The following is a 57,671-nucleotide window of genomic DNA, read 5'->3' as shown; positions in this document are numbered from 1 at the left end:
TCGCTGCCTCGCGAATCATCCGAGCAGCCGACCGAAGCGAAAGCGAAGACACCGCTCAGGCGTTCAGAAGAACGCCTCCATCCAGGCGAGGAAACATTCGCGCTTCCTCGTCGGCACACGCCGGAACGCCGTCAGCAGGCGTTCCTCGGTGAAATCCACGGCGAACGAGGCGGGCTCGATCGCCGGGATGTCTCCGCCTGCGGCAGCCACGGCTCCTCGTCCCGTGGCGAGCCATTCGAAGGACACGCCGCAGGTCACGGCGATCTCGGCGAGATGCGAGACCGTCGGCGAGGACCCGTCCGGCGATTCCCACTGCGCCACCGCACTCGGCCCCACGCCCGTGGCGCGCGCGAGAGACGCCTGCGTGACGCCGGCGATGCGCCGCGCGTGCTTGATGCGAATGGGAAGCGGGCCGGCGAACGCTCGATCGCTCGCGCGGCGCTTGCGTGCAGTGGCAGTCATTGTCGGTCCCCTCGGCGACAACAGAAAGGCTGAGTCTTCAGCGAAGCTGTTCGCATCTTCTCACTATCGCTGCGCGGCTCAAACTCCGGGCTGTTTTCGATCATGGCGCGGGATCGGACATGAGCGATTCTGAGTACGCGACGGATGGCCGCGGCGAATGAGTTTGGGTAGTTTCGGAATCCAAGGGCAATCGATCGCATCGCTCGTGCCCAGGGGCAACATCCGAGCGGCAGGCACCGCCGCGAATGGAGAGGGAAGGGGAGGGACGCGAACGGGAGGGGCGTCGTCGCGACAACGTCCGGAATGCCGGACCGCCGCCGGAACGCGCCTTCTCGCGCAGGCGAGCGAGAAACCCGCACGTCCATCCGATATCGATTTCACCGTGCGCCGCAGATGCAGCCACGAGGCCCGGCCTCGCGGTCACGGCTCGTCGCGCTCCGTCGAAACGACAGGGGCGCATTGCGTCGAAGGAGGAACGACCATGCGTGAGATTGACGATGCGATTCTTCATCCGATCATCTACGTTCGCGGATACGCGATGACGGCGGGCGAAAAGGACCAGACCGCCGCGGATCCGTTCTGCGGATTCAATGTCGGCTCGACGGTGTATCGGGCCGTCGCCGACCGCGCCAAGGCGGCTCAGCGCTTCTATTTCGAATCGCCCCTGGTCCGCCTGATGACGGACTTCGGCTACAGCCACGCGTATCAGCGCGGGCTGGACATCCTCAGCCCCGAAAGCGACGGCGTGCTGCCACGCAAGTGCATCGTCATCCATCGCTTCTACGACGAGACGGCGCCGCTATTCGGCGGCGAGCAGGAGGCTTCGCTTGAGAACTTCGCGAAGGGTCTGTCGGACCTGATCCTGAAAATCAGGGAGCGGGTCTGCGCCGATCCGAAGAACGGCATCACCAAACGCCAGTTCCGCTGCTACCTCGTCGCCCATTCCATGGGCGGTCTGGTCTGCCGGGCGCTTCTGCAGAATCGACGCTACGGCGACCCAGCCGCACGCAGCGCCGTCGCCAAGTTCTTCACCTACGCCACGCCGCACAACGGCATCGACATGGCCGGCATCAATGTGCCGTCCTGGCTCAGCCCGTTCGAGATGAACACGTTCAATCGCAAGAACCTGGCGAATGATCTCGATCTCGACGCGCAATTCCAGAAGCGCGGCCGCGTGGACTGGTTGCTCAAGGACGCAGGGCTGCCGATCGAGAATGTCTTCTGCATGGTGGGAACCAATCGCAACGACTACGACGTCGCGGCCGGACTCTCGCGCGCATTCGCGGGACACGGAAGCGACGGACTGGTCAGGGTCGAGAACGCCTGCGTGTGCCAGCTGGACACGGACAGTGACGAACAGACCCAGGCCGCCACGGCCTACGCCTACCGGTCCCACTCGGGACCGTTCGGCATCGTCAACAGCGAGGAGTCGTACCAGAACCTCACGCGCTTCCTCTTCGGAGACGTCCGCATCGACGTCTGGGTCGAAGTCGAGCAGGTGACCCTGCCTGCCGCGATCGACGGGCAGCGGGAAGTGGAAGCCCTGTATCAGTTCGAGGTGCTCGCCTCCCCGCGAGGAAAGCCGTGGTATCTGACGCGGCGGGTCGCCGAGGAGGATTCGGTGGCGTGTCGAACCCATACCGAACTCACCTCGCCCGGGCCGTCGCCTGCCGGCGATGATCGCCACCAGGTATATCTGTCCACCGTCTTCCTCGCCAAAAGCGAACGCGTGGACCCCAGCCGGGCTTCTCTGGCTTACAGCCTGACACTCGGCGTACGCGTGCCGGACTACGCAGTGAAGGGCAGCCTTTGGTTGAAGGAACACTACGAAGGGACCTATCTCTTCCGCGACACGATCATCGTGGAAATCTCCCCTCCCGCCGACGACGCGGGAAATTGGGTCGTGAAGTACGGATGGCAGAGCAAATCGCCCTCGGCCGCCAGCGAACCGCTCGCAGAAGGACAGCTGGGCGACGACACCAGGCTGAAAGTGCCGTTCGACAGCCGGCTCACACCGGGCATGCGCGGCAGTCTCGTTTTCCGCGTGCGTGCGTGGAACAAGCCGTAGAGCTGCCGCGCAGGAAGTAGGGAGCGCCCGATGCAACGCCGGGCTCGAAGAATCGCATCTCTCGAAGGAAGCGCCATGGATCTTTCCCGCCGATGGTTTTGGTTGGGGCTTCTCGCTTCTCTGGGCACGGCGGCCGCTGCATCCGCCCCACCCACAGCGGCAACGCCGGAGAACTGGAATCTCAGTCGCCTGCAAGACAACCATTGCGACAACGCGGACAACGCCACCATCTGGGTTGCCTGCAATTCCCTGTTCACGAGAAAGCTGCTGAATGAGATTTCGCGTAGCTCGTCCACGTTGGCCGACACGGCCGCCGCTCTGAAGACCGACGCGAACCGGAATCACCAGGAGAGCTTGCGGCGTGCCGATGAGACCGCCGATCAATTGAAGACGCTGATCGGAAAACTGGACAAGGCACCTTCGGACGTGACGCCTGCCTTGTCGAGAATCGCCAGGGAAATAGCACAATCCCGGCAGGCCTACGAGAAAGCGCTCGCTGCTTGCACAGGGCAGGGAACGTGCGGAGTCGACGCAACCGTCATTCGCGAACGGCTGGACGAGCTGACGCGAAAGGTCGACCAGATCCGGACCGAAGGGTTGAGCGCAGCCCAGCGCTCCCAGGCCATGGAGGATTCCGCGAAAAAACAGGCGGCTGACGCTAAGTCACCACCCATCAAGGCACCATCGCGGCAACTCGACCCGAAGGCTGCCGTTACCGACTACTACCCGGACGCGAGCTTCGACGCCGTGCTGATCGCGGTTCCCGATCCTCGCGTACCGCGGCATCGCAGAAGCTACGAATATTCGCTGGAGGCAATCATTTCCGGCATGTCGATCGCGGGATTCGACATCGACCGATACTACTTTCCGTGGCAGGAATACGCCAAGCTCGACGCGATCGCCGATTCTGCCAGCGATTGCACGTGTCGGTCGGCGGACTGCTCGGGCGAGTGTTTCGGGTTGATCACCTTCCGACGCGACACCTGGCGCGATGCTCCGAAGGAAGCGACACGAAAGGAGGCGATTCGTCTCGCCTATCTGGTTCCCGAAACGACGACCTATGGAATACCCAAGGACATCCTGCAGTCGATTCGGGAGCATCGGAAAGCTCGCGCTTCCTCGCCTCCTTCGGTCTGGCACCCTCGATGCGGTGACGCGCAGCGAGCCGACGAGCGCATGTTGATCGTGGGGCCGTCGTACTCCGGCTCGGTGAATTCCTGGAGCAATGCTCTTTCGCGGGATGCGTCGTCGACGCATTCGGTGCCTGCCACGGTGTGCTTTCTATCTTACGCAGCAACGGCGACGTCCAACGAGCGCGTCCAGGCGCCTGGATGGCAGGTCTCGTATCAGCCGTTGGCCAGGACCGACGAAGAGAAGATAGGTACCTTGTTCTCACTGCTGGACCTGCAGAACTTCGCCGTCGACGATCTGGCGTTCGTCTACGAGGAATCCACCTACGGCGTCGGCATCAGGAGAGAGGCGCAAGCAGGCTGCAAGCCGAGAAACCGGAAGGAGTCCTGTGAGAACATGCGATTCGTGCCGTTCCTTTCCAATCTCTCGGAGATCCGCGCACGCCGGGCCGCGATGTCCAATCACGCGTCTCCCGGGCCGCTTGGAATTGCAGCGCGCTCGAGCAGCCTGCTTCCGCTCGACGATTCGGTCGAGAACGGCTCCGAGTACCCGACCAGTCGGCAGTCGCCCCTGAGTTCGGCTGCCGCCGAACTGACCCTGGGCCGGCTGTTCCGCACGTTGAACGCCTCCGGCCGACGAAATCCTCCGCGCATGATCGCCATTGCGGCGACCGACGTCCGCGACCGTCTCTACCTCGTTCAGCAGTTGCGGCGCCAGGTACCCTCCGCCTTGCTGGTCGACCTGGAGGCCGATACGTTGTTGTCGCATCCGGATTTCGTCAGCGCGACCCGCGGAATGCTGCAGCTGCAGTCCGCATCGCTTCAGACCGGTAGCGGCGACGAGATCGTGGCGTTCCAGACGGACGATCAACACTTGTTGCGCGATGCGATTTGCACGCTCCAGCCGCGGCGCTCTTCGAACGAATGCTCCGCCCGCGAAAAGAACGAGCTCGATCGAGGGGCGAGCGAAGCCGAGCCTGTTCAGGCCGCCATCGTCGGACGGGACTGGTTGCAGCCCTTCAACTATTCGCGCACGCCCAATCCCCTTCGCGTTTCGGTCGCCTGGATTCGCGAACGAGCACATGTGACGACGGCGATCGTCCTCGTGCTGTGCTGGTTCGGATTGCTCTGGGCGGGCAGGAATGCCGAATCGGTGTCGCGTCGGATGCTGGGCCATCTCGGAACGGCGCTCTGCGTCGCGGCCATCGCCGTGCTCATTCCCGCCTCGCTGGTCGGCGTATTCGTCGTCGGAAAGGCGATGACGCAGATCGGCTCCACGAGCCATCCTCTCGACGCCTGCCTGGCACTCGGCCTGGTCGCCCTGGCTTGGGGCACGCGGCGGTGGGTTCGATTCGAACCTGCCGAGGCGGATCTGCCGCGCCGTCTTCAGTTCGCCGCGGCGGTCACGGAATCGTGGAGCATCCGCCTGGCGTTCACGGGCATTCTGCTGGCGCTGTTTGGCATGGCGTTCGCGTTGCCGCCGCTGGTGATGTCGATGTGGGCGCCGCTCGACGGCAACCAGATGCTGGACCTGAGCATCGTGACCGGCGTGGCGGTCGCGCCGCCGTTTCTCGGCGCGCTGACGTTGTGCGCGATCGCTCTCATGATCCTCTCGACCGTGGTCGGCCGGCGCGCCCAGGCCCAACGCATCTGGTCGGCCTGGGAAACGCGAATCGGTGTGCCGAGCGTGCACTCGGCGAACAGTTCCACGGCGCCTTTCGTCGCCGTGGTATGCCTCGGCGCGCTGCTGTTCGTGATGCTCAAGTCGTATCCGCTCGCGGCGAACGCCTGGGCTCCGATGTACGACGGGGCCTACTACTTGTCGGTAATCGCCGCCACGATCGTCTCTTCCGCGTGTCTGACGATGTGCGTCTCCATGTTCGAGACGATCGTGCGCTCGCTCAAGTACGTTCGATGGTATGCGACCTGGCAGATGCCCAAGCAACCGCCCGGCGCGACGGAAGCGGCGCCATCCGAAGCGGCGGGTGCATCTTCGAAGACCAAGCCGCCACCCGGCCCATTCGAACGAAAGTGGTCCGCTTTCGAGCCCGCGCTCGTTCCTTTCGCCATCACTCCGATACTGTGCCTGCCAGCTGCCTGGGAACAAGTCCACGGCGCGCCGAAGACGCCTGACGGAAGCGACGGACGAGAACATCCCGACATCGACACGTTCGACAATCGCGCGTCGTTGGCGCGCCTGTTCTCGCGCTGGATCTGGAACATCCGCAGCCTGGCGTTGCTGATCTTCCTCAACTGCTTCGGAATCGTGCTCCTCATCTACTCCTATCCCGTCCCGAGCCGCGATCTGCTGCTCCTGATCACGATGGGGATCATGGTCGCGACGTCGCTGTTCTGCGTGATGGCGGCGATCTATTTCGAGCGCGACAGCATTCTCAGCCGCATCCTCTGCGATCGCGCCGGCGGGATCCAATGGTCCTGGACCTTCGTGATCACCCTGGTGCTTCCGTTCCTCCTTCTGGCGATCATGATCCTGATCGCGGAAGTCCCCGGAGTGCGCGAGTGGACCGGCAGCTACCTGGCTCCCGTGCTCAAGTTGCTCGGCTTCAATGCGGGATGAGTTCGGGGATTTTCATCCGTTCGCCCGCCGCTCGAGGAATCGAGCGCTTCATGAGTGAAAAAGCGATCCGGCCGCGGCACGCGACCGGATCGCCTCGATGACGTTCGACCGATCCGTCAGCGCGCCGCCTCGAATCCGTCGGCGAAGATCGTGTCGTTACCGGCTGCGGTCACGGTCAGCGAGACCGGCACCCGCGCCAGCGGCTCCACGCGATCGTTGCTGAACACGCACAGGTTGGCCTGGTACGTTCCCGGCGTCAGGCCGCGCGCGTCCAGGTCGACGGCGACCTGCGCCTGCGCTGATGGCGGCGTCGTGCCGGCCGTCTGCTGCACGCGCAGCCACGGCACCTGCGCAGGCACGGCGCAGTCGCCACCGGGCACCGCGATGCTGAGGCCGTCGATGCGGGTCGGTTCGCCGTCGATCGACAGGCCCGGGCCGAGCAGCGCCGCGGTACCGGTGACGAGGTTCACCGTGTACAGCCGGCTGCCGTTGGCGAAGTAGAGGACGCCGGTGGATTCGTCGAAGTCCGCGCTGAAGTTCGCGCCTTCGACCGCGACGCCGAGCGGGCCGACGATGGCGGCCGCGCCGGTCGTCTTGTCGATCGCCACCAGGGCGTTGTTGAAGTCGTCGATGCCGTACATCGCCCCGTCCGGCGCCACCGCCAGCGCGCGGATGCAGACGGCCGTCGCGGCCTGGATCGGGCCGACGCGGCGCAGCTGCGCCGTCTCCAGGTCGACGGTGTACAGGTCGGAGGCCACGGTGGAGGTGCAGTTGCCGACGTCGGCCGCGGCGGTCGCGAACATGGTGTCGGTGCGGCTGTCCCAGGCCATCGCCGTCCAGCGCATGTAGGGCGGCTGGTGCGAGTTCACCGGCAGGATGTCCGCGATGACGGTGGGTATCAGACTGACCGTGTCCGACCACGACAATCCGAAATCGCCGCCGACGCCGCCGATCTCGTAGACACGCGTGAAATCGTTGCCGGCGAAGGCGGCAATGAGGAAATCGCCCGACTGCATCGGCACGCCCACGCCTTGCACCACGCGATCCGGGCGGCTGGCGTCGAAGGTGATCGCTCCCATGCTGAAGCCGTTCCAGTGGTTGCGCGCGTTGGCGTAGGCGGGCACGTCGAAGACCGAGTTCGGCGTGCTTCCGTTCGTCGCCGGGCGGTTGGCCGTCGGCCGGTAGGCGTGCTCGCTCGAACGCTCCAGTTCCGGCAACCACGGAACCAAGTCGACCGGCGGGAAATGCGCCTGTGCCTGCGCTTCCTTCAGCGACCAGGCCAGGTCGATCTCGCCGGTGTTGCCGATGAGCAGCGAAGCATGCGCCTGCTCGCCGCTGCCGGCGCGCGCCTGGATCGCCGCCGGCGCCAGAGCCAGCCGCGGCGCGCCGACCTCGACCAGCACGTTGTTCCAGGCTTGGCGCGGAACGTCGACCGGCGTCCAGGTGATCACCTGGCCGTCGCCGAGAATCGCGCTGTCGTAGGAGTACTCCTGGTACAGCGGGTTGTCGGAGATCGGCGTGAAGCCGATCAGTCCCACCGTGGCCGACCCGCCGAAATCCGGACTCGGATCGGCGGCGACGTCGAACGCCAGGTCCTGGTAGACGTAGTGGATGCGGCCGGTGCCTTCCTCCAGCACCACCTGGAAGGTGATGCCGCCGGCCGGGCTCGGCGTGTAGGCATGGTCCTTGTCGCTCCACTGCACGATCAGGCGGCGGTGCGGAGCTTCGCCGAGCGTGGCGAAGTAGATCGCGCCGTTGCCGCCGAGCAGATCCCAGTACGCCGCCAGGCTGTTGTAGCCGTAGTACGGAAAGCTCATCCCCGCCACCGCGGCCATCGGGTCGTTGTCGCCCACCAGCGGCGGCGGCACGACGTTCGATTGCGGGCAGCCGTCCGGATCGTCGGCCGTGCGCAGCGACAAGGTTCCGCTGTTGTTGATGCACAGGACGCTGCCGTCGCCTTCCTGGAAGTACTGGCCGTAGAAGCTGATCGGGAAGGGCAGTTCGCTCAGGCGATGCACGCCGAGGGCGCCCAGGCTCAGCTCCGCGCCGATCGTGCTGATGTCGGTGAACGTGACGCTCGCGTCCGAGCCCTGCTCGTAGCCCGGCAACGACGCGGTGGCGTTCCAGGTGAAGCGCGGCACCTGGTCCTCCGTGCCGGCCGCCGCGACGTGGTGGTAGCGGAAGCTGCCGCCGGGCGGCACCGGCTGCTGCAGCAGATTGAACAGCCGATCCCAGCCGTAGTACTCGTACTGGAACGGCGCGTAGGTCAGCATCGTCAGCGTGTGGTAGTTGAGCGTCACGTCGCTGTGGTTGACCATCGTGAAGCAGTAGTTGACCGGCTCGCCCGGCGTCACCGTGATGTTCGTCGCCGTGCCGCAGGCCGGCGGCGGGTCGGTGCTCACCGTCACGCGCAGTTCGATGCCGCCTTGTTCGCGCGATTCGTTGGTCAACGCGAAGCGGGTCTGGAGGCCGTGCGCGGTGGCCGTCACCACGTAGCTGCCGGCGGTGCCGTTGGCACGCGCGGCGATCGCCGCCACGCCGTCGACGTCGGTCACGGCGCTGGCCTGCGCCAGAATCGCGCCGGCTCCGGAAGCGGGCGCGGCGAAGCTCACCTCGACACCGCTCACCGGCCGTCCGTCCGCATCGCTCACGCGCACCGACAGCGGCGTCACGAAGCCGGTGTCGATCGCCGTGCTCTGCGGCGTACCGCCGCTGGGCGTCAGCGCCGCCGGCTGGTGGAAGCGCGCGATCACCGCGCAGTCGGCGAGGATGTGCCCGGTGGTGTAGGTGGTTCCGGCGAGGGCGCCGCCGCAGCCTTCGACGCCGGCGAGGTAGTAGCCGGCGTCGGGCGTCAGCTCGAAACTCGTCGTCTGCGCGAACAGCACCGACTGCGGCGCCGCCGGAACGATGGCGCCGTGAGCGCCGGCGGCGGGAAGCACCGTGTAGGTGATCGTCTCCAGCAGGAACTCGACGGTGATCGCGCAATGCCCGCCGACCGGAGCGGTGGTGTAGACCAGTCCGTCGAGCGAACCGCCGCAGCCGGTCACCGCGCCGATGACGTAACCCGGATCGGGCACGATGGTGAAGCGCACCTGCTCGCCGGGAGTGGCCTCCTGCGGCGTGTTCGGCGTGATCGTTCCGTTCGCGCCGGCCAGCGGCGTGACCACGAAGGCGTCGACGTCGACGCGGCCGTCGCTCTTCAGGCGGGCGATGCCGCGGCGCGGGAAGCTGCCGATCTGGCTGAAGTAGCCGGCGACGACGATCTTGCCGTCGCTCTGCAGGGCGATGTCCTTGACCCAGGTGTTGGGCCGCGCGTTGAAGAAGCTGTCGTCGAGCGCGCCGTTCGCCTGCAGTCGCGCGAAGTTCGGCCGCGCCACGCCGTCGACGGTACCGAAGCCGCCGCCGATCAGGATGTGGCCGTCGGGTTGCACGAGAATGGCCCTGACGCCGCCGTAGCCGCCGTCGATGCGCGCCACGAACGCGGGATCGCGGGTGCCGTTGGGCAGCATGCGCACGAGCTGCGAGTCGACCGGCGAGCCGTCGCCGAAGTCGATGCGCGCGAACGCGCCGACCAGATAGCTGCCGTCGTCCAGCCGGCGCAGCGCAGTGACGTCGTTGATCGTGTCGCTGGCCGGCAGCATCGCCTGCAGCGATCCGTCGGCGTTCAGGCGGCCGAGATAGCCGCCGATCGACGAGCCGCCGCCGATCAGGATGCGGCCGTCCGGCTCGAGCACCATCGCGGCGACGAGGATGTCGTCTTCGACGCCGAAGTCCACGTTGAAGCCGGTGTCGCGCGTGCCGTCGGAACGCAGGCGCACCAGGTTGACCGGCGAACCTCCCGCGACCAGCTGCCGTCCGGCGGCGAGGATGCGGCCGTCGGGCTGCACGACGATCTTCTCGACCAGGGCGTCGGGCCCCAGCGCGGCGACGAACGCCGTGTCGCGCGAGCCGTCGGCGTTGTTGCGGATCAGGCCTTCTTCGCCGCCGATCAGGATTTTTCCGTCCGGCTGATCGGCCACCGCGTAGACCACCGAGCCGCCGGTGTTGCCGGCCTCGTACAGGCCGGTGCCGTCGGCGAAGTTCGCCTCGGCAGCGCCGTCCGACGGACTCAGCCGGGCGAACTTGAGCCGGTCCAATCCGCCGATGCGCGTGAACCAGCCGCCCGCCACGATGCGGCCGTCCGGCTGGATGTCGATCGATTCGACGTTGGCGTTGGGCGCGGGATCGAACACCACGTTGGCTTCGGGCACGAAGCTGGCCGACACCGTGCAGTCGCCGTAGACCCAGCCGGTGAGATAGACGTTGCCGCTGCGCAAACCCTCGCCGCAACCGGACACGGAGGCCAGCGCGTTGCCGGCGTCGGGCGTGAAGCTGAAGCTGACCTTGCCGCCTTCGCCGACCGATTGCGTCGTCGCCGGGGTGGCGCTGCCGCCGTCGCTGAGACGCAGCGCGACCGACAGCGGCGCCGAGGTGCCGTTGTCGAGGCGGCCGTCCGGATGCAGGCGGGCGAGATGATGGCGCGTGAGGCCGTTGATCTCGTCGAAGTGCGCGCCGAGAGCGAGCTTGCCGTCGGCTTGCAGCGCCACGGCGTAGACCGGTAGCGCATTCATCTCGGGGATCATGAAGCCCGCGTCGAGCGTGCCGTCCGGGTTCAACCGCGCCATGCCGCGATGGGGGACGCCGGCGACCGACGTGAGCGATCCGACGATCGCGATCCTGCCGCTGCCGTCGCGGACGATCGACTGGACTTCGCCCCTGACGTAGGGCACGAAGCTAGTGTCGACGCTGCCGTCCGCGTTGATGCGCACCAGGACGCCGCGATCGACACCGCCGAACTGGAGACCGTAGCCGCCGCCGGCGAGGATCTTTCCGTCGGGCTGGAGTTCCAGCGCGGAAACGCTCGAACCCGACGGCGCCACCGGCAGGGGCTGGGCGGTATCGGCCTGACCGTCGGGCAGCAGACGCAGCAGCGTGCCGTAGCCGGCGACCACGATGCGTCCGTCCGGCTGCACCGCGAGGTCGTAGATGAAATCCGTGCCGGCGGCGAGGCTGCCGGCGTCGAAGCTGGCGTCCAGCGTGCCGTTCGCGTTCAGGCGCGCCAGATTGACGCGCGGCTGGCCGCCCATCGTGGCGAACTTGCCGCCGATCAGGATCCTGCCGTCCGGCTGCACCGCGATCGCCTGGATCGTCGGCGTGCCGCTGCTGGCCGCGTCGACGAAACCGCTGTCGACGCTGCCGTCGGCGTTGATCCGCAGCAAGCCGCCGTTGCCCTGGGCGCCCATGCCGCCGATGAGCGCCTTGCCGTCGGGCTGCACCGCGATGGCGAGGACGTTGCGCGGCGTCGACGCGTTGTGGAACGCGGTGTCGACCGCGCCGTTGGGCAGCACGCGCGCGTAGTGGTTGCGCGGCTGTCCGCCGACGGCGGTGAACATGCCGGAGATCAGCAGGCCGCCGTCCGGGAACGCCTCGACTTCGTACACGTAGCTGTTGGCGTCCGGATTGAACGCCTGCGCGACGCCCGTGCCGGCCAGAACCAGGCAGGCGGTCGACAGCAGCGCGGCGGCCGTCCTCGACCAGAAACCCGCGCGCCGACGCCCGGCGGCGGATCGGCCACGAGAGAGGGGTGACGCCCGCCCGCCGCGGTCGCCGCTCCCTCGCGGGAGCGCCGGCACGGCGTCGTTGTTGTGGGTGCAATCGTTCATTCGGATTTCCAAGGAGGAGGTTGCTGGCGCTGCCACCGGGGCTTCGTGACACGGCCCCGGACCTGGTGCCATCCGCGTCGGATGTACCGGACGGACTGTGCAAAACCTTTACGGGTCAGGCACGTGACGGACATGACAGGCGATGACAGGCGGTGACGGAGGGTGCTCGGCACTGCTCGAACGCTGACCCGCACTGCCCGATGCGCGAGCGCCGCCGGCATCGCGGCGGAGCAGGGTGGGGAAGGCGTGTGTCAGCCGGGCGACAACGCGGCCGCCACGGCCGACGGCGAGCGCGCTCGTCCCATTGCGGACACGAAGGCTCAGCCGACCACGGGCTGCACGGCGAGCCGCGCGGGAACGACCCGCTCGCCGGCGAGTTCCCGGGCCCGGCCGAGCGACGAGCGCCAGGCGTCCAGGCTGCCGAGCGCATGGAAGACCTTGACGCGGATCAATGCCGATTCGTAGTCGTCGTTCGCCCAGACCGCCACGCGTCCGGCCAGCTCGGCGGCCTTGTCGCGCCGCTGGTGAGCCAGCAGCCAGTCGACGTACGACTGCGCCACCATCGCCACCAGCACCGGCAGCCCGACGTCCTCGGCCTTCGCCAGCGCCCGGTCGAACGCCGACTGCACCGCGTCGAGTTCGGCTTTCTGCTGCGCCGCCCACTCGGCCCTGGCCAGCAGGAAGACCGCGGAGACGCCGTCGCCGTCCTGCGGCAGCCAGCTTTCGATCCGCTCCGGCTCGGCATGCCCCTGGGCGATCAGCGCGCGCTGGCGCAGCAGCACCAGATACGCGTAGCGATCGAACGACGGAGCCCTCGGCCACGACTCCAACGCGGCGTCCACCGACGCGACGGTCTTTTCCGGCTGGCCCAGGCGCGAGGCGAGTTCCGCCTGCATGTCGTGGAGGTAGCGCCGCGTGCCGGGGCGCAGGTCGTGGAACCGGCGCTGCGCCTCGTCGATGACCTCGCCGGCTTCGCGGTAGCGCCCGACGCTCATCAGCACCCGCGCCTGGCGGTTGAACACGACCAGGCTGAGGCCGGGATCGCCGATCCGCTCGCGCGACTGCCATTGGCGTTCGGCGAGCGGCAACACGTCCGCCCAGCGCAGCAGGTCGGAATAGACGTCGATCAGGATGCTGCGCAAGGTGACCACGCGTTCCACCACCCCGAACGCCTCGTAGCGCTCGATCGCGGCGTTCAGGTGCGGCAGCGCCAGCTCCAGGCGATGGCGGACGATCTGCAACTGCCCGAAGCCGGTTTCGATGTGCGCCACGCGCAGGCGGTCGCCCGACTGCTCGGCCAGCAGGTAGGCGCGGCCGTAGTCGGCCAGCGCGCCGTCCGGATCTTCCAGCGCGACACGGGTCAGGCCGCGCCGGGTCAACGCGTCGCACAGGTCCAGCGGCGCGGCGCCGGTGTCCAGCGCCGTGACGGCGGCATTGAAATCGGTGATCGCCTTGCTGAAATCGGAGCGCCGGAAGTTCAGGTTGCCGCGCAGGATCAGCGCCCGGCCGCGATGGACGTCGTTCGGCGCCAGCGACGGATCGGCCAGCAGCTTCTCGACCGCTTCGGCCGCCTGGTCGTAGTGCCCGGCGCGAAAGTCCAGCTCCGCCAGGCGAAAGCGCAGCTCCGGCGCGAACGGAGGCGCGTCGGGAATCGCATGCAGGATGCTGCGCGCCAGATCCAGCTCGTTGGCCAGCGACGCCGCCTGCGCCTGTTGCAGGCGCTCGCGCGTCGCGTCGGTGTCGGCGGCGGGGTTCTCCTCGTGCGGCGGCTCGTGCCCCGTCGCCGCCAGCAGCAGGTCGGCCGCCGCGCGGGCCGTCTTGATGGCGTCCGCGCCGCGCGCCTCGACGCGGCGCTCGACGCCGCCGGTGTTCGCCGCGGCCAGCTCGATCGACCACACGCCCTCCGCGCGGGTCGCCTTGCCTTGCACGATCAGGTCGCCGCCCAGCACGTTGCGTATGCGCGCGTAGTTGGCCGCGTCGACCGACAGGTCGGCGCCGTGCAGCGCGGTGACCACGGTCTTGCTCGGCGAGACCCGCAGGCCCGCCACGCGCAGGCGCTCGGCGACCAGGTCCATCGCGCCCAGCTCCAGCCAGGCGGATTCGGAAGGTGCCTCGACCACGAACGGCAGCACGATGACGGCGTTGTCCGCGGTCGGCGTTCCTTTGGCCGGCGCAGGCGTCGGCGTTGCGTTGTCGAAGTGACGTCCGACCGCCCAGACGCCCACGACGGCGACCAGCAACGCGAGCGCGGCATACTGCCAGCGCCACTTCGCGCGCACGGCACGGCCGGCAGGGTTTTTGGACGGACGCGACTCGACAGGCGCTTCCGACGGAGCCGGCGATGGCGTCGGCACGGCAGCCGGCGCCGGTTTGGCCGTGGCGTCCTCGACCGTCTTCGTCTCGCGGGCGTCCACTTCGCTGATCCAGCGATAGCCGAAGCCCGGCACGGTGCGGATCAGGCGCTGCGTCTGGGCGTTGTCGTCCAGCGCGCGCCGGGCGCGCGCGATGATCTGATTGAGATGCCCGTCGGTGACTTCGACGCGGCCCCACACCGCCGCCACCAACTCGTCGCGGCCGACGGCCCGGTCGCGATGCTCGATCAGGTAGGCGATGCTGTCGAAGATGTAGCGATTGACGGACAGCAACGCGTCGCCGCACCAGAGTTCGCGCTCGGCAACCTTGACGCGAAACCCTTCGAATGAGTACTCCAGCGCAGCCACCGACGTCAGCAACCCCCACCGCGACGGAGCCATAGTAGCTTTTGCCATCCGCAACGGGCAGGGGCTTGCCCCGCGGCTTCCCGACGTGCTCGGTGCGGGCCCGATCGCCTCGACCCGGCTCCGCGTTCGGCGCTGGACGGGAAACCCTCGCGCCGCGCGCCGGGTCGGGGTGAATTAAGCCGGCGGGTCGCAGCATGGCCTCTCCGATTCACCGGAGATCGCCATGAAACGTTTCACGACCATCCTCGCTTCCGCCGCGGCCGCGCTCGTGTGTTCGCTCGCCCTGGCCCGGAACGATACGCCGCCGACGTCGCCGCCCGTCGACGAACAGCAGGCACAGGCCGAAAGGAACATGGAAGAACAGATGATGAAGCATCCGACGCGGCCGACCAGCACCTTCGACCAGCTCGACGTCGATCACCACGGCTATCTGACAGCGGCGGACAGGAAGAAGGACCCCTGGCTGGCGAAGCACTTCCAGCGCTGCGACACCGACGGCGACGGCCGGCTGACCCGGATGGAATTCGACGCCTGCACGAAGACCGAGTAGGGCGGCGTCCGCCAGCCCCTCGTGACGGGGCAAGAATGTGGTCGAAGGATGTGGTCTAGGGATGTTTGTTTGGAGGTGTGCGAGCGAGCGCCGCGCGGCGCTCACAGCCGGTTCGCGTCCGCCCGCTCGCGCACCTCGGCGAAGGTCCAGTCGTGGACGATGCGGCCGTCCTCCCAGATCGTCACCATCGCGTCGTCGTAACCCATCGGCCGGCGCACGTCCGCCACCGAGTCGGCCTCCGCCGGCACCAGCTCGGTGCGGTAGCCGCCGTACTCGCGATGGCGCAGCAAGGTCATGCGGCCGCGCTTGCTCTGCTTGCCCTTGTCGGTGACCGGGTCCTTGTACACGTCGATCCAGCGACCGTCGATGCGCGCGGCCGAGCACTTCAGCGCGAACTTCTGCGTGTCGCGGTCGAGCCGCTGCAGCAGCGCGCCGCCCATGCCGAAGGTGACGTTGTCGGTGGCGTAGCCGGCGCTGGTGACGCGTTCGAGGATCGCGCGGAGGCTGTTCGGATCGACGCCGTCGCCCTGGATCACGCGCACGTGGCGGAGCAGCTTGTAGCCCTTCGCGTTGACGGTGTGGCCGAACGCCTCGTCGAGCAGTTCCAGGCACTGGTGCACGACGGCGACCGGATCGCCCGAATCCGGACGGATCACGATCGTCGCGCCCGAATCGACGACTTCCTGCTTCAGCGTCTTGCCCCAGTGCTCGCGGATCGCGTGGAAGATGTCGTAGCTGTCCGACACCACCGCGACGATCGCGCCGGGCCTGGCGAACTGCCGCAGCATGTTGCGGTAGGCGAGCACCTCGTTCTCGCGGCCCCAGCTGGTGATCGTGCTGTGCTCGGCGGCGGGAATGGAGAACGCCGCCATCGGCTCGTGGTAGTGCGCCTTGGCCAGCTGCAGCGCGGAGACGGTGTCGGTGCCGCGGAAGTTGACCAGGTGCGCGGCGCCGCCGATCGCCGCCGATTCCACGCTGGACACGCCGCGCGAGCCGAAGTCGTGCAGCTTGAACGGCAGCTGTCCTTCCGGGTCGTCGCTGGTGCGCTCGAGGAAGCGGCGGATGGTCTGCTTGGCGTGCCAGCTGATCGTCGCGACGGTGACCGGATACCAGATGCGCAGCAGCATCGTCTCGAGGTACGACGGCAGCCAGAACGCCTGCGGATCGGTCGACTCGATCGTCATCAGCACGTTGTGCGTCGGCACCACCGAGCCCTCGGGCACCGCGCGGATGCGGATCGGCAGCAGGCCGCCGTGGCGGTCGACGATGTGGCGCCAGCCGTTCTCGTTGAACGGCTCGCCGTGCGCGGCGAAGAGGTCGCGCGCCTCGTCGACGTCGGCATGCGTGACCGGCTTGGCGAGGTATTCCTTCAGGATCGCCTGCAGCCCGAAGAACACGGTGCGGTCGTAGGTGCCGCCGCGCGACTCCACGTAGAAGAAGGTCGCGTCGGTACCGGGCGGGTATTGCAGCCAGTGGCTGACCTTGTAGCTGTCGGTGTTGAGCAGCAGGTTGTCGAGACACTTCATGGCGAAACTCCTTCGGCCGATCGTGCCTGCCGACGGCCGGCGTTGTCGAGCGAGGCGGGGCAGGCGGCGACACGCATCGACATTCGCGCCGCGCGCGCCAGCGCCGATGCTGGCACGCCAGTTGCTGCACACGCAGCGAAATCGCGAACGCCCGAACCTTCACCGCGTGCGCGTTCGTCACCGGCAATTGGCCGCGACGGCGACGCACGATCGACGTCGATATCGACGAGGAGTCCGCACGTGCAACGCAAACGACTGCGCTTCGAAGACGACTTCCGCGTCGCATTCGCCAACGGGCGCGCGCAGGCCGCGGAAATGACCCTCGCCGTCGGCGGCCGCGAAGGCGGGCCGGACAACCGCCACGTCGGCGCGGACCAGTGGCTGTTCGTCGTCTCCGGCTGCGGCCGCGCGCGCGTCGGCGGCCGGACGGTGCGCCTGACCGAAGGCGTGCTGCTGCTGATCGAAAAGGGCGAGCGGCACGAGATCCGCAACACCGGCGACGAGCCGCTGCGCACGCTCAACCTGTACGTGCCGCCGGCCTACGACGCGAGCGGCGAGCCGCTGCCGCGCGGCCGCTCGAATCGGGCGTGAGCGCTTCGCGATGCCGGCGCGACACGAGATCCGCATCGGCATCTCCGGCTGGCGCTACGCGCCGTGGCGCGGCGTGTTCTACCCGCCGGGGCTGGTGCAGCGGCGCGAACTCGAGTTCGCCGCGACGCGGTTCGACTCGATCGAGGTCAACGGCTCGTTCTACGGGCTGCTGCGCCCGGAATACTACGCACGCTGGTACGCGCAGACGCCGGACGATTTCGTCTTCAGCCTCAAGGCGCCGCGCCTGATCACGCACCTGCATCGCCTGCGCGACATCGAAGAACCGCTCGGCCGCTTCTTCGCCTCGGGCGTGCTCGGCCTCGGCGAAAAACTCGGCCCGCTGCTGTGGCAGTTCCCGCCGCGCATGGCCTACGACGAAACGCGCTGGAAGGACTTCCTGTCGATGCTGCCGAAGGACACCGACGCCGCGCGCGACTGCGCCCGGCGCATCGGCGCCGACGTCGATTCGACACCGCCGCGCCGCCGGCTCCGCCACGCGGTGGAAATCCGTCATCCGAGCTTTCGCGACGAAGGCTTCATCGCGCTGCTGCGCCGCCACCGCGTCGCGCTGGTGGTCGCGGACACCGCCGGGCGCTGGCCGTACCTCGAGGACGTGACCGCCGATTTCCTCTACCTGCGCCTGCACGGCGACCAGGAACTGTACGTCAGCGGCTACACCGACGCGGCGCTGCACCGCTGGGCCGCGCGCATCGAACGCTGGGCCGGCGGCGGCGAACCCGACGACGCGGTGCGCGTCTCGGCGAAGCCGGCCGCGCCTGCTCGGCGGCGCGCGGTCTACGGCTACTTCGACAACGACGTCAAGGTGCGCGCGCCGTTCGACGCGCTGCGCCTGCGCGCGCTGCTCGGGCTGGACGCGCGAACCTGACGCGGCGACGGGGAAGAAAGTACCTGGCCCAGTGATTTTTTTCATTCCGCCGCGCGCTCGTGAACGCGTACGGCCGTGCTGGCACGACTCGTGATTGGCACGACTCGCCCTCAACGCAGAAGGAGTCCGCCATGTCGCTGTCCTGGATCGTCCTCGTCGTCATCGTCCTGCTCCTGCTGGGCGCGTTGCCGTCATGGCCGTACAGCCGCGCCTGGGGCTACTACCCGAGCGGCATCCTCGGTGCGATCCTGGTGATCGTGCTGGTCCTGGCCCTGCTCGGACGCATCTGAGCGTCCGCGGGTTCCGGTCCGGCGCACGTCAGGCCGGCTTCAGGCGAGGAGTCGCATCGTCTGCGGGCCGCCGGCCGGTTCCCGGCGGGATCGAACGGGAGAGCACCATGGCGCGAGCGATCTGGAGCGGGACTCTTTCCTTCGGGCTGCTGCAGATTCCGGTGAAGCTGATGTCCGCCGAGCGCCGCACGGATCTGCATTTCCGCATGCTCGACAGCCGCGACAACGCGCCGATCCGCTACGAACGCGTCAACAGCGAGACCGGCGACGAGGTGCCCTGGAAGGACATCGTCAAGGCCTTCGAATACCGCAAGGGCAACTACGTCGTGATCGAGGAGGAGGACCTGCGCGCCGCCGCGCCGCAGAGCCACGAGTCGGTCGACGTCGAAGCCTTCGTCGACGCCGGTTCCATCAGCCCGCGCCATTTCGAAAAACCCTACGTGCTGGTGCCGGGAACGAAGGCGCAGAAAGGCTACGTCCTGCTGCGCGAGACCCTGGCCAAGGCCGGCAAGATCGGCATCGCGCGCGTCGTTGTGCGCACGCGCGAATACCTCGCCGCCGTCATCCCCGAAGGCGACGCCTTGGTGCTGATGCTGGTGCGCTACGCGCAGGAGCTGATCGACCTGGACGACTTCGAGCTGCCGAAAGGCCCCGCGGCCGACTATCGCGTCACGCGCAAGGAACTGGAGATGGCGCGCCAGCTGGTCGACTCGATGGCCGGCAAGTGGGATCCGGCCGACTACCAGGACGAGTTCCGCACGCGCCTGCACGAAGTCATCGAGAAGCGCATGCGCAGCGGCAAGACCGTCACGCCGCCGGAAACGGAAGAGGCTGCGGAAGAGGCGACCAACGTCGTCGATTTCATGAAGCTCTTGAAGAAGAGCCTGGAATCCAAGCGCCCGCGCGAATCCCGCCCGGCGAAGAAGACCAAGTCCAAGCCGGCGGCGAAGAAGGCCGCTCCGCGGCGCCGCCGCTCGGCGTGACGCCTGGTCATGAGCCTGCGCGAGTACGCCCGCAAGCGCCGCTTCGACGAAACGCCGGAACCGGCGGCGCCGCGCAAGCGGGCGAAGCGGGCGGGCGGTGAGCCGATCTTCGTCGTGCAGCTGCACCACGCGCGCGCACGGCACTACGACTTCCGCCTCGAGGTCGACGGCACGCTGAAGAGCTGGGCGGTGCCGAAGGGACCGTCGCTGCGTCCCGGCGAAAAGCGCCTGGCGGTCGAGGTCGAGGATCATCCGCTGCCGTACGCGAACTTCGAGGGCGACATCCCGCAAGGCCACTACGGCGCCGGCCACGTGGCGATCTTCGATCGCGGCACCTGGCGCGCCGAAGGCCGCGCGCGCGACGCGCTCGCCGCCGGCCACCTCGACTTCGCGCTGGACGGCGAACGCCTGCGCGGCCGCTGGACGCTGGTCCGCACGCGCCGGCAAGGCCGGCAGCAGCAATGGCTGCTGTTCAAGCGCAACGACGAGGAAGCGCGCGACGCCGAAGCCGACGACCTGCTCGACGAAGCGCCCGCAACACCGGCGAAGCGACCCGCGCGGCGCCGCGCTGCGGGCAAGACGGCGAACGAGACCGCGAGCCGCTGGCACGACAAGGCGGCCGCGCTGCCCGGTGCGCGTCGCCACGCGTTGCCGGCCGGCTTCGCGCCGCAGCTGTGTTCGCAGCAGCCGACGGCGCCGCGCGGCGAGAACTGGCTGCACGAGAGCAAGTGGGACGGCTACCGCCTGCTCGCCGACCTCGACGGCGGCAAGGTCCGGCTGCGCTCGCGCAACGACCTCGACTGGACCGACGAGCTGCCCGAGATCGCCTCCGCGATCGAGGCGCTGCCGGTCGCCAGCGCGCGGCTGGACGGCGAGATGGTCGCGCTCGACCGCAACGGCCGCAGCGATTTCTCGGCACTACAGCAAGCACGCAAGAGCGGCGCGACCCAGCGCCTGCGCTATCAGCTGTTCGACCTGCCGGCGCTGGAAGGCGTCGACCTCACGCGCGTCGCGCTGATCGAACGCAAGGAACTGCTCGAAGCCCTGCTGAAGACCAGCCGCCGCCGCACGCTCGGCTACAGCAGCCACGTACTCGGCCACGGCCGGGAAGTGTTCGAAGCGGCGCGGCGCCAGGGTCTCGAAGGCATCGTCAGCAAGCGCATCGACGCGCCCTACGTGCAGGCGCGCTCGTCGACCTGGGTCAAGGTCAAGCACGCCAACACGGACGAATTCGTCGTCGTCGGCTACACCGCGCCGAAAGGATCGCGCAGCGGCTTCGGCGCCTTGCTGATGGCCGCACGCGAGGGCCGCCGCCTGCGCTACGTCGGCCGCGTCGGCACCGGCTTCGACGACGAGACGCTGCGCTCGCTGCTGCGCCGGCTCCAGCCGCTGCGTCGCCGCGCCGCGACGATCGAGCTGCCGGCGCACGTGCCGCTGCGTGACACCGCCGTGCAGTGGGTGGAGCCCACGCTGGTCGCGGAAGTCGAATTCCGCGGCTGGGCGAAGGAAGGACTGCTGCGCCAGGCCAGCTTCCTGCGCCTGCGCGAGGACAAGTCGGTGGAGGATCTGGACATGAGCGAGAAGCGCACGACGAAACCGGCGCGCGGCAAGCGAAGCACGGCGACCGGCGAAGTGACGATCACGCATCCGGAACGGGTGGTCTATGCGGACGCCGGCTACGTCAAGCAGGACGTCGCCGACTACTACCGCGCCGTCGCCGCGCGCCTGCTGCCGGAAATCGCCGGACGCCCGCTGTCGATCCTGCGCTGCCCGGACGGCGCGGGCGGAACGTGCTTCTTCCAGAAGCACCACGCCGGCACGCTCGGCGCGCACGTGCGCTCCGTGCGCCTGCGCGAGAAGAGCGGCGGCAGCGACCACTATCTCTACGTCGAGGACGAGGCCGGCCTGCTCGAACTGGTGCAGATGAACGTGCTCGAATTCCATCCCTGGGGCTCGCGCATCGACGATCCGGATCGGCCCGACCGGCTCGTCTTCGACCTCGATCCCGATCCGGGCATCGGCTGGCCCGCGCTGGTCGCCGCCGCGCGCGACGTGCGCCGCCAACTCACCGCGTCGGGGCTGGAGAGCTTCGTGCGCCTGTCGGGCGGCAAGGGCGTCCACGTGGTGGTGCCGATCGCGCGCGGCCCGCGCTGGGAGGAGGCCAAGGCGTTCTGCGAAGCGTTCGCCGACGCGATGGCGACGCGCGCGCCGCAGACCTACGTGGCGACGGCCAGCAAGGCCAAGCGCCGCGACCGCATCTTCATCGACTGGCTGCGCAATGCGCGCGGCGCGACCAGCGTGGCGAGCTGGTCGCTGCGCGCGCGTGCCGGCGCACCGGTGGCGATGCCGCTGCGCTGGCCGGCGCTGGCCGCCGCGAAGGGACCGGCCGCCTACGATCTGGAGGCCGCGAAGCGGCGCGCGCGTACCCTGCGCGAGGACCCGTGGGGCGATCTCGACGCGCTCGCGCAGACCCTGCCCACGCTCGACTGATCGGCGCGGGAGGATCGTCGAGCACCAGGACGCTCACTCGGGCGGATCGCGCAGCTTCATCAAGTCGCGCCGGAACCGCCGCAGCTCGTCCTCGCCGCCGCTGCCGGAACGCGCGCGCAACACGTACGACGGATGCACCGTCGCCAGCGCCCACTGCCCGACGTCCAGTGCGATCCATCGGCCGCGCTCCTGCATCAGCTTGAATCCGCGACCGAGCACGATCTTCGCGGCGAGGCTGCCGAGGCAGACGACATACCGCGGACGAACACGCGCCAGCTCGGCGTCGAGCCATTGCAGGCATGCCGCCACCTGCGCCGCGTCGGCGCGCTTGTGCAGCCGCCGCTTGCCGCGCAGTTCGAACTTGAAATGCTTGACCACGTTGGTGACGTAGACGTCGCGGCGATCGATGCCGACCTCGGCCAGCACCTCGTCGAGCAGATGCCCGGCCGGACCGACGAACGGCCGGCCTTCGCGGTCCTCCTTGTCGCCCGCCTGCTCGCCGATGAAGAACATCCGCGCGTCCGGCGGACCTTCGCCGAACACGGTCTGGGTCGCATCGCGCCAGAGGTCGCAGGAGCGGCACGTGCGCGCCGATTTCTTCAGCGCCGCGAGGGAAGGGGGTTTCGGCGGGGGCGGCATGGCGATTCGCGTGCCCAGGCACAGGAGAGAGCGGGAGTTCGTTTCACGCGCGCACGCACGAGGCGGAAAGTTTTTCCGCCCGTGCTTCGCGCACGGCACGCGCGCCGGACACCCGCCGCGCCTGCGGATCCACCGGCTCGGGCGGAGTCGCATCGGCTACAGTGTCGGCATCGTTCTTCGGAGATCATCATTCATGGCAATGGCATCGGCCAGTCGGAATCCGCACCTGCCGCGCTTCCGCAGCGGTGTGCCGGGACTCGACGCGATTCTGGGCGGGGGATTGCTGCAGGGAGCGGTGTACATCGTGCAGGGCGTGCCGGGCACCGGCAAGACGATCCTGGCGCACCAGGTGTGTTTCGAGCACATCCGCGACGGCGGGCGCGTGCTCTACGTGACGGTGCTGTCGGAGAACCACGCGCGCATGATGCGCAACATGCAGTCGCTGTCGTTCTACGACGAAAGCGAAGTGCCCTCGGCGCTGTACTACGTCAGCGCCTACCAGACGCTCGACCAGGAAGGCCTGAAGGGCCTGACGATGATGATCCGGCGCGAAGTCGAGCGTCTCGGCACGCACCTGCTGATCTTCGACGGCCTCACCGCCGCCGAGCAGATGACCGCCTCGAACACCCAGCTCAAGCAGTTCGTGCACGACCTGCAGTCGATCTCCACCGTGATGGACTGCTCGATGCTGCTGTTGACCAGCGCCGAGGACGCGGTCGTGCTGCCGGAGCAGACGATGGTCGAAGGCGTCATCGAGCTCACGCGGCGCGTGCCGGCGGCGCAGTCGCTGCGCTACGTCGAGGTGAAGAAGTTCCGCGGCTCGGACTACCTCGACGGCCGCCACGCGATGCAGATCACCGACGAGGGCGTCGTCGTGCATCCGCGCATCGAGGCGATCTACGGCGAAGCGCGCGAAGCCGAGACGGAATGGAGCGGCCGCCTCTCCAGCGGCATCGACTCGCTCGACCGCCTCATCGGCGGCGGCTGGCCGGCGGCGACCACCACGCTCGCGCTCGGCCCGTCGGGTTGCGGCAAGACCACGCTGGGACTGCATTTCCTCTCGCGCAGCTCGAGCGAGGAGCCCGGACTGTACTTCGGCTTCTACGAGATGCCGCGGCGGCTCCTGCAGAAGGCCAGGGCGTTCGCGCTCGGCATCGACGAGCTGTACGCCGACGGCCGCCTGCTGATCAGCTGGGAGGCGCCGACCGAACGCATCCTCGACCGCCTCGGCAACCGGCTGATCGACCTGGTGCGCGAGCGCGGCATCCGCCGCCTGTTCGTCGACGGCATCGACGGCTTCCGCCTCGGCACGCCCGATCCGGCGCGCCTGAGCCGCTTCTTCGCGGCATTGACCAACGAGCTTCGCGCGCTCGGCTGCACCTCGATGTTCGCGATGGAACAACCGGAGCTGTTCGCGGCGAAGGCGCAGGCCTCGATCGACGGCTTCTCGATGGTGGCCGAGAACATGCTGCTGCTGCGCTACGTCGAGATCGACGCCTCGCTGCGCCGCCTGCTGGCGGTGCTGAAGGTGCGCGACAGCGCGTTCGACGCGAATCTGCAGGAGCTCTCGATCACGCCGACCGGGCTGGAGATCGCACCCACGTTCGGGCGCGCCGAAGGACTGCTGGAAGGCCAGGCCCGCCGCAACATCATTTCCGTCTCGCGTACCGACGGCGGCCGCCCCGACGACGGCCAGCGGAGCTGACTGGGTGCACAAGATCCTGCTAGTCGACGACGAGTACGGTATCCAGGCCATCCTCGACACCTTGTTGTCGGATGCCGGATACCGAACCGTTCTCGCCGGAAACGGCAAGCAGGCGGTCGAACTGTTCAGGACCGAGCGCCCCGACCTGGTGCTGATGGACTGGATGATGCCGATCATGGACGGCCCCACCGCCGCGCGCCTCATGCAGGCGCAACGCCCGGAGGTACCGTTGATCATCATGAGCGGCGCGCATCCGCAAGCGCTGCGCGAGGAATACGACGGCTTCACCGCCTTCATCGCCAAGCCGTTCCGCGCCGCGACGGTGCTGGAGGCGATCGACCGCGCCTTGCGCGGTTGAGCCGGCGTCGGCCGTGCGCCGCATCCGCGTCGGCACGCGTGCGTAAGCTCGACAGCGCGCGCGGAATTTTTTCCCGCGTGTCGCGGCATTCGACGATCTCCGCGCGCAACCGCGCGTTTGGCATGCGACCTGCACCGTCGGCCTGCGCCGACAGGAGGCCGCCCATGTCCCATCGTTTCGAGCGCGATCCCGCGCAGCTTCTCGACAGTCCCTACGTCGACTTCGATCGCGTCTTCGGCACCAGCCGGAAACCCGCACGGCACGATCGCGACGCTCGCTCGCCGGCGCGCAGCGGCAATCGCCCGCGAACGCAGAAGACGGCGGACGACACCGGTCGCATCTCCTACGGCACCGTGCATTACGACGGCCTGGCGTACCTGGTCCTGCCCGACGGCGACTCCGGCCTCGACCTGCCGCGGCTGTGCCGGGCGGCGGCGGAGCGCAGCGGACTGACGCGCTACGGCGCTCCCGGACTACCGACCTCGTACGTGGCGCTGGATCCGTCCAGCGCGCTGGCGGAGGTGTGCTTCCACGTCCTCAACGACTGCTGCCGCGGCGCCGAGCCGATTCGCTGCGCCGTGTACCAGCTGCGCGTGCGCGGACGCTTCGCCGACCTGCACGGCCGCGAGCGGCGCCACCCCGAGCTGATCGCCGACGACTACCGCGTCACCCAGCGCCTGGGACATCGCGTGCGCGCGACGAGGAGCCTGCACGGGCTGCTGTACCCGTCCGCGCGCAGCAACGGATTCTGCCTGGCCGCGTTCTCCGACCACGTGTTCTGCTCGTCGCGCTTCGTCGACTTCGTCTCGCTGCGCGTGCAATCGGACCGCGCCGTGCGGCTGTGCGCGACCGGCAGCGTGCATTGGCGCCTGCTCAATCGCGACGAACTGCGCCGCACCGCCTGAGCGCGCTTACGCCGCCGAGTACAGCGCGAGGAGGAACGGCCATTCGCGATCGCGCCATCCCTGCACGCAGCGGAATCCGGCCGCGCCGGCGAGGTCGTCGACTTCCTCCACGTGGTACTTGTGGCTGCTTTCGGTGTGGATGGTCTCGCCGGCGGCGAAGGACACCGACAGGTCTAGGCGCGCGAAGCGGACGCGCTGCGCGCAGGTCGATTCGACGTGCATCTCGACGTCGCGCGTGCGCGGATCGAATCGCGCGCGGTGGCGGAAACGCGAGAGATCGAAATCCGCGCCGAGCTCGCGGTTCATGCGCACGAGCAGATTCAGATTGAACGCCGCGGTCACGCCGAGCGGATCCGCGTACGCCGGCAGCAGCTGCTGCGCCGGCTTGTCCAGATCGGCGCCGAGCAGCAGCGCGTCGCCCGGCCGCAGGCCGCGCCGCACGCAGCGCAGCCAGCGCAGCGCTTCGACCGCAGCGAAATTGCCCAGCGAGCCGCCGAGGAACAGCACCAGAAAGCGCTCTCCCGCGCCGCGCGCGGCGACGGCGCGCTCGAATCCCGGCAGGTAGTCGGCCTCGACGAATCGCGCCGACAATCCGTCGAGATCGCGCAGCGTCGAGCGGCTGGCTGCAAGCGCACCGGCGGACACGTCGATCGCGACGTACGCGAGCCGGCGCCGGCGCAGCAGCGCTTCGAGCACCAGCCGCGTCTTGGTGGCGCTGCCGCTGCCGAACTCGACGATCGTGTCCGCCGCGCAGAGCGCCGCGACGTCGTCGGCGCAGCGCTCCAGCACGCGCCGCTCGGCGCGCCAGACGCCGTATTCGGGCAGGCACGTGATCGCCTCGAACAAGCTCGAGCCGAGCGCGTCGTACAGATACGACGGCGGCAGCGATTTTTGTCCAGGGCCAGCGAGTCCCGCACGCACGTCCGCTGCGAAGCGTTCGAGGGCGACATGTTGTGCCGATGCGGCTTCGAGGCAGCAGGCGTTCATCCATTCCTCGCGCAGCGAAAGCCGGCGTGCACGTGCGGGTAGTGCGGCTGGAACCAGTTGCGGAACGAGCGCCGCAGCAGGCAGGCCGCAGTGAACGGCGCGCCGCCCTTGAGCACGTAGTGGCGGCCGTCGAAGAAATCCGCCGAGTAGCCCGCGTAGAACGCGAACGGTTCGAATCCCGGCAGCGGCGCGAACGGTGTCGCCGTCCATTCCCAGCCGTTGCCGAGCAGGCCTTCGACACCGAACGCGCTGGCGCCGTCGGGATGCGCGTCGACCGCGTGCGGGCGCTCGTCGTGGAAATCGAAGTTGCCGTGGCGCGCCGCCGGTGCCTCGGTGCCCCACGGATACGCGCGTTCGGCGCCTTGCGGCGTGCCGTAGGCGGCGCGGTGCCACTGCGCTTCGGTCGGCAGCCCCGCACCGGCCCAGCGTGCGTAGGCGGCGGCTTCGGCGTGGCTGACGTAGACCGGCCAGTCGAGCGGCAGCGGCAGTCGTTCCGACACGCTGCTCACGCACCAGCGGTCCGCCGCGCGCTCCCAGAACGGCGGGTGCGCGACGTCGTGCTCGATGCGCCAGCGCCAGTCGGCCGGCGACCAGTGCGCCGGGTCCTCGTAGCCGCCGGCGTCGACGAAGCGCCGGAATTCGCCGTTGCTGACCATGCGTCGCGCGATCTGGAATTGCTCGACCTCGACCGGCTGCTCGCCGTATTCGTTGTCCCAGCCGAACGTGCGCCAGTCGTCGCGGCGTCGGCCGAGAGTCGCGGTTCCGGCCGGGATGCGCACGAACTCCGCCGCGAGTTCGCGCGCCGGCAGTCCGCGGCGAAGCGGTCGGCGCGCACGCGAGCGATGCAGCAGATACGCCAGCGTCTCCGCGTGCATCAGGCGGTGTTCGATCGCCGCGTCGAGCACGAAGGCGAGCGGAGCCGCGCCGCCGCCCATGCGCTCGCTCGCCAGCACGCGCGGCAGCGAAGTGTCGAGCCGGCGACGCGTGGAGGCGATGTAGTCGTCGATCTCGCGCACGTCGGGCCACGCGGCCGGCGCCTCCTCGGGCAGCGCGCCGTCGAGCGGGTCGATGCCGGAGGCGAACAGCGTGTCGAACGCATGCGAGCGAGGCTCGTCCAGCGCCGCGGCGAGGAGATTCCGGTCGAACGCGTCGAGATGGCCGAGGTAGAAGACGAAGCGGTGCCGCTCGGCGATCGGCCGCTCGTACAGGCGATCGGGCCGGACGCGGTCGAGCAGGGCATCGGTGAGCCGCCGCGCGTGCTCGAGCCGCGCCAGCGCGGGGCAGGGCGGAGCGGCAGCGGCAGCGGCGCGGGCGAATGCGGGCGGGCGGGTCATCGTCGGCGCGGCATGCACGGCACGATCGAGCGCCGCGCCGGCCGCCTCGCGGCGCATCGGCGCGGCGTTCCCGATCGGCGGATTACAAGGTGCGGTCGAATTCGCGCACCTGCCGCTCGGCTTCGTCCTTGGCGATGCCGTAGCGCTCCTGGATCTTGCCGACGAGGTATTCGCTGTTGCCGTCGGCGACGCTCAGGTCGTCGTCGGTCAGCTTGCCCCATTTCTCCTTCAGGCTGCCCATCAGCTGCTTCCACTGGCCTTGAATGCGATCCTTGTTCATTGCGGGCGGCCTCCGTCCATGTCCTTGTGAACGGTCAATGCCGAGGCGTCGACGCTCTTCACGCCCTTGATCTGCTGGGCCGCCGCGACGGCGTTCTTGATCGCCGTCTGGTCCGGCTGCGTGCCGCTGAGCATGACCACGCCGTTCACGGTCTTGACGCTGATGTCCATGCTCTTGACGCCGTCCGTCGTGGCGAGCTGCGACTTCACCTTGGTCGTGATCCAGGTGTCGCTCACCGGCTGATCGGACTTCTGGTCGTCGGCGTGTTCGTCGGCGGCGAGCGCGACGACCGGCGCGGCGGCAGCGGCGATCGTGAGCAGACCGCAGAACGCGAACGATGCCGCGAAGCGGTGGGTGGTCTTCATGGGTGGCCTCCTGTGGATGTCGGAACGACGGTCCGGGCAATGCAGAAAGCGCACCAACGTCGGCAGCCGGGCAAACCCATGCGCGCGACCGCGGCGGCAGCGAAACTTTTGCGCACGCCGCGAGAAAATTACGCGCCGCTCAGCGAAGGAACCGCTCCTTCGGCAACCGGCTCGAAACCGCGCGTGAACGGTGTGCACCCGGCGCCGGCAGGCGCTCGTAGCGATAGCGGTTGCGAATCCGGCGATTCATGTAGCGACCGATCGAGTCGGCGCGCAGCAGCGCGCGATGCACCGGCGGCGGCACTTGGAAGTAGCGGTAGAGTCCGCCGTTGCGGAACAGCACTTCCAGCATGCGTTCGCCGGCGGCGTAGCCGATCTCGGCGATGCTGGAGGAAGCGACGCGCTGCCGTTTCATCGTCGTCTCCCGGATGCGCGCACCTTTTTCACGGGCGCCGTATTCATGCGGTTCCTGCACGTTCGAGGCCATCGCCGCGCGCCGGCGCATGCTGGCATGCCTGTTGCGAAGTCGTCGTCGACACCGCCATTCACGACGACGCATGCGCACGATCCCGCCCACCCGACCGTCTCGCCGTCCGGACAGGAGCCGGCGCGCCGGCGCGGACGGAGCCGGCGCGCCATGAACTTCCTGCAGTGGACGCTGGCGGTCGGCGTGCTGCTGATGCTGATGGCGATGATCTCGGGCCTGCTGCAGCGCCTGCCGATCGCCTCGTCGCAGGTGTATCTGCTGGTCGGGCTCGGTGTCGGTCCGCTCGGCATGCACTGGCTCGACCTCGATCTGCTCGCGCACGCACGCTGGGTCGAACGCATCACCGAACTCGCCGTCGTCGCCTCGCTGTTCTTCGGCGGACTGAAGCTGCGCCTGCCGCTGCTGCATCCATGCTGGCGCAGCAGCTACCGCCTGGCGACGCTGGCGATGCTGCTTTCGATCGCCGGCGCCGCGGCGGTCGCGCATCTGCTGCTCGGCCTGTCGTGGCCGTCGAGCCTGCTGCTCGCGGCGATCGTCGCGCCGACCGATCCGGTGCTCGCCGGCATGGTCACCGTCGACGCCGCCAGCGACCGCGATCCGGTGCGCTATCTGTTGTCCGGCGAAGCCGGCCTCAACGACGGCATGGCGTTCCCGTTCGTCACGCTCGGCCTGCTGCTGCTCGCCGGCGGAACGGCGCACCTGGACGCGTGGGCACTCGGTTACCTGTGGGCGATTCCCGCCGGCTTCGCGATCGGCTTCCTGCTCGGGCGCGGCACCGGACTGCTCGTCATCCGCCTGCACAGCCGCTTCGGCGACGCCACCGCGCCGAGCGACTTCCTCGCGCTGGCGCTGATGACGCTCGCCTACGCCGGCGCCGAGATGCTGCACGCGCTCGGCTTCGTCGCCGTGTTCGCCGCCGGCCTCGGCCTGCGTCGCGCCGAACTCACCGTCAGCCGGCGCTCGCCGCTGCCGCAGGCGCAGCCGCGCGCGCCGCTGCCGCCGCCGGCGGACGAACTGGTCAATCCGAACCGCGTCACCGAGAACGACCTCGACGAACCGGCGGTGGCCGCCGGCGTCGTCGTCGCCGAGGCGCTGAATTTCGGCGACACGCTCGAACGGCTGCTCGAAGCCTCGCTGATGATCCTGGTCGGGGTCGTCATCGCCGCGAACTGGAGCACGGACGGCGTGCTGTTCGCCGCGATCTTCTTCGTACTGGTGCGGCCGCTCTCGGTCTGGCTGAGCCTGCTCGGCACGGCGACTTCGGCGCGCCAGCGCGCGCTGATCGGCTGGCTCGGCATCCGCGGCATCGGCAGCGTGTACTACCTCGCGTTCGCGCTCGGCCACGGCCTCGGCGGCGAGGCGGCACGGACGATGTCGGCGCTGGTCGCCACCGTCATCGCGGTCAGCGTCTGCGTGCACGGCGTGACCGCGCAACCCTTGCTGAAACGCTATCGACGCGACATGCGTCGTCGCGCCGAACCGCTCTGCGCGGCGGAGCCCGGCCGGGAACGCTAGCGCGACACCATTGCAATGGACGCGCTACGCGAACGCGGCGCGGCGCGGTTGGCCAACATCAGCAACGCGTCGAGCGCCTCCGGCTCGGCGGCCGGCACCGAAAAGATCCAGCCGCCGGCGGGCAGCGCGGCGCAGGTGAAATGCACGCCGTCGCCGACGAGCCCGGTGACCAGCTCCGCCGCGGCGGCGTAGCTGTCGACGACCAGCGTGCGCGCGGATCGCTCATGGCGAGCGGCGCCCGATGCGCGTACCGCTCGGCGGTTCGGAACGAGAATGCTCATGGGACGACCCGGTCGATGAAGAGGCGGCGCGCACGTGGCGCCGTGCATCGCGGCAGCAAGCGGCGTGCCACGGTGGATCGCGTCGTGCGCGGCGCGTGGCATGCATGTTGCTGAACTCACCGCGTCGAGACAGCCCATGGAGAGCCTCCCATGTCCAGCACCAGCGATCTGCGCGATCTGCTCAGCGTCCTCCGCGACGGCGTGATGTTCTACGGCGAAGCCGGCGAACGCGCGGAGCAGGCCGAGCACCGGCAGTTGTTCACCCGCATGGCGGAGGAGAAGAGGGCGGCGGTACGCGCGATCGAGAAGCTGCTGCTGCCGTCGGACCGTCCTCCGGACGGCACCTGGAGCGGCAAGATCCGCGAATGCTACGCGCGCGTGCTGACGCTGCTCGCCAGCGACAAGGACGCCGTCTACATCCGCGAACTGGAGGCGGCGGAGGATCGCGTCATCGAGGAATTCCGGCGCTGCCTCTCCACCATCGACGAGCCGCAGGCGCGCCGCGTGCTCGAGGAGCACTATCCGGCCGCGGTCTCCGCCCACGAGCACATGCGCGCGATGAAGCGCCAGGTGGACGCGAAATGAGCCGCGCCGGCGACGCGGCTGCGTGCATGAGGCGCTCGGACTCGCTCACCGACGAGCGGTCATCTTCCCCCGGCGGGGCGCCGTGGTGGAATTGACGACGCTGCTGGACAAGTGGACCGACGAACTCGGCCACTTCGGCCTGCGCATCGCGATCGCGCTGCTGCTGGTCGTCGTCGGCGTGGCACTGGCCCGCCGCGCCGCGCGCGCGCTCGAGCGCCGCCTGCTGCTGCGCCGGATCGACCGCCTGCTCGCCGACTTCATCGCCACCGCGCTGTCCACCGCGGGCGCGATCATGGTCGCCATCGCCGCGCTGCAGCTGGCCGGCATTCCGACCAGTTCCTTCCTCGCCGCGCTGGGCGCGGCGGGCCTGGCGATCGGATTGGCGCTGAAGGATTCCCTGGCGCAGCTCGCCGCCGGCGTGATGCTGATGGTGCTGCGCCCGTTCCGCGCCGGCGAATACGTCGTCGCCGCCGGCCAGGAAGGCACGATCGAGAGCGTGCACCTGTTCCAGACCGTGCTGCGCGCCGCCGACAACCGCATGATCACGCTGCCGAACGGCTCGATCACGGCGCAGCCGATCGTCAACGTGTCGCGCTGCCCGACGCGGCGCGTCGACCTGAATCTGTGGGTCGCGCCGGACACCGAGGTGACCCGCGCGCTCGACACGCTGCGCGGAGCGATCGGCGGCGACCGCCGCATCCTCGAACAGCCGGCGCCGGTGGTCCTGGCCGGCGACCTCGGCGAGCGCGGGCTGCTGTTGCTGGTGCAGATCTGGGCCAGGGCGACGGACCTGGGTAGCGTCAAGTCCGACCTGATCGGTCGCATCCAGCTCGCCCTGGAGGACAGCGGCGTGCGCCTGCTCGGGCCGTCGCAGCCGACGGTGCGCTGGCTCGCCGCTGCGCGCGACGCGGACGCCTCCGAACGGAAGTAAGTGCGGCCGGAAGTCCCGTTCCGGCCGCTTCACTGGCTGCCGGCGTCGTCGTCCGGCACGCGCCGCTTCGGCGCGCGCTGTTCCGGTACGTTCTCGTCGTCCGGCGCGCGTGCCGGAACGAACGGTGCGACCGGATCGCTGGCGGGGAACGTCTGCTCGAGCGCATCGTCGAGGTTCTCGCTCTCGTGCCGCTTGCGCCGCTGGCGCTCGTGCGGTGGCTCCGGCGGCAACCGCGGCGGCGGTCCGTCGGGATGGGGGTCCTTGCGGTCGCGTTCGGTCATGGTCGTCACTCCGCACGGGGGAGCGCCGCCGCGTCGAAGCGGCAGCGCGCATAGGCCGGTCAGCTGCGCGATCCGCGCGCGCGGCGCGCCTGCGCACGCTTGCGCGTCGAGGTCTTCGCGGGAGCGGCGCTCTTGCGCGCCTGGCGCGTGGTCTTTCGCGAAGCCGCCGAGGCGCGCTTGCTCGCCGGTGCGCGTTTCTTGGTGGCCGCGGCGCGATGCGCGCTCTTCTTCGTCGCGGGTCGCCGCGTCTTCTTGGCGGCGGCGCGCCGCGCGCGCGGCGCGGGCAGCGAAATCCGCCGCGCGCGGCCGGACGAGCGGGCAGGGGCCGCCTGCAGTTCGCGTTCGAGGGCCTGCTTGCGTTCGGCGAGCTGCTCGCCGAGCGCGTCGAGGTCGATCTCGGTGCGCTCGACCGCCGGCATCAGCTCGTTCTCCTCTTCCTTGACGTGATGCTGCACGTATTCCTTCAACACCGTGAAGCGCGCCTCGAACAGCTCGTCGCCGATCGCGCTGCCGTCGATGTCGGCGATCAGCCGCTTCAGGGAGCCGTGCTCGACGTCGGCCTCGGCGATGAGATCGGCTTTCTTCTCGGGCAGCGCTTCCTTGGCCGCCGGATAGAACAGCTCCTCTTCGATGCGCGTATGCACGGTCAGCTCGATGCAGATCGTGCGGCCGAGTTCCAGTTTGCGCTCGTCGGAGGATTCCGACTCCATCTCGGCGAACAACGCGTCCACCTTGCGGTGATCGTGCTTGAGCAGTTCGATTGCGTTGCGGTTCTCGTTCAAGGGCATGGCGGATTCTCCGGAGCGGGTCGCTGTGGTCGGAACCGCTTCAGCAATTCACATGCCACGGCTGCGCGCCGCGCACATGCCGCGCGACACGCGCGCAGCGGCAGTCGATCGGCCGCGCGCGTCGATGAAAAACTTTCCGCCGCCGCGAAAATTTCGCGATCCGACCGCGCTGCGCACGGCGGAGGAATACGCCTGGCTGCCGCACGATGCACTGGCATGTCCGTTGCACCCGCCGCTTCGTCGATTCCACGGAGTGCATGATGAATCCGATCCGCCCCTGCGCGGTTCTCCTCCTCACTTTCGTCGCCACCAGCGCGCAGGCCGAGCCGTCGCCCGCAATCGACCGCATCGGCCTTTCGCTCGGCGGCTACTACGCCGACGCCGACATCCGGTTGAGCGCTTCCAGCGAGCGTTACGGCCTCGGTCGCGCCAGCATCGAACCGAAGAGCGGCAACGAGACGCTCGGCCGCGCGCGGCTCGAATTCCTGATCGGCGACCACCAGGGACTGGAGTTCGACTACTTCTCGTTCCGCCACAGCCGTTCGCAGGCTCTGCAGCGTTCCTTCGACATCGGCGACGCCCGCTTCGACGTCGGCGCGCAGCTGCGCAGCCGCTTCGACCTGGACTTCGGCAGCGCCGCCTATCGCTGGTGGTTCGGCGACGGTCCCAGCGTGTTCGGCCTCGGCGTCGGCGCGGCCTACTACCGCGTGAAGGTCGGCGTCTCGGCCGAGGTTTCCGCCGACGACACCCGCGTGCGCGTCGGCGAACGCTACGACGCCGACGCCGTCGCGCCGCTGCTGACGTTCGGCTGGCGCTACGCGCCGAGCGACCGCTGGCGCTTCTACGCCGACGGATCGGGTGTGAAGAAGAACGGCGGGAAGCTGAACGGGCACGCCTGGAACGCGGCGGCCGGCGTGGAATGGTTTCCGTTCACCCACCTCGGCGTCGGCCTCGAATACGCGGTCACGCGCATTCGCCTCGAACGCGACTCGTCGCGCTACGACGCCGATCTGGATCTGCATCTGCACGGGCCGGCCGCGTATGCGCGCCTGCGCTTCTAGCGCGCGCCCGGCGCGGTGCCGGGGCGCGCGACGGTGCCGGGCGTACCGCGGCGCTTCGGCCCGTCCGCCCACGTACGGCCATGCGCACACCGCGCCGCTCGCCGTGCGGTCGAATCGCCACGCGCGCAGGTTCCACGGGAGGCCCATGAGCGAAGGACAAGTGATCCTGCTGTCGCGTCGACGCGGCGTGGAGAAGATGGGACACGACTACCTCTCGCGCGCGCACGCCGCCGCGCGTCTGGCCGACCTGCTCGGCTACGCCTACGCCGGCGACTATCGCGAGCGGCGTTTCGCGGCGGGGCACGCGTATTTCGTCCCGGACGACACGCTGCACGCCGACGACGCCGTGCGGATCGGCGTGCTGTCCGACCGCGACCTGTTCGGCGGTGTCGCGCCGCACGCGTTCGTCGCCACCAAGGCCCTCACGCACGGCACGGTCTCGGCCGAGGCGCACGCACCGGCAGGCTGGGTGCCGGCGCTCGCCGCGCAGCTCGAAGACGCCGTGCTGTACGGCTTCACCGCGTTCGCGCGCGGGGACGCGCGCCTCGCCGCACGGCGCGTGCTGCAACGCGGGCGCGCGCGCCTGAAGCGTGCCGTCGGCACCGGCGGCGCCGGCCAGACCGTGGTCGCCGACATCGACGAATTCGACGCCGCGCTGGCCGCCGTCGACGACGCCGAGCTGCAGGCCTGCGGCGTGGTCGTCGAGCAGAACCTGGAGGAGGCGGTCACCTACAGCATCGGCCATCTGCAGGTCGGCGGACGGCGCATCGCCTACTACGGCACCCAGCACACCGTGCGCAACCACCACGGCCACGACGTCTACGGCGGCAGCGAACTGGTCGTGATGCGCGACGGCGCCGGCCCGCCCGAGCGCGCCGACATGTCCGCGGCCCTGCGCGCGGCGCTGACCCGGGCGCAACGCTACGAAGCCGCCGTCGTGCGTGCGTTCCCGCGCTTCTTCGCCTCGCGCCACAACTACGACGTCGCCTGCGGCCGCGACGCCGACGACGGCATGCACATCGGCGTGCTCGAGCAATCCTGGCGTTTCGGCGGCGCCAGCCCGGCCGAGATCGCCGCGCTGCACGCGTTCGAGCGCGATCCCGGCCTGCATCGGGTGCGCGCCAGCACGCACGAGATCTACGACGACGTCGAACCGCCGCGCGGAGCGATCGTTTCCTTCCGCGGCGACGATCCGAACGCCGGCCGGATGACCAAGTACTCGTTGGTGGACGCGCATGGACATCCGGCTTGAGACCATCGGCATCGACGTCGACGACACCCGTCTCGGCGGCACGCTGCTGGCGCCGGCGCACGAACTGCCGGGCGTGCTGTTCGTGCACGGCTGGGGCGGCAGCCAGGTGCACGACCTGGCGCGCGCGAAGGAGGCCGCCGGCCTCGGCTGCATCTGCGTGACGCTCGACCTGCGCGGCCACGCCGGCGACGTCGCCGAGGCCGCGCGCGTCAGCCGCGCGCAGAACCTCGCCGACGTGCTCGCCGCCTACGACTGGCTGGCGAGCCGGACGAACGTCGACCAGGAGGCGATCGCGGTGGTCGGCGTCAGCTACGGCGGCTATCTCGCCGCGCTGCTGACGTCCTTGCGCCGCGTGCGCTGGCTCGCGCTGCGTTCGCCGGCGATCTACAAGGACCAGGACTGGGAACGGCCGAAGCTCGAGCTGCACAACGATCCGGAACTGCCGGCCTACCGGCGCCGGCGCCTGAGCGCCGGCGACAACCGCGCCTTGCAGGCCTGCGCCTCGTACACCGGCGACGTGCTGCTGGTCGAGGCGGAGCACGACGACGTCGTGCCGCATCCGGTGGCGGAGAACTACCAGGCCGCGTTCGCCAAGGTGCGCTCGATCACCGCGCGCATCGTCGCCGACGCCGACCACGGCTTCACCGGCAAGGCCGCGCAGCGCGAATACACCACCGTGCTGATCAAGTGGCTGACCGAGATGATCACCGGCGCGCGCTCGAGCGTCGCGGCGAAGAAGGTGCAGAACCACAAGCGCAACCTGCCGCAGGACAAGCAGGCCGCCGCGCGCACGCCCGGCGACGCGTAGCGCTCGGCGCGGAGCCGCCGACGAGACGGCGCGACCAGCCGCGACCAGGCGCGTCTCAGTGCGCGCGAGGATCGCCGGCGCCGCCGGTCATTCCTGCTCCGCCTCGCGCCACAGATGCTCGGGCAGATAGCTGCCGATCTCCGCGGCGGTGCGCTCGGTCAGGTTCTTGTCGATCTCGACGATGACGTGGCGGCTCACCTGATCTCCGGCTGTCGCACGCAGGACGCCGAGGAATTCCGGCGGCGCGATCAGCGCCAGACGGTCGTAGGCGCCGCTGGTGCGTCCGCGTTCGAGCACGTCGCGCAGCGCGCGCGCGAACTGCTCGGTGACGTGGTCCTCGGCCGAACTCGCCTCGAGCGCGCCGCGCGGGCGACCCGACATCGCCGGCATGCGCGAGGCACGGTCGCTGACTAGTTCGCGATCCTGCGCGCGCCCGTCGGGATTGAGCCGGTTCTCGATCTCGCGCAATGAACGGTCGGCGTTTCCCGAAAACAGCCGTGCGCGCGAGCTGTCGGCGACCAGGATCCAGATCTTCGACACAACGACTCTCCGTGCGGGCCTTCAGGTCTAGCGAGCGACGCGACAAACCCGCATGAACGACGCACGAAGGTGTTGGCGCGGATTCAGCCGCGCACGCGACCGGTCTTCCACGTTTCGACGCGACGCATTCGGCTCTGGCGCGCGCCGTTCGGCTTTCTCGACTGGCTGGCGATTCCCCGCCGCGCGCGATCGCTGGCTCGGCGGCCATTTCGAGCACTGCGACGCCGATCGCGACGGACGCCTGACGCGCGCGGAATACGACACCTGCACGCGCGCGCCGAAGCGCTGACGCGACGACGGACGGGAACGCCGGCTACTTGATCGTCAGCACGGTCCAGCCGGCCGGCTTGCGCGTCACGTTGAGCGCGATGTCCGCGCCGTGGCGGCGGAATTCCAGTTCGCACGGGCCGTCGCACAGGTGCCAGCGCTCGATGCGCAACCAGTCGACCTCGGGCGGCAGCCGCGGCGAGCGGAACGCGAGCGTGCGGCGCGGCGCGTCTATGTGGAGCCCGAGCAGCGCGCCGAGCAGCAGGTAGACCGTGCCGACCGCCCAGGCCTGCGGCGAGCAGGCGACCGGGTAGGGCACCGGCGCGCTGCACGGGGTGCGCTCGAAGCCGCAATACAGCTCCGGCATGCGATGCAGCGGCAACGCCGTCGCCGCCTCCAGCAGCGCGGCGAACACGCGTGCCGCCGCGTCCGAAAATCCGTAGCGCGCCAGCCCCAGCGCGATCAGCGCGTTGTCGTGCGGCCAGACCGAGCCGTTGTGGTACGACAACGGGTTGTAGCGCGCCTCGCCGGCGCCGAGCGTGCGCACGCCCCAGCCGCTGAACATCGACGGCTCGAACAGGCTCCGCGCCAGGCGCTCGGCCTTGGCGCGATGCGCGATGCGCGTCCACAGGCACTGGCCGGCGTTCGATGCGCGCACCAGGCACGGACGCTTGTCGCCGTCGAGCGCCAGCGCGTAGGTAGCGCGCGCCGCGTCCCAGTAGACCTGGTTGAAGCGCTGTTTCAGTGTGCGCGCGGTCTCGCGCAGGCGGCGCGCGCCGGCCGCGTCGCCGAGTCGGTGCAGCATGTAGGCGGCGTCGTTCCACGCCGCGTAGACGTAACCCTGCACCTCGCACAACGCGATCGGCGCCGTCGCCAGGCGGCCGTCGGCGTGCGAGACCGAATCGACCGAGTCCTTCCAGCCCTGGTTGGCGAGGCCGTCGCCGGAGCGGTTGGCGTATTCGACGAAGCCGTCGCCGTCGAGATCGCCGTGTTCGCGGATCCAGCCGAGCGCGGCCTCGATCGCCGGCCACAGCTCGCGCACCAGGGCGAGGTCGCCGGTGCGGCGCAGGTATTCGCCGGCGAGCACGACGAACAGCGGCGTGCCGTCGACCGCGCCGTAGTAGCGTCCGAACGGCACTTCGCCGAGGCGCGCCATCTCGCCGAGCCGCGTCTCGTGCACGATCTTGCCGGGCTCGGCGTCGCGCGCGGCGTCGCTGACCTGCGCCTGCGTCGCGGCGAGGAAGCGCAGCACGCCCGCGGCCAGTTCCGGCAGCGGCCACAACAGCTCCAGCGCGGTGATCAGCCCGTCGCGCCCGAACGCGGTGTTGTACCAGGGCACGCCGGCGTACGGATACGGGCCGTGCGGCGTGTCGGTGATCAGCGAGACGAGGTCGGCCGCGCTGCGCGCCAGCCACAGATTCAACGGTCCGTAGTTGGTCTCGATCGTCGGCAGCCGCTCGCGCCAGTGGCCCGCGCGCACGGCGGTGGCGTGCGCCGGGACTGCGTCCTCGACCGGCGGCGCGTTCCACTGCACGAAGACCGCGGCGACGACCAGCCGCGCCGTGCCACCCGGCGGCAACGTCCAGCGGAACCGCGCGTAGCCGTCGGCGTCGACCGACTCCGGCGCGAGCGAGAATTCCAGCCGCGTGCGCCGCGAGACGCCGTCCAGTCCTTCGTAGTCGAAGGCGATGCCGCGTTCGCGCAGCTCGGCGGTGCGCGCCGGCGCCGGCGCCGGGCGATGCATGCCTCGCACCTCGAAGATGTCGCGGAAATCGGCGTCGGCGCGCACGGCCAGTTCCACCTCGTGCGCCTCCAGGCCGTAGTTGTGCACCTCGAACACCGCGTCGCACAAGCCGGCGTGGATCGCGATGCGCTTGCGCAGATGCAGCGCGCTCTTCGGCAGGTCCGGCGCCTCCGCGTTGCAGGTCTCCACGATCATCGTCAGGTTGTCGTCGGTGACGGTCGAGGTCAGCAGCACCGGGCGCTCGCCGTTCAGGCGCGCCTGCAGCAACGACAGATAGCGCGTGTCGCGATGGTAGACGCCTTGCGATCCGCCGCCGCCGGCGCGCACGTCGCCCCAGCGGTCGATCACCGCGAAGGTGTCGGCGTGGTTCAGCACGTAGGCCGATTCGTCGGCATAGACCGAATCGGAGGCGACGCGATACGGATCGCCCGGCTGCGTGCCGGGATGCGGCGCGCTCAGGACGGGTGACGAGGCCATGACGGGATCTCCTGCGCCGGGTCCTCCGGGAGCGCGGCGCGGCGTTCGAGGATGTCGCGATACACGCGCTCGTAGTCGCGCGCCATGCGCTCGGCGGTGAAGCGGCGCTCGAACTCGGCGCGGCATGTCGCGCGATCGAGCGTGCCGAGGCGGCCGACCGCGGCGACCGCTTCGTCGATCGAATCGACGACGAAGCCGGTGCGGCCGTGCTCGACGACCTCCGGCACCGAACCGCGCCGGAACGCGATCACCGGCGTCGCGCAGGCCAGCGCCTCGATCATCACCAGCCCGAACGGCTCGGGCCAGTCGATCGGAAACAGCAACGCGGCGGCGCCGCCGAGCAGCGCCTGCTTGGCCTTCTCGTCGCCTTCGCCGAGGAACTCGACGCCGGGAGCGTCGAGCAGGTGGCGCACTTCGCGCTCGACGTAGAGCGCGTCGGCGGCGTCGATCTTGGCGATGATCTTCAACGGCAGGCCGGCGCGCCGCGCGATCTCGATCGCCGAGTCGACGCGTTTCTCGCGCGACAGACGGCCGACGAAGGCGAGATAGTCGCCGCCCGGCCCCGGCCGCAGCAGGTCGCGCGGCAGGCCGTGATGCACGGTGCCGGCCCAGTTCACGTGTGGCAGCGGCGTGCGCTGCGCCGCCGAGATCGACACCAGCGGCGCCGCGTGGCGCGCGTAGAACTCGGCCGGATCGCGGTCGAGGCGGCCGTGCATCGTGGTCACGTACGGCGGCAGGCGCTCGTCGAGCAGGAAGTGCACGTAGCCGCTGTGGAAATGCACCATGTCGAAGTGCCCGGCGCGATCGAGAAGGCGACGCAACTGCAATACCGACCACAGGCCGGGGTCGCAGGCGGCGGCATCCTCGCGCAGCGCACGCGGACAGCATGCGGCGATGGGCACGGCGGCGCGCGAATCGGCCGAGGCGAACAAGGTCACCTCGTGGCCGAGCGCCGTCAGCGCTTCGGAGAGATAGGCGACCACGCGCTCGGTGCCACCGTAGCGCGTCGGCGGCACCGACTCGATCAACGGCGCCACCTGTGCGATGCGCAGCGGCTCCCCCGGCCGCCGGCGCAGCACCGGCAGTCCGACCGCGGCTTCCGGGGGCAGGCCTCTTGCCACTGTCACGGCGATGGATCTCACGAAGAACCTCCTGACGATGCGCGCCGGGGGGACACTGCCTCCGGGGCGGAAAAGAGTTCGCACCCACCGCTCGCCGCGGCGGCGGTGCGGATCGAAACTCGGCGTGGCGCGCGGACGGGAAGAAAGTCCGGACGGCACGATGCGTTTTCATCTCGAACCTGCTTCAAGCAGGAAACGGACCATCGATGGGATGCGCCGTCGTCGCCGCATCCGACGATGGCGGGAAGCGACGTCGATCGCCGTCGCGGTCGACTCGCGCCGGAACCAGCGTGCCGGGAACCAGCACGACCTTGCGGCACGCGTCGTCCTCATCGGCCCGGATCGGGAGATCGGCGAGGATTTCGACGCGCACGTCGCGGCTGCCGTGACAAACGGGAGCCTGCATGGAAGAAGCCTCCGCGCTTCGTACTGCGGGCGAGGCCGCAGCGATCATGCCCGCCGCGACGCGGAGAGCACGCGGCGAAGGCATCGGCGTGAAATCCTTTCGATGCGCGCGAAAAGCTTGCCCAATCGGGATTCACGTTCCGCACAGGAGCGCTTGCGTTAGGATGCCGAGCATGGACGCGCGTCATCGAGACCACTCCGCGCCCTCGCCGGAGGCGACTGGCGCGCCAGCCTTGGAAACGCTCGGGCAACTCGCCGGGCAATTCGCACACGACATCAACAACCTGCTGGGAAGAGTCCTGGTCGGCGTCGAACTCGCAACGCGGATCGAAGGCGACGAGCGCGTGCGCACCCTGCTCACGGGCGTGGTCGAGGCGATCCGGCATCAGCGCGATTTCACCACCGCGATGGCGCAGGCATCCGGCCGCTGCGAGCAGGCCGTCGCGCTCGACGCGCATGCGCTGATCGAACACTGCAGCGACGAATTGCGGACGGCGCTCGGCGCGGCCGCGCTCGAACTGCGGCTCGACGCCGCCGACGCACGCATCCGCTGCGACCCCAGGTTCCTGCGCACCGCATTGCTGCACCTGGCGGCGAACGCGCGCGCGGCGATGCCCGACGGCGGACGCCTGCTGCTGACCACGCGCAACCGCGACGCGCACGGCGTCGAAACCGAAGGTCGCGGCTTCCTGCTGCTGACCGCGGTCGACAGCGGCGGCGGCATGACCGAGGAAGTGCGGCGGCGCGCGTTCGAGTCGTTCTTCAGCACGCGCGACGGCGCCGACGGCCTCGGCCTGGTGCAGGTGCGCGACACGGCGCGCCGCGCGGGAGGTTCGATCAGCGTGGAGACGGTGCCGGGGCAGGGCACCGCGATCAGCCTGGTGTTTCCGCTCGACGGCTGATGCCGGACTCGGCGACGCGTGCCTTGGCATGGAATCTGAAGGGCATCGGGCGAAGTCCCAGCAGGAGGAGGCGCCCGTGCCGAACCGATTCGCTACAACCGTCGCCGTGTGGTCCGGCCGTCATGCGCGGAGGACGCCGTGAGCATCGTCCGCCTGCGCCTGACCGGCCCGGCGATCGCGGTCGAACGCGTGATGAAGACGCTCGAGTCGCTCGAACACGTCGATCGGATCGAGGAAGTCGGCGACCAGCAGAGCCATCTGCGCGACGACTCGACCTCGCTCGGACTCGTCGACGATCTCGGCACGGACTTCCACGACGTGGAGGTGCATGCGCAGAGCGACTCCGCCGCGGCGGACGTGCGCGACCGCCTCGTGCTGGCCGCCCGCTCGACCGGCGTCGCACTCGAATTCGTCGACCGCTTCTGAGCGCGCGCGCTCAGTGCTCGGTGTCGCCGTCCTCGGGCGGCGTGCCGACGAGGGTGTCGTCGATCAGTCCCTGCGCGCGGTAGCGCAGCAGGCGGTTGTAGATCGTCTTGGCGGTGATGCCGAGCACGCGCGCGGCCTGGCGCTTGTTGTTGTTGCAGCTGGCCAGCGTCTTCAGCAGCATCTCCCGCTCGACCACGTCGAAGGTCATGCCGACGGCGAAGCGGATCGCGCCGTCGCTCTCGACGACCGGACGCGGCGGCGCCTCGGGGCGGATCGCGACGACGTCGCCGTCGGAGAGGATGTAGTGCCGCTGCACGGCGTGGCGCAGTTCGCGCACATTGCCGGGCCACGGGCGCTCGACCAGCCGGCGCAACGAAGCCGGATCGAAGTGGCGCGCGGTGCCGTAGCGCTCGTTGAGCCGGGCGAGGAAGTGGTTGGCGAGCAGCGGGATGTCGTCGCGGCGGTCGCGCAGCGCCGGCGCCTCGATCGGAAACTCGCTCAGCCGATAGTAGAGATCCGCGCGCAGATGGCCGTTCTCGACCGCCTGCAGCGGATCGCGGTTGCACGCGGCGATCACGCGCACGTCGATCGGAATCTCGCGCGTGCCGCCCACGCGCGTCAGCGTGCGCGTCTCCAGCACGCGCAGCAGGAACACCTGCAGCGCCGCCGGCATCTCGGTGATCTCGTCGAGGAACAGCGTGCCGCCCTCGGCCTGCTCGAAGAAGCCCGCGTGCGACTGCACCGCGCCGGTGAAGGAACCGCGCTCGTGCCCGAACAGCTGGCTGCTGAGCAGGTCCGGCGCGATCGCGCCGCAGTTGACGGCGACGAAGCGTCCTTCACGACCGCTCAGGTCGTGCACGGCGCGCGCGACCAGTTCCTTGCCGGTGCCGCTTTCGCCCTGCACGAGCACGCAGACGTCGAGCGGTGCGACGCGGCGCACCTGCTCGAACAGGCTCTGCATCGCCGCGCTGCGGCCGACCATGCCGCTGAGCTGCTGTCCCGACAGCGATTGGCGCGTCAGCGCGCGCGTGTGCGCATCCTCCATCAGCCTGATCAACAGGTCGCTGGAGATCGGCTTGACCAGGTACTCCACGATCGGCGCGCGCACCGCGCGCACCGCGCTCTCGATCGACGGGTTGCCGGTGACGACGGCCACCTTGCCGTGCGAAGCGAGGTCGATCTGGTCGACCAGGTCCAGCCCGTTGCCGTCCGGCAGCGAGATGTCGATCAGCAGCAGGTCGAACTCGTCGTCGGCCGCGGCGCGCCGCGCCGCTGCGAGCGTATCGACCGACACCATCTTGCAACTGGAGGTGCTGGCGACGTCGTACACCGCGGAACAGAAATCCGCGTTGTCGTCGACCAGCAGCACGTTCCCCTCACGAATGAAATCAGTCATCGTCGCCTCCGGCGAATGTACGGAAAACCGCGGCGTACCCGCGCCCGCAGCGACATCCGAGAGCTTTTCCACGATCGCATTCCCGCCGCGAGCTGGCTGCGATCTTCGCGCCCTCGTTCTACGGACGAAAACTTCCGGGCGAGAACGCGAAATGTAGAAAAATGTATCCCGACGGTACTTTCTTTGCACCTACCGCGAGAGTGAAGGCAGCGTTGTTTTTTCCTTAAGCCGTCATCCATCGCTTCGCCTCCGTTCCGAGCGAGTTTCGGACGGGTGGAAAAATTTGCCGCCCCTGCGTAACGGCTACGCAACGTCGGCCGTTTCCGTTCAGGCAAATGCAGGTCTCTCCCTCGTGGCACGAATGATGCGTCTGCGCTCTCCGCGGGGATGCCCCGCATCTTTTTTCTCGAGCGGAGCCTTTCCATCATGCACACCGCCCTCGTCATCGGCGCGTCCAGCGGCATCGGCCGCCATCCGCAGCGTCGCGCCGGAATCGGCGCGCAAGCGCGCGCCTTACCCCCTCTCGAGCATGCTGCCGCTGTCGGACTTTCGCCCGCATCACCTTGCGCCTCGGGCGCGGGGATCGACGTTCTCGTCGACGGCGCCGGCGACCGGGAGGGCCATCATGCGCATCACTGACGAACTGGCATTGCCGGCTGCGCCGTCCGGCATCTCCGCGCGGCCGCGCCGACATCGCGCGACGCCGCGGCAACGCGAGCAGATGGCGGTACTGGAAATCGGCTCGCTGCGTGACGACGTCGACGTGCTCGCCGCCTGCGTCGCGCGCGCGTCCGCCTGCATCCACGTCACCGTCTGGATCGACGACCGGTGCCTGGTGCGCGGAACCTCGGCCGACACGCCGCCGCCGGTGCCGGTGCATTGGATCGTCGGCACCTACGCCTGCGGCGCGTCGCTGGCCGATATCGCCGACGACCTGCGCCACGAGCGGCAGGAGCGCGAGCGCGCCTGGCAGCTCGACTGAGCCGCCGATGCATTCGCTTCGCCTGGCTTTGCGCGAACATCGCCGCGTCTGCGCGGCGCATGTCGCGCGCGCCCTTCCCGAAGAGGACAGCGACATGAAGCGGCAACCGAAAACCCGCGAGCCGGCTCCCACTCCCGCGCCTCCGACTCCGCGCCGAGCGCGCAGGAAGGATCAGGGCGACGCCAGCGATCCGAGCCAGCCGATTCCGCCGGATCCGGGCAAGACCACCGACATCGAGATCGAGGAGAAGGACGCGCCGCGCCCGCCGCGGCGACGGTAAGCGCGGCACGCGTGGTCGACGACAAAAAAGGGGACTGCCGTCGCGGCAGTCCCCAAGAGGTCGGTTTCGCGGGGAGGACGATCGTGTGGAAGCGGGGACGGAACGATCTCCTGTAGGGTCCCGCGAAGAGCCGACGAACGGGCGCGAGCGATGGAACCTCCGGGACGGCAGCGGGAACGGAACGTTCCCGCGACGAGGATGCCCGGAGTCGAGCAATCGACATGCCAAGCGTCATTCGCCGCCCGGCGCGAGCGCGCGCACCAGCTCGGCGCCGAACAGGAAGATCGCCGCCGAGTAGTAGACCCACACCAGCAGCAAGGCCAGCGAACCGGCCGGTCCATAGGCGCCGGCGATGCCGCTGTGGGCGAGGTATTCGCCGATCGCGTACTTGCCGGCGGCGAACAACAGCGCCGTCGCGACAGCGCCGAGATGAATCGCGTGCCAGGGCGGCCGTCGGTCCGGCAGGTAGGCGAACAAGCCGGCGAACAGCGCCGCGAACACGACCACGGCGACGAGCTGGTTGACGACGTCCCACGCGGCGCCGGTGCGCGGCAGCAACACCGCCAGCACAGTGCTGACCGTCAGCGACACGATCAGCAGGAACACGAACGCCGCCAGCAGACCGAACGACAGCAGCCGCCGCCGCAGCCAGGCGCGCAGCGCGCCGGCGCGCAGTACGCGTTCACGGCCGGCGTCGCTCCACACCACGTTCAACGCGGTCTGCAGCTGCGAGAACACCGCGCTCGCACTGATCACCAGCAGCACCGCGCCGGCGATTCCCGCCGCGCTGCCGAACGATGGACGCCGCGACGCGTTGTCGAGGATCGTCGCCACCGCGGCACGCGCCTGCTCGCCGGCGAGGGCGCCGACCTGGACGGCGATTTCGGCCTGCGCATTCGGCGTGACCGATGCCGCCAGCCACAGCGCCAGCACCAGCAGCGGCGCCAGCGACAGCGCAGTGTAGTAGGCGATGCTCGCCGCCAGCGTCAGATCGTCGTGCGCGACGAAGCCGGTGACGGCGGCATGCGCGACGCGCAGCGGTCGAACGGCGCGCACGTCGCGTCAAGGCTTGCCGGCGTCGGCCTTGCCGTTCGTTGCGGTCTGCGTCTGCAGCTCGCGCGCCATGCGCAGGTGCTGCTCGAGCGTCGGCAGCGTCTTGCGCGCGAACGTCTTCACGTGCGAGTCGCCGGCGCTCTGCGTCTCGTGGCGGAACAGCGCGACCGCCTTCTCGTGGTCCTCGACCATCTTGCGCGCATAGGCGTGGTCGAACTCCGCGCCGCGCAGCGACGCGATCGAATCGGTGCCCGGCCGCTCGCTCTGCGCCTCGCTCGGCAGGTCGATGTGGTCCTGGCGCGCGGCGGCCTTCAGTTCGTCGCCGGCCTTGGTGTGGTCGTCGACCATGTGCTGGCCGAAGGTCTTCACGGCCTGGCTCCGGCCTTGCGAGACGGCGAGCCGTCCGAGCGCCACTTCGCCGGCGCCGTCGCGCGCCGCCTGCGTGGCGAAGTCGCGATCGGCGGATGAACCCTTGGCGAGTGCGCTGCCGGCGAACGCGAGCGCGGCGAGGAGGAGGTAGGTGGTTTTCATCGGCGTCTCCTTGGGATCGGTGCGGAATCGATACGACATTGGGTGAGCAAGCGATGTGCCACGGTCGAGTCACGCGGCGGCGCGGCGGCGTGTACGGGGGAGGCGAGGGGAAAGAAATTCCGCCGGACAGTCGAATTTTCCCGCCACACCTCGCGAACGCGTGGCGGCGACGCTGGATCGGAAATTGCTGCTGGCCTCGCACGCATGTGCGCAAGGAGATTCCCGATGCAGCCGACCCCACCGTACGCGTCAGTCGCGAGCGACGTACAGCCTGCCAGGCCGGTGCCGCTCGATCGCATGAAGCCGGCGCGAGGTCCGGAAGGATTCGCGGCCGTGCCTTCCGCGAAAACCGCCGCGCGTTGAACCGGACCGCCCCACACATGCGACTGCGCTACGTGTCCGACGCCGAACCAGGCTATGCGCGGCACCGCCGCGGACGCGGGTTCGCCTACGTCGACAGCCGCGGCCGGCCGTTGCGCGACGCACGCGCCCTGGCGCGCATCCGCGCCTTGGCGATTCCGCCGGCGTACACCGACGTGTGGATCTGCCGCAGCGCCGACGGCCATCTGCAGGCGACCGGCCGCGACGAACGCGGACGCAAGCAGTACCGATATCACGCGGCATGGCGCACCGCGCGCGACGGCACCAAGTTCGCGCGCACGATCGCCTTCGCCGACGCGCTGCCGGCGCTGCGCCGGCGCATCGCGCGCGACCTGCGCGAACGCGGCATGCCGAGGGAGAAGGTGATCGCGGCGATCTTGCGCCTGCTCGACCGTACGCAGATCCGCGTCGGCAACGAGGAATACGCACGAAGCAACGGTTCATACGGACTGAGCACCTTGCGCAGCCGCCACGCGCGCGTGCTCGGCGACGAAGTGCGCTTCGTGTTCCGCGGCAAATCCGGACGCAGGCACCAGGTCGCGCTGTCCGACGCGCGCGTCGCCGCGGTGATCCGGCGCTGCCGCGACCTGCCGGGCCAGCGGCTGTTCCAATACGTCGCCGGCGGTCGCGTCCACGGCGTCACCTCCACCCACGTCAACGCCTACCTGCGCGACGTCACGCGGGGCGAGTTCACGGCGAAGGACTTCCGCACCTGGTCGGCGACGGTGATCGTCGCGCGCGAACTGCTCGCGCAAGACGTCGACGAGACGCGGCGGGCGACGCTGAAGAGCGCGATCGAGAGCGCCGCGGACGCGCTCGGCAACACGCCGGCGGTCTGCCAGCGCGCCTACGTGCATCCGCTCGTTCTCGAGGCCGTCGCCGGTGCGCCGGCGCAGCGGCTGCGCGACGTCCACCAGCGCACGCCGCGTGGCCGCGCCGGCCTCGATCGCATCGAACGGGCGGTGCTGCGTTTCCTGCGCAACTCGCGCAGACGGTCGTGAAGCGCATCGCGCGACCGCGGTCGCGCCGGGGCCGGTGTGGACGCGCTGAATCCGGCCGACGCCTCCGCCCGAATACGTCGCCGAGTTCGGCAGCGCGAGCGAGATGAGGCGCCCGGCGCAGCCGGGGGACATACCGCGGGCGTATGTGTTCCTCGTCGCGCCGGCCCGTTCGAGCTACATCACCGACATCGTGCTGCCGATCACGGGCGATCCGGCATCGGCCGCTCGACGCGCACGCCGAGCCGCGCGATCGCGTCGGCGAGCGCGTCGTAGCCGTAGGGCTTGTGCAGCGTCTCCATCGGCAGCTCGCCGCCGTCGTCCGCTTCCGGATCGCCGTAGCCGGTGACCAGCAGCACCGGCGTCGGCGGGCAGCCGGCGCGCAGGGCGCGTGCGACGACGATGCCGTCGCCGTCGCCGAGCAGGCGGTCGATCAGCGCGAAATCGAAGCAGCGGCCGCTCTCCAGCACGCGCAGCGCGGCTTCGACGGAATCGGCCGCGACCACCTCGAAGCGCATGCGCTCGAGCAGGCGCGCGGTGAGGTCGCGCAGCATCGCGTCGTCCTCGACCAGCAGCGCGGTCAGCGGCTCGGCGGTGGCGACGTCGGCGTCGAGCAGCTCGCGCACGCCGTGCGCGAGCTGCGCGTGCATGTACGGTTTCCTGAGCAGGCCGGTGCCGGACTCCGGCCGCGCCGACAGCGCCAGCGAATGGTGCGCGTAGCCGGTGGTGAACAGCACCTTGAGATCGGGCCGCTCGCGGCGCGCCTCCTCGGCCAGGCGCACGCCGTCGATGCCGGGCAGGCCGACGTCGGTGAACAGGAGGCGCACTTCGGGATGGCGCTCGAACAAGGTCAGCGCCGATTCGCCGTCGGCCGCCTCCAGCACGTCGAAGCCGAGTTCGCGCAGCAGGCCGGCGCCGTAGCTGCGCACGTCCTCGTTGTCCTCGACCACCAGCACCGTGCCGCTGCCGCCGGGCGCCTCGGCCGGCTTCGCCTCCGCGACCTGCGGCATTTCCGCGTCCAGCCGCGGCAGGCAGATCGTGACCGTGGTGCCGCGGCCGGGCTCGCTGTGCAGGCGGACCAGGCCGCCGGACTGCTTGACGAAGCCGTACACCTGGCTGAGGCCGAGGCCGGTGCCGCGGCCGGCCGGCTTGGTGGTGAAGAACGGTTCGAAGGCGTGATCGCGCACGTCGTCGCTCATGCCGACGCCGGTGTCGGTCACCGCGATCATCACGCAGTCCTGCAGCAGGACCGGCACCGCCGGAACGTCGACGCGCATGTTCGCCGTCGAGATGGTCAGGCGCCCGCCGGTCGGCATCGCGTCGCGCGCGTTCATCGCCAGGTTGATCAGCGCGCTCTCCAGCTGCGCCGCGTCGACCGCGCAGGCGGCCAGGTCGCCGGACAGCTCGGTGGCGATCGCGATCGACTCGCCGAACGTGCGCTTGAGCAGCTCGGCGGTGCCGGCGACCAGCCGGTTGATGTCGGTCGGCTGCGGGTTCAACGTCTGGCGGCGCGAGAACGCGAGCAGCTGCTGGGTCAGCGCGGTGGCGCGCTGCGCGCCGCGCAGCGCGTGCTCGGCGGCGGTGCGCACCTTCGGCCGCAGGCCGGTTTCGCGGCAGATCCCGTCGAGGTTGCCGATGATGATCGTCAGCAGGTTGTTGAAGTCGTGCGCGACGCCGCCGGTCATGCGCCCGACCGCCTCCATGCGCTGCGACTGCTGCAGCTGCTCCTCGATCGCGCGCCGTTCGGTCATGTCGCGCGTGACCTTGGCGAAGCCGACGACCTCGCCGCCGGCGTCGTGGATCGCGTCGATCAGCACGCTGGCCCAGAAGCGCGAGCCGTCCTTGCGCATGCGCCAGCCTTCGGCCTCGTACTTGCCTTCGGCGCGTGCGATCGCCAGCGCGCGCTGCGGCATCGCGGCGGCGCGGTCGTCGGGCGTGTAGAAGCGGGTGAAGTTCTCCCCGATGACTTCCGCTGCCGTGTAGCCGGCGATGCGCTCGGCGCCGGTGTTCCAGGTCAGCACGCGCCCATCGGCGTCGAGCAGGAAGATCGCGTAGTCGGCGATGCCGGACAGCAGCTGGTCGAGCTGCTGCTCGCTGCGATGCAGGGCTTCCGTGCGCTCGACGATGCGCCGTTCCAGCGTCTCGTTGAAGGTGTTCTGCTCCTTCATCGACCGCTCGTTCGCCTCGAACAGGCGCGCGTTGTCGATCGCGATCACCGCCTGCGCGGCGATGCCCTCGACGACCAGTTCGTCGCGCCGCGTGAACACGCCGGCCTCGGCGTGCACGAGGAACAGGCCGCCGCGAATCTGCCCCGAACGCGCCGTCAGCGGCGCCGCCAGATAGCTGCGCACGGTGGCGGGCGCGGCATCCGCCGCCGCGGAGCGGGGCAGATCCTCGCGGCGGACGATGCGGCCGTCGCGCAAGGTGGCGGAGAGGATTTCCTCGCTCAACGAGAACGGAAGATCCGCCAGCGCATCGCCGGCGTCGCCGGCCGCGGTGCGCAGCCAGAGCTGCGGCGGCGACGCGTCGCCGTTGTGATGAAGCAGCACGCCGAAGCGCGCGTGCGTGAGCTCGACCGCCGCGTCGGTGACCGTCTGCATCAGGCGTTCGACGTCCCGCTCGCTGCCGAGCGCGACGCCGGTGCGCCGCAGCACTTCCCAGGCGTCGAGTTCCTCGCGCAGCCGCGCCTCGGTCTGCACCTGCGCCGTGACGTCGCGCGAGACGCAGCGCGCGTGCACGAAGCGTCCGTCGAGGCGGAACACGTTCGAGCGGATCGACACGTGGCGGATCGAGCCGTCCTTGTGCCGCAGCTGCGCCGGTACTTCGCACAGCGGCTCGTCGACGAGCACCCGGCGCAGGCACTCGCGCGCGACCTCCGGATCGACGTGGAAGTCGGCGATGTTGCGGCCGACGTACTCGTCCTCGGCGTAGCCGAGCAGGGCGAGTTCGGCGCGGTTGGCCCACAGGATCGTGCCGTCGGCGGCGAGCTTGTGCAGCGGCTCGATGCCGTTCTCGAGGAAGTCGGCGAGTTCCAGTTCGCTGCGCGTCAGATGCTGCTGCAGCGTACGGCGCAGCGCCAGCTCCTGATCGAGCGCCTGCGCGTGCCGCAGCAGCATCGCCACCAGGCGCCGGTGTTGCGGATCGGCGAGGGCCAGGTAGTCGGCGCGCGCCGCCCCGATCGCATCGGGCGGCGCTTCGCCGCCGCCGGGAGCCAGATGTGCGAGCCGGTAGGCGCACAGCAGGTCGAGCACGGCGTGACCCGACAGCCCGGACCAGCATTGCTCCACGCGCAGGGCGACCTCGAAGCGGCCGGCCGCGCACAGCAGGCTGATCATCTCGGTGAACACCGCCACGCCGCCGCAGCGCGCCGCCGCGGCGAGAACGGGACGGCCGACGATGCGTTCGAAGCCTTCCTCGACGACGCTGCCGTCGACGATCGTCGCCAGCACCGCCTCGGCATCGAGTTCCACGTAGCGCTGCGCGGCGGCGAGGGCGGCCGGGTCGAGTCCCTCGGCGGCGAGGCGGCGGCGCAGCGCGGCCGCGTGCAGCGGCGTGGCGATCACGAACAGCGCGTGCCCGCGATCCAGCCCGCCGGTCGCGAAGCGGACGGCGGTCTCGATCAGGCTGTCGTCGTCGTAGAGTTGTCCGGAGTGCAAGACGATTCTTTCCCGGCATTCCCGCTGCGGGCGCGCCCGCAGTGGGCGGCTCGGCCGTCGATCTTCTCACGCCCGCAAGCGGAGCGATCATCGGCGCGAGCCGGTGGCTCAGGCGGCCCGCGCACCGATGTGCGCGCTCTTCCGTCGAGCCGTCTCATGATAGACGCGCTCGGCGGCATCCGCGTCGAGCCGGCACCATTCGCTGACCTCGCCCGGATGGTAGCGCGACCAGCGCGACTTGAACGTGCATTCGGCGTAGATGCCGCAGAGCACGATGCAGCGCCGCTCGACGACGAACAGAACGGTGTCGCCTTCCTGCGGAAGCTCGGCCGACGTGGCGATCCATGAGTTCATGCGATGTCTCCTCGATGGTTCCCGGAACATTCCGCTCCGAAGCCGTCCGAGGACCGCGCCGAAGCGCGAAGTACAAGCATTCGACGTGCCACGTCCTGCCGCCGACCGAGTCACGCGCCGTGCCGACGAACCGTGCGACCCCGGGTAGCAGCGGAGACCTTCGCTCCTCGTTGCGAGGCGAATGTCGCTGCCGCCGCGTGGGGAATCTCGCCGGCGGCAAGGCTGCGCTGCACCGGACAGAGCGGAAAGACAGGCGTCGGTCGCGTAATTTTTTCCGCTGAACGCGCGAGGCGGGAAGACTGGGGAATACGGGCGGATGCGTCACGCGACGCGGCAAGGCGTGGAGCGCCGAAGACGCAGGTCGACGAGCTGCCCAGCCATCCCTCGGAGGCGGTCGGTGCCGCGCACGTCTTCGCGATAGCCGGCGAGGCACGTCACCGCGCACGCCGGTATCGGATACATCGGATCGACGGCACGGCGATACCCGCCGTGCCGCCTTTGCCGGCGTCAGAACGCCAGCTGGGTGGTGAAGTGCACGTTCTCCTTGGCGTGCGTCTGGCCCGAGATCGGATCGAGCGGATGCACCGGCTGCTGCATCGTCGCGCTCGAATCGCCCCACACGGCGTGCAGCACGCCGGGGCCGACGCTGAGGCCGGTGTATTCGCCGAGCGACGAGCACGGCGTGACCAGGCGGTCGTAGTGGGTCATCTGGTACGGATTGGCCTCCGTCGGCATCGGCACGCTGGACGGCGCGAGTTCGATCGGGTTCGAATTGAGCCGGCGCTTCTTGCTGTCCGGGAAGCTGCGGCCGCGATCGCTGGACTGGGCGAGGTTGAAGCTGAGCGTGCCGTCGGGCTCCTGCGTGTAGTAGGTGATGTGCACGTTGTTCGTCGAGGGCAGCAGCGGCAGCGCGGTCTCGCCCGCGAACGAACCGATCGCGATCGCCGGCGTCACGCTGCGGTTGCTGCCGCCCGCGTTCGCGTTGATGGCCTTCGGTTCGCTCCAGGTGACGCCGTTGTTGTCCGAACGCATGTAGAGGACGTTCGCGCCGGAGGTCGCCGCGCCGAAGTCGTCGCTGGTCGAGGCCGCCCACACCATGTGGATCACGTCCTTGGACACCGCCAGCATCGGCTGCATGTTGACGCGCGTGGCGTTGGCGTAGCGCGGATAGCCGCTGGCCGAGCCGCCGAGGTTCGGACCGCTGTGCAGGGTCAGCACCGTGTTGCCGAAGAACAGCGGCGGACTGCCGGGCTGTTCGAAGCGCGTCGCGCTGCATTCGGTGTAGGTGCCGGGCTGCACCGACGGCAGCACCTCCGGCGACGGCGAACCGGGGCGGTTGAACGCCAGCGGACGGAACGTCTCGCCGCCGTCGTCCGAGGTCATGATGCGCAGGTAGTCGCTGGAGACGAAGCCGAACTGCAGGAACGCGACGTAGATGCGGCCGTTGTACGCGTCGACCGCGACGGTCGGGAACTGCACCACGTTCTGCGGATTGTTCTGGTTCGGATCGGGCGGCGGCGCGAACACCGTCTTGGTCGTGAAGGTGGCGCCGCCGTCGGTCGACCGGGCGAAGCGCAGCACGCTGGAACCCACGCTGTCGTCGAAGCTGACCCAGCTCAGGTAGACGTTGTCGCGAAAGCGCGCGGAGGTCTTGCCCACCGCCGGGCCGACGGCGAGCCAGGGACGATCCGCGCGGCCGGCCGAATCGACCGGCACCGCGGCGGCGAAGTTGCGCCCGCCGTCGACGGAGCGGTTCACCGTCACGGTGATGCGTCCGTTCGCGTCGCGGCCGAGGCCGCTGGCGTAGAAGCGGCCGAGCCGGTCGTTGGCGACCATGCCGTAGCCGAGCGTCGTCGTGCTGCCGGGCAGCGGCGGCAGGTAGTCGCTGCGCCAGGTGCGGCCGCCGTCCTGCGAGTGCGAGTAGGCGAGGCGAAGGTTGCGCTCGAGGTACGGCTGGCCTTGTTCGTTGGCGGCCACCTGCGCGCCGACCGTGTTGAACACGGACACCAGCGCGAGACCGTATTCGGCGATCGTCGGTTCGCCGTTGGTGGTCTTCACGAACGGGCGCGTGCCGTCCAATTCCTGGATCGAGTCCAGCGACGCGTCGTTGATGCGGCGGTCGAGCGGCTTGAGCGTGACGGTGGCGGTCGCCGAACCGGCGATGAGGGCGGCGCAGACGGCGCCGGCGAGGGGAAGCAGTCGCATGATGGATCCTTTGTCGGGAGGGGGAGTCGTCGCATGCACCTCGTGCAGCGATGCCGGCAAAGGCTAGGTTCGGCGGCGAAGCGGGACCATCCGTCAGCGGAGGCGGACGGCGCGCTCGTGCGAGGGGGCCCGTTCACGTCCGACGATCCACCGCTTCCCCCTCCGAAGACAGGGGTACGCGCATCCCGCGCCGGCCTATACTGCGGGCCGAGCGCACGGAGGATCTCGATGCTGGCCGTTCACGGGTCGCCGACGGCGGCAGCCGACGACGACGAAGACACGCCGACCCCGCAGGCGCGCCTGCTGCTGGTGGACGATCACGCGATCGTCCGCGAAGGACTCGTCTCGCTGTTCGAGGAAGAGGCCGACATCGTCGTGGTCGGCGAAGCCGATTCCTCGCAGGCGGCGCTCGCGTTCGTCGGCAGGCACGCCGTCGACGTGGTCGTGCTCGACCTGCGCATGCCGGGTCTGCCGGCGCCCGACGCGGTGCGCGCGCTGCTGGCGGCCAAGCCCGATCTCAGGATCGTGATCCTGACCAGCTTCTTCGAGGACAACGAGGTGTACGCGGTGCTCAGCGCCGGTGCGCACGGCTTCCTGCTCAAGGACGCGAGCCGCGACGAGATCCTGGCCGCGATCCGCCACGTCGCCGCCGGCGAGAGCTGGATCCATCGTCCGGTGCAGACGCGCCTGCTGCATCTCCTGCGCCGCGGTACGCGCGAGGACGACACCCTGACGCAACGCGAACGGCAGGTGCTCGAACTGCTCGGGCAGGGCCTCAGCAACAAGCGCATCGCGATCGCGCTCGGCATCACCGAGGGCACGGTGAAGAGCTACCTGCGCCAGTTGTTCCCGAAGATCGGCGCGACCGACCGGCTGCAGGCCGCGCTGCACGCGCGCGGGCTGCGCCGCGGCGACGGAGCCGGCGAGGCGAAGTGACGCGCCCGATGCGCGAGCGCGGCGACGCGCTCAGGCATCGGAGGCGACGCGATCGGCGCGCGGCAGTTCCGCTTCGACTTCGGTGCCGCGCGTCGCACCCGCGCCGATGCGCACGCGCCCGCCGAGCGCTGCGATGCGCCGGCGCATGCTCTCCAGCCCGATGCCCCGGCGCAGCGCGCCGTCGGGCATGCCGCAGCCGTCGTCGCTGACGCGAATCCGCGCGGCGGCGTCGACGATGCTTCCGCTGACTTCGAGCGTGCTCGCGCCGGAATGGCGCACCGCGTTCGACACCGCTTCCTGGCAGACGCGGAACAGCGCTTCCTCGTGCTCGAACGCCTGCGGCGGGAACCGCGCGAAGTCGCACACCACGCGCATGCCGTCCGGCACCGCCGTCGCCAGCAGGCGCTGCACGGCGTTCGGCAGCGAGCGGTCGTGCAGGTAGGCGGTGCCGTCCTGCGTGCCCGCGTTGTGCGCGTCGCCGTGCGCGCGCTCCGCGGCTTCGTCGGGGCGCAGTTGCTCGACGTAGCTGCGCATCTCGGCGACGGCGATGCGCGCCAGTTCGGCGAGCCGGTCGGCGTGCCGCGTCGACGCCTCGGACTGGCCGCGGCTCTGCCGCGCCAGCGTCTGCGCGCGCATGCGGATCGAGGCGAGGATCTGCATCACGTTGTCGTGCAGGTCGTGCGCGACGCGCTGGCGTTCCGCGACGATCGCCACTTCCTGCGCCCGCCCGAACAGCCGCGCGTTCTCGATCGCCACCGCGAGGCAGTCGGCGACGATCGCGAGGCTGCTCGCGTCGAGGTCGTCGAACGGCCGCGAGCCGGCGACGCGGATCGCGCCGAGGCGTTCCTCGCCGAGCAGGATCGGCACGTCGAGCACGTGCGCCGGGGCAGGGGAGGATGCCGCGGGACGCACCTCGCCCGCGGCGTCGGCGAGCGGAATGTCGACGTGCTCGCAGCCGATCACCTCGCGCAGGGATTGCGCCGCGCGCAGCACCAGCACGTCCGCATCGAGGTTGGAAGAAAGAATCGAGGCGATATGCGCGATCAAGCTGAAGCGCTCGGTACGGCGGCGCTCCTCGACGTTCGCCGACGCCAGCGCCGCTTCCGCCGCCGCGCGCTGCCCGACTTCCTCGCGCAGGCGTTCGACGGCCACCTGGAGCGCAGCGGTGCGCTCGCCGACCTGCGCGTCGAGCTGGCGGTTGCGACGCCGCAGCAGCGCAGTGCGCCAGTGCAGCAGTTGCAGCAGAAGCAGGGCGGCGGCGGCGACGAGAGCGGCGCGGAAAGCCGGCGTCTGCCACCACGCCGGCCGCACCTCGAAGGCCAGCGTCGACACCGGTCCCCATGGAGCGTCGGGCGCCGTACGCGCGGCGGCTTCGAGCCGGTACGAACCGGGCGGCAGTTCCGAGAAGCGCACGTTCGGGCTCGTCGCGACGTGCGCCGCGTGCTCGAGGCCGGACAGGCGGATGCGGTATTCGAGCGACTGCGCGGCGGCGTAGCTGAGCGCCGCGAGGCGTGCTTCGAACACGTTGCGATCGTGCGCGACGCGCGGCTCCGACTCGTCCGAAGGCCAGTCGCGCGAGCCGAGGCGCACATCCATCAGCGCGACGTTCGGCGGCGGCAGCACCGGCGCGCCTGCGGCGGCGCCGTCGAAACGCGCGAGTCCCGCGCTGGTGCCGATCCACACCCGGCCGTCGGCCTCGGCGAGGAAGGCACCGCTGGCGACGTCCTCGCCGACCAGTCCGTCGGCGAGGCCGAGATGCCGGTGCGCATCGTTGGCCAGCAGGTCGATGCCCTGCGGGCCGCCGATCCAGTAGCGCCGCGCGACATCCTCGCCGACGAGGTAGACCGCGTCGGCGCTGCCGCTGTCGCTGTCGTGGTGGCGCAGCACGCGCAGGCGGCCTTCGGCGTAGCGCGCGAACGCAACGCCGAGCGGATCGCCGTAGCCGACCAGGAGTTCGCCGGACGACGTCGGCAGCACATGCGAAACGAAGTCGCGGCGCAAGCCGTCGGCGCTGCCGAAGCGCTGCCAGCGGTCGCCGTCGCGTACCCACAGCCCACGCTGGGCGGCGACCCAGAGGCGGCCGGCCGCGTCCTCGCGGACGTCGCCGATCAGGCCGCTGGGCACTGTGCCGTCGCCGGCCGCGCCGGCGCCTTCGACGCGCGCGAACCGCAACGGCGCGGCGACATCGGCTCGATGCAACCCATCGGAGGTCGCCGCCCACAGCGTCGCGGCACGGTCGACGTGCAGGCGCAGCACGCGCGCGGTCGGGTCGATGCCGGCGAACGGCAGCGCCGTCAGCGTGCGGTCGCGCGGATCGAACGCGAGCACTTCGGCGCCGATGCGTCCGGCCAGGAACAGCCGGCCGTCCGGCGCCTGCGCGATCGTGCGCAGATCCTTGCCTTCGGTGCCCGGCACGCGCACGAAGCCGGACGCGGCGAGTTCGGCCGCGCCGGAATTGGTCGCCACCCACAGGCGCTGC

General features: G+C 69.8%; 47 protein-coding genes (1 of these 47 running past the window's edge). 23 read left to right on the top strand and 24 right to left on the bottom strand.

Annotation, left to right across the window (positions count from 1 at the left end):
• Window positions 1-63 precede the first annotated feature (63 nt).
• Window positions 64-462, bottom strand: coding sequence for a helix-turn-helix transcriptional regulator (locus J7520_RS08250; protein ID WP_291186455.1), 399 nt, complete (start codon window positions 460-462; stop codon window positions 64-66).
• Between the two features lie 481 nt (window positions 463-943).
• Here J7520_RS08250 and J7520_RS08245 point away from each other — a divergent pair, with 481 nt between their 5' ends.
• Entirely contained in the window at window positions 944-2,530 is a 1,587-nt protein-coding gene (locus J7520_RS08245) for a hypothetical protein (protein WP_291186452.1), read from the top strand.
• 75 nt (window positions 2,531-2,605) lie between these two features.
• A complete protein-coding gene (locus tag J7520_RS08240; RefSeq protein ID WP_291186450.1) occupies window positions 2,606-6,238 on the top strand; it encodes a hypothetical protein in 3,633 nt (1,210 codons plus the stop codon).
• Window positions 6,239-6,354: 116 nt separating this feature from the next.
• Here J7520_RS08240 and J7520_RS08235 read toward each other — a convergent pair whose 3' ends face one another.
• Window positions 6,355-11,940 (bottom strand): hypothetical protein, encoded by a 5,586-nt coding sequence (locus J7520_RS08235; RefSeq protein ID WP_291186447.1) that lies wholly within the window; start codon window positions 11,938-11,940, stop codon window positions 6,355-6,357.
• A 320-nt stretch (window positions 11,941-12,260) separates the two neighbouring features.
• Complete coding sequence (locus tag J7520_RS08230) at window positions 12,261-14,693, bottom strand: winged helix-turn-helix domain-containing protein (protein ID WP_291186444.1); 2,433 nt, start codon at window positions 14,691-14,693, stop codon at window positions 12,261-12,263.
• A gap of 190 nt (window positions 14,694-14,883) precedes the next feature.
• Between J7520_RS08230 and J7520_RS08225 the strand changes: the two genes are divergently transcribed.
• The gene (locus tag J7520_RS08225) at window positions 14,884-15,210 is read left to right on the top strand and encodes a hypothetical protein (RefSeq protein WP_291186441.1); all 327 of its coding nucleotides are present in this window, start codon (window positions 14,884-14,886) and stop codon (window positions 15,208-15,210) included.
• Between the two features lie 101 nt (window positions 15,211-15,311).
• Here J7520_RS08225 and J7520_RS08220 read toward each other — a convergent pair whose 3' ends face one another.
• A complete protein-coding gene (locus J7520_RS08220) occupies window positions 15,312-16,736 on the bottom strand; it encodes a nicotinate phosphoribosyltransferase (protein ID WP_291186438.1) in 1,425 nt (474 codons plus the stop codon).
• A gap of 315 nt (window positions 16,737-17,051) precedes the next feature.
• On the opposite strand from J7520_RS08220, the gene J7520_RS08215 reads away from it, so the two are divergent.
• The 5 genes from J7520_RS08215 (at window position 17,052) to ligD (ending at window position 21,976) form a co-directional block, all read left to right on the top strand.
• On the top strand, window positions 17,052-17,327 hold the full coding sequence (locus J7520_RS08215; RefSeq protein ID WP_291186564.1) for a cupin domain-containing protein: 276 nt from the start codon (window positions 17,052-17,054) through the stop codon (window positions 17,325-17,327).
• A gap of 10 nt (window positions 17,328-17,337) precedes the next feature.
• On the top strand, window positions 17,338-18,213 hold the full coding sequence (locus tag J7520_RS08210) for a DUF72 domain-containing protein (RefSeq protein ID WP_291186435.1): 876 nt from the start codon (window positions 17,338-17,340) through the stop codon (window positions 18,211-18,213).
• A gap of 137 nt (window positions 18,214-18,350) precedes the next feature.
• A complete protein-coding gene (locus J7520_RS08205; protein ID WP_345776905.1) occupies window positions 18,351-18,503 on the top strand; it encodes a DUF3309 family protein in 153 nt (50 codons plus the stop codon).
• A gap of 107 nt (window positions 18,504-18,610) precedes the next feature.
• Window positions 18,611-19,486 (top strand): Ku protein, encoded by an 876-nt coding sequence (locus J7520_RS08200; RefSeq protein ID WP_291186429.1) that lies wholly within the window; start codon window positions 18,611-18,613, stop codon window positions 19,484-19,486.
• 9 nt (window positions 19,487-19,495) lie between these two features.
• Window positions 19,496-21,976 (top strand): DNA ligase D, encoded by a 2,481-nt coding sequence (gene ligD / locus J7520_RS08195; RefSeq protein WP_291186426.1) that lies wholly within the window; start codon window positions 19,496-19,498, stop codon window positions 21,974-21,976.
• Window positions 21,977-22,009: 33 nt separating this feature from the next.
• Here ligD and J7520_RS08190 read toward each other — a convergent pair whose 3' ends face one another.
• Complete coding sequence (locus J7520_RS08190; RefSeq protein ID WP_291186423.1) at window positions 22,010-22,615, bottom strand: UdgX family uracil-DNA binding protein; 606 nt, start codon at window positions 22,613-22,615, stop codon at window positions 22,010-22,012.
• A 193-nt stretch (window positions 22,616-22,808) separates the two neighbouring features.
• Here J7520_RS08190 and J7520_RS08185 point away from each other — a divergent pair, with 193 nt between their 5' ends.
• The 3 genes from J7520_RS08185 (at window position 22,809) to J7520_RS08175 (ending at window position 25,583) form a co-directional block, all read left to right on the top strand.
• Window positions 22,809-24,320 carry an ATPase domain-containing protein gene (locus J7520_RS08185; RefSeq protein WP_291186421.1) on the top strand — a complete coding sequence of 504 codons (1,512 nt, stop codon included), beginning with the start codon at window positions 22,809-22,811 and terminating at the stop codon, window positions 24,318-24,320.
• A gap of 4 nt (window positions 24,321-24,324) precedes the next feature.
• Window positions 24,325-24,678 (top strand): response regulator, encoded by a 354-nt coding sequence (locus J7520_RS08180; RefSeq protein WP_291186418.1) that lies wholly within the window; start codon window positions 24,325-24,327, stop codon window positions 24,676-24,678.
• Between the two features lie 164 nt (window positions 24,679-24,842).
• Window positions 24,843-25,583, top strand: coding sequence for an RES family NAD+ phosphorylase (locus J7520_RS08175; RefSeq protein ID WP_291186415.1), 741 nt, complete (start codon window positions 24,843-24,845; stop codon window positions 25,581-25,583).
• Between the two features lie 6 nt (window positions 25,584-25,589).
• On the opposite strand, the gene egtD is transcribed toward J7520_RS08175, so the two are convergent.
• The 5 genes from egtD to J7520_RS08150 all read right to left on the bottom strand — a co-directional run bounded on the left by egtD (window position 25,590) and on the right by J7520_RS08150 (window position 29,126).
• On the bottom strand, window positions 25,590-26,570 hold the full coding sequence (gene egtD / locus J7520_RS08170) for an L-histidine N(alpha)-methyltransferase (protein WP_291186413.1): 981 nt from the start codon (window positions 26,568-26,570) through the stop codon (window positions 25,590-25,592).
• Window positions 26,567-27,961 (bottom strand): SUMF1/EgtB/PvdO family nonheme iron enzyme, encoded by a 1,395-nt coding sequence (locus tag J7520_RS08165; RefSeq protein ID WP_291186411.1) that lies wholly within the window; start codon window positions 27,959-27,961, stop codon window positions 26,567-26,569. The genes egtD and J7520_RS08165 overlap by 4 nt, the downstream gene beginning before the upstream one ends.
• A gap of 25 nt (window positions 27,962-27,986) precedes the next feature.
• On the bottom strand, window positions 27,987-28,184 hold the full coding sequence (locus J7520_RS08160) for a CsbD family protein (protein WP_291186409.1): 198 nt from the start codon (window positions 28,182-28,184) through the stop codon (window positions 27,987-27,989).
• Window positions 28,181-28,549 carry a BON domain-containing protein gene (locus J7520_RS08155; protein WP_291186406.1) on the bottom strand — a complete coding sequence of 123 codons (369 nt, stop codon included), beginning with the start codon at window positions 28,547-28,549 and terminating at the stop codon, window positions 28,181-28,183. The genes J7520_RS08160 and J7520_RS08155 overlap by 4 nt, the downstream gene beginning before the upstream one ends.
• A 139-nt stretch (window positions 28,550-28,688) precedes the next feature.
• Window positions 28,689-29,126 carry a KTSC domain-containing protein gene (locus tag J7520_RS08150; RefSeq protein WP_291186404.1) on the bottom strand — a complete coding sequence of 146 codons (438 nt, stop codon included), beginning with the start codon at window positions 29,124-29,126 and terminating at the stop codon, window positions 28,689-28,691.
• 60 nt (window positions 29,127-29,186) lie between these two features.
• On the opposite strand from J7520_RS08150, the gene J7520_RS08145 reads away from it, so the two are divergent.
• Window positions 29,187-30,551 carry a sodium:proton antiporter gene (locus J7520_RS08145; RefSeq protein ID WP_291186402.1) on the top strand — a complete coding sequence of 455 codons (1,365 nt, stop codon included), beginning with the start codon at window positions 29,187-29,189 and terminating at the stop codon, window positions 30,549-30,551.
• Here the strand turns inward: J7520_RS08145 and J7520_RS08140 are convergent.
• Complete coding sequence (locus J7520_RS08140; RefSeq protein WP_291186399.1) at window positions 30,548-30,832, bottom strand: hypothetical protein; 285 nt, start codon at window positions 30,830-30,832, stop codon at window positions 30,548-30,550. The genes J7520_RS08145 and J7520_RS08140 overlap by 4 nt on opposite strands.
• A 150-nt stretch (window positions 30,833-30,982) precedes the next feature.
• Between J7520_RS08140 and J7520_RS08135 the strand changes: the two genes are divergently transcribed.
• On the top strand, window positions 30,983-31,417 hold the full coding sequence (locus tag J7520_RS08135; protein WP_291186397.1) for a PA2169 family four-helix-bundle protein: 435 nt from the start codon (window positions 30,983-30,985) through the stop codon (window positions 31,415-31,417).
• An 82-nt stretch (window positions 31,418-31,499) separates the two neighbouring features.
• The gene (locus tag J7520_RS08130; RefSeq protein ID WP_291186394.1) at window positions 31,500-32,348 is read left to right on the top strand and encodes a mechanosensitive ion channel domain-containing protein; all 849 of its coding nucleotides are present in this window, start codon (window positions 31,500-31,502) and stop codon (window positions 32,346-32,348) included.
• A 29-nt stretch (window positions 32,349-32,377) separates the two neighbouring features.
• Here the strand turns inward: J7520_RS08130 and J7520_RS08125 are convergent, their stop codons facing one another.
• The gene (locus tag J7520_RS08125; RefSeq protein WP_291186391.1) at window positions 32,378-32,629 is read right to left on the bottom strand and encodes a hypothetical protein; all 252 of its coding nucleotides are present in this window, start codon (window positions 32,627-32,629) and stop codon (window positions 32,378-32,380) included.
• 59 nt (window positions 32,630-32,688) lie between these two features.
• Complete coding sequence (locus J7520_RS08120; protein WP_291186388.1) at window positions 32,689-33,417, bottom strand: hemerythrin domain-containing protein; 729 nt, start codon at window positions 33,415-33,417, stop codon at window positions 32,689-32,691.
• Window positions 33,418-33,677: 260 nt separating this feature from the next.
• On the opposite strand from J7520_RS08120, the gene J7520_RS08115 reads away from it, so the two are divergent.
• From J7520_RS08115 to J7520_RS08105, 3 genes are all read left to right on the top strand, one after another.
• Window positions 33,678-34,478, top strand: coding sequence for a hypothetical protein (locus J7520_RS08115; RefSeq protein ID WP_291186385.1), 801 nt, complete (start codon window positions 33,678-33,680; stop codon window positions 34,476-34,478).
• Between the two features lie 145 nt (window positions 34,479-34,623).
• Complete coding sequence (locus tag J7520_RS08110; protein WP_291186382.1) at window positions 34,624-35,730, top strand: DUF3182 family protein; 1,107 nt, start codon at window positions 34,624-34,626, stop codon at window positions 35,728-35,730.
• A complete protein-coding gene (locus tag J7520_RS08105; protein WP_291186379.1) occupies window positions 35,714-36,538 on the top strand; it encodes an alpha/beta fold hydrolase in 825 nt (274 codons plus the stop codon). Before J7520_RS08110 ends, J7520_RS08105 begins: the two co-directional genes overlap by 17 nt.
• An 87-nt stretch (window positions 36,539-36,625) precedes the next feature.
• On the opposite strand, the gene J7520_RS08100 is transcribed toward J7520_RS08105, so the two are convergent.
• From J7520_RS08100 to J7520_RS08085, 4 genes are all read right to left on the bottom strand, one after another.
• A complete protein-coding gene (locus J7520_RS08100; protein WP_291186375.1) occupies window positions 36,626-37,078 on the bottom strand; it encodes a host attachment protein in 453 nt (150 codons plus the stop codon).
• A gap of 313 nt (window positions 37,079-37,391) precedes the next feature.
• On the bottom strand, window positions 37,392-39,566 hold the full coding sequence (locus J7520_RS08095; protein WP_291186374.1) for a glycogen debranching N-terminal domain-containing protein: 2,175 nt from the start codon (window positions 39,564-39,566) through the stop codon (window positions 37,392-37,394).
• Window positions 39,545-40,708: a glycosyltransferase family 4 protein gene (locus J7520_RS08090; RefSeq protein ID WP_291186369.1), complete on the bottom strand. Its 1,164-nt coding sequence runs from the start codon at window positions 40,706-40,708 to the stop codon at window positions 39,545-39,547. The genes J7520_RS08095 and J7520_RS08090 overlap by 22 nt, the downstream gene beginning before the upstream one ends.
• 163 nt (window positions 40,709-40,871) lie before the next feature.
• Complete coding sequence (locus J7520_RS08085) at window positions 40,872-41,093, bottom strand: hypothetical protein (RefSeq protein ID WP_291186367.1); 222 nt, start codon at window positions 41,091-41,093, stop codon at window positions 40,872-40,874.
• Window positions 41,094-41,265: 172 nt separating this feature from the next.
• On the opposite strand from J7520_RS08085, the gene J7520_RS08080 reads away from it, so the two are divergent.
• Complete coding sequence (locus tag J7520_RS08080; RefSeq protein ID WP_291186364.1) at window positions 41,266-41,994, top strand: ATP-binding protein; 729 nt, start codon at window positions 41,266-41,268, stop codon at window positions 41,992-41,994.
• Between the two features lie 138 nt (window positions 41,995-42,132).
• Entirely contained in the window at window positions 42,133-42,420 is a 288-nt protein-coding gene (locus tag J7520_RS08075) for a hypothetical protein (protein WP_291186361.1), read from the top strand.
• Between the two features lie 10 nt (window positions 42,421-42,430).
• Here J7520_RS08075 and J7520_RS08070 read toward each other — a convergent pair whose 3' ends face one another.
• Entirely contained in the window at window positions 42,431-43,816 is a 1,386-nt protein-coding gene (locus tag J7520_RS08070) for a sigma-54 dependent transcriptional regulator (protein ID WP_291186358.1), read from the bottom strand.
• Between the two features lie 426 nt (window positions 43,817-44,242).
• On the opposite strand from J7520_RS08070, the gene J7520_RS08065 reads away from it, so the two are divergent.
• Both J7520_RS08065 and J7520_RS08060 read left to right on the top strand, forming a co-directional pair.
• Window positions 44,243-44,455 carry a hypothetical protein gene (locus J7520_RS08065; RefSeq protein WP_291186355.1) on the top strand — a complete coding sequence of 71 codons (213 nt, stop codon included), beginning with the start codon at window positions 44,243-44,245 and terminating at the stop codon, window positions 44,453-44,455.
• Window positions 44,442-44,798 (top strand): hypothetical protein, encoded by a 357-nt coding sequence (locus J7520_RS08060; protein WP_291186352.1) that lies wholly within the window; start codon window positions 44,442-44,444, stop codon window positions 44,796-44,798. Before J7520_RS08065 ends, J7520_RS08060 begins: the two co-directional genes overlap by 14 nt.
• A 511-nt stretch (window positions 44,799-45,309) precedes the next feature.
• Here the strand turns inward: J7520_RS08060 and J7520_RS08055 are convergent.
• The gene (locus J7520_RS08055) at window positions 45,310-46,134 is read right to left on the bottom strand and encodes a YihY/virulence factor BrkB family protein (protein WP_291186349.1); all 825 of its coding nucleotides are present in this window, start codon (window positions 46,132-46,134) and stop codon (window positions 45,310-45,312) included.
• A 6-nt stretch (window positions 46,135-46,140) separates the two neighbouring features.
• Window positions 46,141-46,662 carry a DUF4142 domain-containing protein gene (locus J7520_RS08050; RefSeq protein WP_291186347.1) on the bottom strand — a complete coding sequence of 174 codons (522 nt, stop codon included), beginning with the start codon at window positions 46,660-46,662 and terminating at the stop codon, window positions 46,141-46,143.
• Window positions 46,663-47,042: 380 nt separating this feature from the next.
• On the opposite strand from J7520_RS08050, the gene J7520_RS08045 reads away from it, so the two are divergent.
• Window positions 47,043-48,044, top strand: coding sequence for a DNA topoisomerase IB (locus J7520_RS08045; RefSeq protein WP_291186344.1), 1,002 nt, complete (start codon window positions 47,043-47,045; stop codon window positions 48,042-48,044).
• 200 nt (window positions 48,045-48,244) lie between these two features.
• On the opposite strand, the gene J7520_RS08040 is transcribed toward J7520_RS08045, so the two are convergent.
• From J7520_RS08040 to J7520_RS08030, 3 genes are all read right to left on the bottom strand, one after another.
• On the bottom strand, window positions 48,245-51,697 hold the full coding sequence (locus J7520_RS08040) for a PAS domain S-box protein (RefSeq protein WP_291186341.1): 3,453 nt from the start codon (window positions 51,695-51,697) through the stop codon (window positions 48,245-48,247).
• A gap of 108 nt (window positions 51,698-51,805) precedes the next feature.
• Entirely contained in the window at window positions 51,806-52,051 is a 246-nt protein-coding gene (locus J7520_RS08035) for a hypothetical protein (RefSeq protein ID WP_291186339.1), read from the bottom strand.
• 507 nt (window positions 52,052-52,558) lie between these two features.
• On the bottom strand, window positions 52,559-54,256 hold the full coding sequence (locus J7520_RS08030; protein ID WP_291186336.1) for a sialidase family protein: 1,698 nt from the start codon (window positions 54,254-54,256) through the stop codon (window positions 52,559-52,561).
• A gap of 228 nt (window positions 54,257-54,484) precedes the next feature.
• On the opposite strand from J7520_RS08030, the gene J7520_RS08025 reads away from it, so the two are divergent.
• Complete coding sequence (locus tag J7520_RS08025) at window positions 54,485-55,192, top strand: response regulator transcription factor (protein ID WP_291186333.1); 708 nt, start codon at window positions 54,485-54,487, stop codon at window positions 55,190-55,192.
• A 30-nt stretch (window positions 55,193-55,222) separates the two neighbouring features.
• Here J7520_RS08025 and J7520_RS08020 read toward each other — a convergent pair whose 3' ends face one another.
• On the bottom strand, window positions 55,223-57,671 hold the 3' portion of the coding sequence (locus tag J7520_RS08020) for a two-component regulator propeller domain-containing protein (protein WP_291186330.1). It continues 1,067 nt past the right edge of the window; 2,449 of the gene's 3,516 nt are visible here — the last part of the coding sequence; its start codon lies off the right edge, out of view; the stop codon is at window positions 55,223-55,225.

Source organism: Dokdonella sp. (genome assembly GCF_017744955.1).
Lineage (GTDB): Bacteria > Pseudomonadota > Gammaproteobacteria > Xanthomonadales > Rhodanobacteraceae > Dokdonella_A.
The sequence above is the reverse complement of the archived record's forward strand: the minus strand, read 5'-3'. Positions and strand labels throughout refer to the sequence as shown.

Coding starts and splice junctions, on each gene's coding strand:
- egtD (WP_291186413.1), bottom strand. CDS start 26,570: ATGAACGCCTGCTGCCTCGAAGCCGCATCGGCACAACATGTCGCCCTC.
- J7520_RS08185 (WP_291186421.1), top strand. CDS start 22,809: ATGGCAATGGCATCGGCCAGTCGGAATCCGCACCTGCCGCGCTTCCGC.
- J7520_RS08225 (WP_291186441.1), top strand. CDS start 14,884: ATGAAACGTTTCACGACCATCCTCGCTTCCGCCGCGGCCGCGCTCGTG.
- J7520_RS08250 (WP_291186455.1), bottom strand. CDS start 462: ATGACTGCCACTGCACGCAAGCGCCGCGCGAGCGATCGAGCGTTCGCC.
- J7520_RS08045 (WP_291186344.1), top strand. CDS start 47,043: ATGCGACTGCGCTACGTGTCCGACGCCGAACCAGGCTATGCGCGGCAC.
- J7520_RS08145 (WP_291186402.1), top strand. CDS start 29,187: ATGAACTTCCTGCAGTGGACGCTGGCGGTCGGCGTGCTGCTGATGCTG.
- J7520_RS08175 (WP_291186415.1), top strand. CDS start 24,843: ATGTCCCATCGTTTCGAGCGCGATCCCGCGCAGCTTCTCGACAGTCCC.
- J7520_RS08235 (WP_291186447.1), bottom strand. CDS start 11,940: ATGAACGATTGCACCCACAACAACGACGCCGTGCCGGCGCTCCCGCGA.
- ligD (WP_291186426.1), top strand. CDS start 19,496: ATGAGCCTGCGCGAGTACGCCCGCAAGCGCCGCTTCGACGAAACGCCG.
- J7520_RS08140 (WP_291186399.1), bottom strand. CDS start 30,832: ATGAGCATTCTCGTTCCGAACCGCCGAGCGGTACGCGCATCGGGCGCC.
- J7520_RS08030 (WP_291186336.1), bottom strand. CDS start 54,256: ATGCGACTGCTTCCCCTCGCCGGCGCCGTCTGCGCCGCCCTCATCGCC.
- J7520_RS08025 (WP_291186333.1), top strand. CDS start 54,485: ATGCTGGCCGTTCACGGGTCGCCGACGGCGGCAGCCGACGACGACGAA.
- J7520_RS08135 (WP_291186397.1), top strand. CDS start 30,983: ATGTCCAGCACCAGCGATCTGCGCGATCTGCTCAGCGTCCTCCGCGAC.
- J7520_RS08220 (WP_291186438.1), bottom strand. CDS start 16,736: ATGAAGTGTCTCGACAACCTGCTGCTCAACACCGACAGCTACAAGGTC.
- J7520_RS08070 (WP_291186358.1), bottom strand. CDS start 43,816: ATGACTGATTTCATTCGTGAGGGGAACGTGCTGCTGGTCGACGACAAC.
- J7520_RS08125 (WP_291186391.1), bottom strand. CDS start 32,629: ATGACCGAACGCGACCGCAAGGACCCCCATCCCGACGGACCGCCGCCG.
- J7520_RS08155 (WP_291186406.1), bottom strand. CDS start 28,549: ATGAAGACCACCCACCGCTTCGCGGCATCGTTCGCGTTCTGCGGTCTG.
- J7520_RS08115 (WP_291186385.1), top strand. CDS start 33,678: ATGAATCCGATCCGCCCCTGCGCGGTTCTCCTCCTCACTTTCGTCGCC.
- J7520_RS08080 (WP_291186364.1), top strand. CDS start 41,266: ATGGACGCGCGTCATCGAGACCACTCCGCGCCCTCGCCGGAGGCGACT.
- J7520_RS08165 (WP_291186411.1), bottom strand. CDS start 27,961: ATGCGCCGCGAGGCGGCCGGCGCGGCGCTCGATCGTGCCGTGCATGCC.
- J7520_RS08085 (WP_291186367.1), bottom strand. CDS start 41,093: ATGCAGGCTCCCGTTTGTCACGGCAGCCGCGACGTGCGCGTCGAAATC.
- J7520_RS08060 (WP_291186352.1), top strand. CDS start 44,442: ATGCGCATCACTGACGAACTGGCATTGCCGGCTGCGCCGTCCGGCATC.
- J7520_RS08160 (WP_291186409.1), bottom strand. CDS start 28,184: ATGAACAAGGATCGCATTCAAGGCCAGTGGAAGCAGCTGATGGGCAGC.
- J7520_RS08245 (WP_291186452.1), top strand. CDS start 944: ATGCGTGAGATTGACGATGCGATTCTTCATCCGATCATCTACGTTCGC.
- J7520_RS08035 (WP_291186339.1), bottom strand. CDS start 52,051: ATGAACTCATGGATCGCCACGTCGGCCGAGCTTCCGCAGGAAGGCGAC.
- J7520_RS08240 (WP_291186450.1), top strand. CDS start 2,606: ATGGATCTTTCCCGCCGATGGTTTTGGTTGGGGCTTCTCGCTTCTCTG.
- J7520_RS08050 (WP_291186347.1), bottom strand. CDS start 46,662: ATGAAAACCACCTACCTCCTCCTCGCCGCGCTCGCGTTCGCCGGCAGC.
- J7520_RS08095 (WP_291186374.1), bottom strand. CDS start 39,566: ATGGCCTCGTCACCCGTCCTGAGCGCGCCGCATCCCGGCACGCAGCCG.
- J7520_RS08190 (WP_291186423.1), bottom strand. CDS start 22,615: ATGCCGCCCCCGCCGAAACCCCCTTCCCTCGCGGCGCTGAAGAAATCG.
- J7520_RS08105 (WP_291186379.1), top strand. CDS start 35,714: ATGGACATCCGGCTTGAGACCATCGGCATCGACGTCGACGACACCCGT.
- J7520_RS08230 (WP_291186444.1), bottom strand. CDS start 14,693: ATGGCTCCGTCGCGGTGGGGGTTGCTGACGTCGGTGGCTGCGCTGGAG.
- J7520_RS08110 (WP_291186382.1), top strand. CDS start 34,624: ATGAGCGAAGGACAAGTGATCCTGCTGTCGCGTCGACGCGGCGTGGAG.
- J7520_RS08215 (WP_291186564.1), top strand. CDS start 17,052: ATGACCCTCGCCGTCGGCGGCCGCGAAGGCGGGCCGGACAACCGCCAC.
- J7520_RS08120 (WP_291186388.1), bottom strand. CDS start 33,417: ATGCCCTTGAACGAGAACCGCAACGCAATCGAACTGCTCAAGCACGAT.
- J7520_RS08200 (WP_291186429.1), top strand. CDS start 18,611: ATGGCGCGAGCGATCTGGAGCGGGACTCTTTCCTTCGGGCTGCTGCAG.
- J7520_RS08210 (WP_291186435.1), top strand. CDS start 17,338: ATGCCGGCGCGACACGAGATCCGCATCGGCATCTCCGGCTGGCGCTAC.
- J7520_RS08065 (WP_291186355.1), top strand. CDS start 44,243: ATGCACACCGCCCTCGTCATCGGCGCGTCCAGCGGCATCGGCCGCCAT.